Genomic DNA, 57,671 nt, shown 5'->3' on the forward strand with positions numbered 1-57,671 from the left:
ACCCTACCCTCATATGGTTGAAACGCTTGAGAACCTCAAAGCTGCTGGACATTCCCTCTACTTATATACGGGCGGCGAAACCGTGATCCAACAGCGGAAGATTGATCAGATGAAACTCTCGGCTTATTTTGATGATCGGATCTATATCCGACAACACAAAAACGTCGAGGCACTGGAAGGCATTCTGTCTAACGGTCCGTTTGATCGTCGTGCAACTTGGATGATTGGCAACTCACTACGTACAGATATTATGCCTGCGGTAAAAGCCGGAATTCACAGCATTTATATCAAACAACCAAATGAATGGCAATACAACATCGTAGAACTTCAACCTAATCCGGAAACATCGATGTATACCATCACTGCACTGGAAGAGGTACCAAAAGTCATACACGAAAATATACAACAGCAGCAACAAAAAAGGACCCTTGGATAAGGGTCCTTTTACTGTATGTTAACTGTTAACTAACATCAAGCATCCTGTTTCTCACCAGATAACTTGCCTGTTACTACGTCCTGCAAAATAATCCGTGCCTTCACCGTACTCCCGTCTTTTCGTTTGAACGACAGTACTTGGGTACTGCCCTTCTCAATCAGCGATTTTAACATCGTACTGGTGATTTTCTTGCCTGCATACTCTTTCCAGACCACAAATGAACAGCCTTCCTTGAAACGTGAGCATCCATAACCCTTCTTGCCCTCTATAATCTGACCCGTACAGCCGGGAGAAGGACAAGGTGCCAGTAACTCTCTCACTCCGGTTGGGCTAGCAGTTGAGGAAGGTGCCTTGGTGGTCGTGCTTTTCCCACTGCCAGCTCTGGACGAAGATGTCGAAGTCTGACGGGACGTTTTTACAGTTGAACTGCCACTAGCCGTCTTGGCAGATGTCCTTGTATTGCTGGCTTGGGTTCTGGCTCCCTTGCCTTTCCCCCTGCCTGCCCGTGAATCTTCTCCAAAAGCATCTGCTGGAGCAGGAGCTTGTACACGCACTTTCTCAATGATGGACAAGGTGAATTTCTTGACGTTCTCCATGAACTTGTCCTGACCCGCCTCACCTTTGGAAATCTGATATAATCTTCTTTCCCATTGCCCGGTCATCTCAGGTGAAGTTAACAGATCTACACCCGCACGGCGAATCAACTCAATAGCTGTTCTGCCTTTGAGCGTTAACTGCATTTTCTTCCCTTGCAGCGTAATGTAACCTACGTTTTTGAGGCGTTCAATTGTAGCCGCACGTGTAGCCGGAGTACCCAGACCACTATCTTTCATCGCATCTCGCAGCTCTTCATTCTCAATCTGCTTGCCTGCACTCTCCATCGCTTTCAGCAATGTTCCCTCGGTATAACTTTTGGGAGGCTGGGTCGCCTTCTCCTTGAACTCACTCTTCGTACATTGAACAGGCAATTCAGGTTGTACAGCAAAAGCCTTGTCCGTCCACTCTTCAGCTTCCTCATCCTCATTGCCGTTTTTCTTGGTCTTTTTCTTGCCTGCACCGCTCTGTTCCTGATCTCCAGAACCAAGAACCACTTTCCATCCGAGGGACAGCAGCTCCTTGACAGATGTCTTAAACTGATGTTTCTCCACTTCGGTGAGCACGGTATGTTGCTTATACTCCGCCGGAGGATAAAAGTGAGACAAGAAACGTCTGACAATCAAATCATAGATGTTCTGCTCATCCTTGGATAAGGTACCTGGTCGCTTCAAAGTAGGTAGGATCGCATGGTGATCCTCAACCCTGCTCGGATTACATACCCCTTTATTATTCTTATGAACAAGCTCTGGCTTGGCCCCTTGCGCAAGCTCACTATAGGTACCATTTTTAAGCAGGTTTAGTGTTTTGTGCATACCTTCAATATTCTGTTCAGTAACATAGTTAGAGTTTGTCCGCGGATACGAAATTACCTTGTGTTTTTCATACAAGGCCTGTGCAATATCCAGTGTTTTTTTGGCACCATATCCGAACTTGGCATTGGCTTCACGCTGTAAAAGGGTCAGGTCATACAAACGATACGGATACTCCTTCGTCTGCTTTGCTTCGTATTTGGTAATCTGCCCTGTCTTGCCCTTCACACTGGCTGCAATGGCCTCTGCTGCCTCCGCATCGGTCAACTTATCTCCCTGACGCAGTCCCCGGTACTCGACACCTTCCTGCCGAAACCAGGCAGCTACTTCATAAAAGGTCTGTGACTGGAACGCTTCAATCTCTATTTCACGATCATAGATTAGCGCGAGTACCGGCGTCTGAACACGACCTACAGACAACAATGCATTATGGCGGGTTGTAAACGCCCGTGAGGCATTCATTCCGATCAGCCAATCGGCTTCACTTCTGGCGCGAGCAGCATGGGTCAGATTTTCAAATTCAGAGGCATCCTTCAGACCATCAAAACCACGTCTAATGCTCTCTGCTGTCAAATCCGATATCCATAAACGCTTTACAGGCTGACGCAGCTTCAATTGCTGTTGTATGAGGGCGAAGATGTACTGACCTTCTCTCCCTGCATCGCAAGCATTAACGATCGCTGAAGCCCGTTTTGCCAGTTCTCCAATCATTTTAAGCTGATCTTTTGTCCTCGGATTGGGTACAATCTTGAACTGATCGGGTATGATTGGCAGGTCCGCTATATTCCAGCGTTTGTACTTTGTATCATAGGCATCCGGTTCAGCCAGTCCAAGCAAATGCCCTATCGCCCAAGTGATGATGTAATGCTCACCCTCCAGATACGTGCGATTGTTCTTGGCCTTTGGTTCTATGACGGCGGCAATGGTTCGACCCATGTCGGGTTTTTCCGCTATAACCAGTGTCTTCATCCGTCCATCTCTCCTCCTTCACCGTCCGCATGACGGCAAAAAGGGGCATTCCGCCGACGGAAGCCCCTTGCTTCTGAAACTCATTATATCAGATTTTGGATTCGGGAGCACCTTCCCGAAATGAATTATCCTGCTGCTTGTTCTTTTAATACATGTTTTTGTCTGCACTCTTTGCATACACCCTGGAAATCCAGACGATGATCCGTAACAGCAAAGCCATACTGACGCTCGATTTGTTGTTCCAAACGAAGCAGACCATCTTCCATAATCTCTTCCACTTTACCACATTCTGTACAGATCAAATGATGGTGGTGATGGGAGCCGTCTGTACTTCGCAGGTCAAAACGTGCAGCACCGTCACCAAAGTTAATCTTTTCAACGACCTGAAGGTCACTCAGCAATTCGAGAGTGCGGTATACGGTAGCCAATCCAATCTCAGGGAACTGCTCCTTAACCAGGAGAAATACTTCCTCTGCGCTAAAATGATCCTTTTCATGTTCAAGCAATACACGTACAGTAACTTCCCGTTGTTGTGTTAACTTATATCCTTTTTCAACCAATTGATTTTTAATGTGAAAGATTTGTTCTGAAATGGACTTGTCCCGGTTACTTGCCATAGCAGGTCGCACCTCCGATTTATATTCATTGAAATTTACGTTTATCGTACGAATTCATGGTTTCAGTTAATCCTTATTTATAATCATTATAATATAATAATAAATCTTTATCACTTAAAAAGCAATGATATTGCTCACACTTACATGAAATATGTAGTCAAATTGGTTAAAATAACAGCAAACAACCCTCGCTGATCGCGAAGGTTGTCAATGATATCTTGTTCTACACCAGAACCGAAGCACCCATCAAGTATTTGTCCACTTCACGAGCAGCCTCACGGCCTTCATTAATTGCCCATACAACCAAGCTTTGACCACGACGCATGTCACCTGCTGCAAATACTTTATCCACATTGGTGTTGTATTTGCCGTAACGTGCCTTAACGTTTGTGCGACGATCTGTTGCAAGTCCCAGTTGCTCTACCAACGTTTGTTCCGGTCCATCAAAACCAATGGCAATCATGGCCATCTGAGCCGGGAATACACGCTCTGTACCTGGAATCGGCTGATAAATCTTGCGACCAGTCTCATCCACAATACGCTCGATCTGTACTGTATGCAATTCTTTGAGGTTCCCCTCATCGTCTCCGACAAATTTCGTTGTCATGATGGAGAACTCACGCGGATCTTGACCAAACAACGCTTTGGCTTCCTCTTGCGCATAATCAAGTGTGTATACGTTCGGGAATTGCGGCCAAGGGTTGTTAATGCGATCACGTTCCATAGGCGCTTGTGTATGCGTACCGAATTGAGTGATCGTACGACAACCATGGCGCAGCGATGTAGCCACACAGTCAGATCCTGTATCACCGCCACCAATGACGATAATATCTTTATCTTTAGCGGACAGATATTGACCATCTTCCAGATTGGAGTCCAGATAACTCTTAATGCTGCCATTCAGGAAATCCATGGCGTAATGAACGCCTTTCAAGTCGCTGCCTTCAATATTGAATTCACGCGGCTTCGTTGCACCACCGCACAATACAACAGCGTCATATTCATCCACCAGTTGTTGTGCTGCAATATCTTTACCAATCTCGGTGTTCGTAATGAATTGAATGCCTTCTGCTTCGAGCAGATCAACACGACGTTGAACTACCTTTTTATCCAATTTCATTGTTGGGATACCGTACATCAGCAATCCGCCGACACGGTCCGAACGCTCATATACGGTTACCGAATGTCCTGCCTTATTCAACTGAGCCGCAGTAGCTAGTCCCGCTGGACCTGAACCTACCACAGCTACACGTTTACCCGTACGTTTTTCAGGAGGCTCCGGAACCACCCATCCTTCTTCGAAACCTTTTTCAATAATTGCTTCTTCAATCGTTTTGATGGTTACAGGCTGACCAATTAAGCCAACTGTACATGATCCTTCGCAAGGAGCTGGACAGATGCGACCTGTAAACTCTGGGAAATTATTCGTTTTGTGAAGGCGTTCAAGTGCTTCTCTCCACAGTCCGCGATATACAAGATTATTCCATTCTGGAATCAGGTTATGCACGGGACAACCTGACGTGCCACCAATCATATCTATACCTGTATGGCAATACGGGGTACCACAATCCATGCATCGTGCACCTTGTGTTCTGAGCTCTTCTTCAGCCATGTGTTTATGAAACTCTTCCCAATCCTTAATCCGCTCCGCTGGCTCACGATCTGTTGGCAGTTGACGTTTGTATTCCATAAATCCAGTAGGTGTAGACATCTTACGTTTTCCCCCATCCGTTCTTGTCTTAATCCCTTCATGTGCATGGTTCTATATGAAATGGATTACTCATTACTTGAGTTTTTGTCTATTGTATCACAAAATCTTCTCGAAGATATTTCAATTATAGTAGCATTTACTGTACTGAATATTAAATGGATTATCCGCATAATTATTTGTATTTTATACATCATATCTTTCAAGTCTACCCATGGTCAATACCCTTATTTTGGTGTTAAATGCGGTTCTGTACTGCGGAATCTGGTGTGTGTTAAAGAAACAAAATGTCGAAACGTTAAGTGAATGTTAGATAATTTATCATCAAATCCAACATATTTTGCTATAAATCGTTCTCAATTCCGAATATCAGACTCGTTTTAGGGCTTCACAACGTTAAAACCTCAAAACTTTTACACTTTTTTACTGTTTAATACTTGGTCGTATGTATATTATACATAAATACCAATTAATCATGTTATATTAATGTTATATGTATTCCAATTTAAACAAGTGACTCTTTTTTTTATAAAAGAAAAGACGCTGTTCACGAATATTTCGCAATCAGCGCCTCTCATCATACAAATACGACCGAAGTCAGGAATTTCTTATGCCACATTTACCGTTTACGTTCGTAAAATTCAAATGTATACGCATGAACATTTTTTTCATCCTGTTCGCCTTCAATCTGTTCAATCAGTTCCCATTCGGACCAGTCCACTTCAGGGAAAAACGTATCTCCCTCAAAATTCTCATGAATTTTGGTCACCACAAGACGATCTGCAAGTGGCAGGAACTCACGATACACTTGGGAACCCCCAATTACGCACAGTTCCTCACCTTTGGTTACACTCAGACCCTCTTCAATCGTATGTACGATTTCAGCCTGTTCCACCTTGTAGTTCAGATCTCTTGTCACTACGATATTACGACGCTGAGGAAGCGGCTTACCGCCAAAAGATTCCCACGTATTACGTCCCATGATAATCGTTTTGTTTAATGTACGTTGTTTGAAAAAGGCCATATCCTTGGGTAAACGCCATGGAATCGAATTATTTAATCCGATCACGCCGTTCTCCCCCATTGCCCATACCAATTCAATACTCAAGGGTAATACACTCCTTCAATCCAAGTCTCTTGTCGAGATTGAACACATAATTAGACTGCAATTGGAGCTTTAATGCCCGGATGATGCTGATAGTTCTCAAACTCGAAATCTTCAAACTTATAATCAAAAATAGAATCCGGCTTACGTTTGATTACCAGCTTAGGTAAAGCATAAGGTTCACGCTCCAGCTGAGTTTTGACCTGATCAACATGGTTGGAATAGATGTGAACATCCCCACCAGACCAGATGAAATCACCCACCTCAAGGTCACATTGCTGCGCGATCATATGAGTCAAGAGCGCATAACTCGCGATGTTAAACGGCAATCCGAGGAACGTATCTACGGAACGCATCGTAAGCATACATGATAATTTACCCTCTGCAACGTAAAACTGAAACGCAAAATGACAAGGTGGAAGCTTCATATGGTTGATCTCAGCCACATTCCATGCGCTGACAAGGTGACGACGCGAATCCGGATTATTTTTGATCGAATCAATGACTGCAGAGATCTGATCGATCTTCTCCCCATTAGGTGCTTCCCAAGTACGCCATTGTGAACCATATACCGGACCGAGGTCGCCATTTTCGTCCGCCCAGTCGTCCCAGATCTTCACACCGTTTTCTTTCAAATAAGATATATTGGTATCGCCACTCAAAAACCACAACAGTTCATGAATAACCGATTTGAGATGAATTCGCTTGGTTGTTACCAGCGGAAATCCTTCGGAGAGATCATAACGGAGCTGTCTGCCAAATACAGATTGTGTTCCTGTTCCTGTACGGTCTCCTTTATGCACGCCGTTGTTCAGAATATCCTGCAATAAATCGAGATAGTTTTTCATGTTGATATCTCCTCACACTTTTATTCGTACTAAACTAAAGATTATTTACACTTACCACTCCGATGACAGAACAACCTTCCGATCGCTGTTATCCCCAGATTTTTTTTGATTTCCTTTTCCAAAGGTAAAATCCGGTGATAAAGGCGAAGCGTATGCTTCCGATGCAGCTTTCTTTCAGAAAGCTTTTAGCTCCGCTTCTTCAGGTTCTTTCTGTCCTCTACGTTCTCGTGTAAAAGATTAATTTAACTTAAATACTAAATACATAGACCGTGAGTGGCTTGGAGCCACATCATAACTGATCATTACTACAGTGTACCACAATTAAGTTGTTGGATAAAATCAATTCACTAAAACTTGTGAGCGTGTAAATTTTCATCATATTACATACATGAGTATCTTAAATTTCTCGGCTCTTGCTCAGAAAAAAGAGACGAATAACGCGTTAACGTCATTCGTCTCTTCTGATATACGTATAATGCCGGACGGATCCGAAACTTAGATGATCTTAACGGGAGATGATGTGGATCGGGTGACCCATAACCAATTCCGCAGCTTCCATCACGATTTCGCCCAAAGTTGGGTGAGCGTGAATTGTGAGAGCCAGATCTTCCAAAGTAGCGCCCATCTCAATTGCCAAACCAAGCTCAGCAATCAGGTTGGAAGCTTCCAGACCTACGATTTGGCAACCCAATACAAGGCCGCTTTCTTCGTCAGCTACGATTTTCACGAAGCCTTCAGCGTGGTTCAAAGATACAGCACGGCCGTTACCCGCATAAGGGAACTTGCCAGCTTTTACTTTGTAACCTTTTTCTTTAGCTTCTTTCTCAGTGTAACCTACGCTGGAACACTCTGGATCTGTGAACACAACAGCTGGCATACATTTGTAGTCAACTACAGATGGTTGTCCTGCGATTGCTTCAGCAGCCACTTTACCTTCATAAGAAGCTTTGTGTGCCAGAGCCAGACCAGATACGATGTCACCGATAGCGAAGATGTGAGGAATGCTGGTACGACCTTGGTGGTCAACTTTGACAAATCCACGCTCGTCAACGTCAACACCAATCATGTCGAGACCAAGTTCTCCATCTGTGTTTGGACGACGTCCAACAGTTACCAGCAGGTAATCTGCAGTTACTTCTTTGGACTCACCATTTACAGAGTACTTAACAGTTACATCTTTATCCGTTTGCTCAGCACTTTCAGCTTTTGCACCCGTTACGATTTCGATGCCTGTTTTCTTCATGTTTTTAGCCACGAGGCTAGTCATGTCTTTATCGAAACCTGGCAGTACTGTATCCAAACCTTCGATGATTGTTACTTTCGCACCGAATTTGGAGTACATTTGACCAAGCTCAGCACCGATATATCCGCCACCGATAACGATCATGCTTTTTGGTACTTCAGGCAAGTTCAGAGCTTCTGTCGAAGACAGAATACGTCCGCCAAACGGGAAAGGTTTCAGTTCGATTGGACGGGAACCTGTTGCAATAATTGCATTTTTAAATTTGTAACGCGGAGACTCGTGGTCATTGAATACACGAGCTTCGTTTTCGTTGATGAACATGCACTCACCGTTGAAAACTTCAACTTTGTTGCCTTTGAGCAAACCAGCTACGCCGCCAGTCATTTTCTTAACAACACCGTTTTTAAACTCTTGAGTTTTGCTGAAGTCCACTTTTACGTTCTCAGCAGAGATACCAAAAGCTTCACCGTGAAGTGCAGACTCATATTGGTGTGCAGCAGAGATCAGGGCTTTGGATGGAATACATCCACGGTTCAAACAAACACCGCCCAGTTCGGATTTGTCTACGATCAATACGCTTTGGCCCAGTTGAGCAGCGCGGATGGCAGCTACATAGCCGCCAGGACCCGCACCAATTACTAATGTGTCGATATTGAGAGAAGCGTCGCCTACTACCATATCTTACACCTCCATAACAAGCAGCTCAGGGTTAGCGAGCAGCTGTTTAATATAATTCATAAAGTTTTGTGCTGTTGCGCCATCGATGATACGGTGGTCAAAGCTCAGGGAAAGAGCCATTACAGGTGCTGCAACTACTTCGCCGTTTTTGATCACTGCTTTTTCGCTGATGCGTCCTGTTCCGAGAATAGCAACTTCAGGGAAGTTGATGATTGGAGTGAAGAACATACCGCCAGCAGAACCAATGTTACTGATGGAGATTGTGCTTCCTCTCATTTCATTCGCGCTCAATTTGCCCTCACGACCACGAGCAGCCAAATCACGGATAGAATCAGCAATCATCCAGATGGATTTACGATCAGCATCTTTGATAACAGGAACGATCAAGCCGTTGTCTGTATCTGTAGCGATACCGATGTTGTAGTATTTTTTGTAAACAATTTCGTTAGCTTCTTCATCAATCATAGCGTTCAGAGCCGGGAATTGGCGGGAAGCCGCAACCAGTGCTTTAACGATGAATGGCAGATAAGTAACTTTTGTTCCTTTTTTCTCTGCAATTGGTTTCATGCGAGTACGGAAAGCAACCAATTCAGTTACGTCCACTTCGTCCATGATTGTAACGTGAGGTGCTGTGTAAGCCGATTTAACCATTGCATTAGAGATCGCTTTACGGATACCTTTGAATGGTACGCGCTCTTCTTCAAGGTGTTGATCAGCTGCAGCCGCTGCTGGTGCGGATTTTTTCTCTTCTTGAGCCGGAGTTTCGGAAGATGCCGCTGCGGAAGAACCGCCACCGTTTTTGAAGGATTCAACATCTTCTTTGGTTACTTTACCGTTGTTGCCAGTTCCGTTAACCTGTGCGATGTCTACACCTTGTTCGCGAGCAAATTTACGCACGCTTGGTGTTGCCAGAACGTCTTTGGCAGGTACTGCCGGAACGCTGTTGTTGCCGCCTTCTTTAGCTGCATCCGAGCTGGAAGCTGCTGCAGAAGAACCGCTTGTGTCAGCTCCGCCTTGCGCTGCATCTTTCTCTTGCTCGCCTTGATCGCCAGCAGGAGCGTCGTCTTGCTCAGGAAGTTCGCCTTCTGCATCGATGATCGCTACAACTTCACCAACGTGGCAGACTTGACCGTCTTTAGCGAATACTTCTGTAACTGTTCCGTTAACCGGACAAGGTACTTCTACAACCGCTTTGTCGTTCTGTACTTCCATGATGATGTCGTCGTCAGTTACTTTGTCACCGACTTTGATGTGCATCTTGATGATTTCGCCTTCGTGCAGGCCTTCGCCCAATTCAGGGAATTTATATTCAAATTTAGCCAACTGAAAAACCTCCTTGATTATGTGCTCAATCCTGAAAACAACCCTTAACTCCAAGAAACAACTGTTACTGCTAATGCAAATAACTGTTACTCAAGGGGCTAATGGCTGTTTACAGTGCAGCTTGCGCTGCGGTGTGAATCACCATACTGCGCCTTGCGGCATGTCAGATGATTAAATTAGAAATTTACGACTTTGTTAACCGCAGCAACGATACGCGCCGGGTTAGGCAGCCATGTATCTTCGATTTGTGCAAATGGATATACAGTGTCCGGACCAGCTACACGCAGAACCGGTGCTTCCAAGTGCAGGATTGCTTTTTCATTGATTTGGGCAATGACTTCAGCTGCAACACCCGCGCTCTTTTGAGCTTCCTGTACAACAATTGCACGGTTTGTTTTCTTAACGGAAGCAACGATAGTATCGATGTCGATCGGGCTAACCGTACGAAGGTCGATAACTTCAACTTTGATTCCTTGTTTTTCGAGTTCATCTGCTGCTTTCACAGAAGTGTGAACCATCATACCGTAAGTAATGATTGTTACATCAGAACCTTCACGAACAACGTTCGCTTTACCCAACTCAACAACGTAATCTTCTTCAGGCACTTCTGCACGGAAAGCATGGTACAGGTTCAAGTGCTCCATGAAGAATACAGGATCGTTATCGCGAATAGAAGCGATCATCAGACCTTTTGCATCGTAAGGGTTAGAAGGAACAACGACTTTGATACCTGGTGTTTGCGTTAGCAGACCTTCCAGGGAATCTGTATGCAATTCTGCCGCTTTTACACCGCCACCGAATGGTGTACGGAATACGATTGGAGAATTGTATTTTCCACCGGAGCGGAAACGCATACGAGCAGCTTGCACTACCATTTGGTCAAGGGCTTCGAAGATAAAACCAACGAATTGGATCTCAGCAACCGGACGGAAGCCTTGAACACCCAGACCTACAGCCAGACCACCAATAGCGGACTCAGCCAGTGGTGTATCAAATACACGCTCTTCGCCAAACTCTTTTTGCAGACCTTCCGTTACACGGAAAACGCCGCCTACATTACCTACGTCTTCACCGAAAAGCAGAACGTTAGGATCACGTTTCAACTCCACGCGAAGCGCATCACGGATTGCTTCTTTCATGTTCATTTGTGCCATTTGCTTCATTTCCTCCTTAAACATTGACAGTTCACATTTGAATTCGTACATGTATACCGGGACATTAAAGTCGCGGATGTTTATGCTTTATCGGAAAAAACTTATTGGAAATCAGCTTTTTGCTCTTCCAAGTGCTTAGGCGTTTGTTCGAACATGCTGTCGATCAAGCCTGAAATCGTCATTTTCTCGGTTTTTTCCGCTTTTTTGATCTCTTCGTTCACTTTAGCTTTTGCTTCTTCTTTCACACGTGCTGTATCTTCTTCAGTCCACAGACCTTTTTTCTCCAGATATTTAGCGAAACGTGCGATAGGATCTTTAGCAGACCATTCTGCCTCTTCTTCTTTTGTACGATACTTGGAAGCATCATCCGAAAGGGAGTGAGGACGGAAACGGTAAGTTACTGCTTCGATCAATGTTGCGCCTTCTCCGTTACGTCCACGTTCAGCAGCTTCCTGAACAGCTTTGATAACAGCGAAGATGTCCATACCGTCAACTTTAACACCTTTGATACCTGCTGCTACCGCTTTGTGAGCGATGGACAGAGCTGCTGTTTGTTTAGCAAAAGGAGTTGTGATGGCATAACCATTGTTTTGTACAAAGAAGATAACAGGCAGTTTGTATACACCAGCGTAGTTCAGACCTTCATAGAAGTCACCTTCAGAAGAACCGCCATCACCTGTGTACGTGATAACAACTTGTTTTTGTTTCTTCAATTTGTAACCCATAGCGATACCCATTGCATGCAGAATTTGTGCACCAATGATGATTTGTGGCATCAATACATTAACGCCATCTGGAATTTGTCCACCATGTTGGTGTCCACGGGAGTACAAGAATGCTTGATAAAGAGGAAGTCCATGCCATACGAGTTGCGGAATGTCACGATAGCCAGGACATACAAAGTCTTCTTTTTCAATTGCAAATTCACTACCAACCATTGTAGCTTCTTGACCAGATACTGGAGCATAGAAACCAAGACGACCTTGACGGCCCAGGTTTACTGCACGGTCATCCCAAGTACGGGTAAATACCATGCGGTACATAATTTCTTTTAATTGATCATCGGAAAGTGTAGGCATCATGTCTTTGTTAACAATTTCGCCGTCAGGAGACAGCACGGACAGAGCTTCTACATCCTCTGTATACACTTCATAAGGAACCTTGCTCATTTTTTTCTTCACCTCAACAAAAAATTTGAATATCAAGTTCCGCTGTTATAATATTATTATACACCTGTTTCACTCCATACGTCAAAGAAATCCGTAATTTTTTTATGTTTCCTGCCGGATTGTATGTATAACAGGGGCTTAATATTGGTATAACAGCATAATACATGATTGCGTGTTTGACCTAACCCCGCACAAGGGTAATCTTACCGTATTGCGCGGTCGAATGCAAAAAATTAACCGAGAAAGGTGACGTTTTATGACGGATTCCCGCTATTTGAAACGCACGATTGTGAAGGAAGAGATTGAAAGTCGTTATCTCGAAGAGAAGCGAACGCTCCGTATTTACCTTCCTCCGGGCTATAACGAATTGCTTAGCTACCCTGTCGTTTATTGTCAGGATGGCGAAGAATTTTTTAATTTCGGACGAATTGCTACAACAGCTAACCAAATTATTCTGGACGAAGGAGCAGAACCTTTCATTATTGTAGGGGTTCAGGTCGATGTGTCTGTGAGAACGCAGGAATATGCTCCATTTGGAGATCGGTTCAAGGCATATACCGCTTGCTTCGCTGAAGAGATTATTCCCTATATAGAAGAGAAATATCCTGTGCGCCGTTCTCCGCAGGAACGCATTCTTGCCGGAGACTCGCTCGGTGGCAGTGTTTCGCTTCATCTTGCTCTGTTATATCCGGATCTGTTCACACGTGTGATCAGCATGTCTGGCGCCTTCTACTCTGCTTCTCAGGAAATCTATGCCGCAGCTGAAGATCTGTCTTGGCTCTCGATCTGGATGATTGTTGGTTTGCAGGAGACTGATTTTGAGGCAGACACGGGTACGTATGATTTTGTTCAATTAAACCGGGATACTCGAGAATTGCTGGAAAAACGTGGTGCCCTCGTCTCCTACCAGGAGAAAGACGGAAAACACCAATGGGGTTTTTGGCAGAAGGAATTGCCCGAAGCATTACTTTATTTTCTCCAGGAAAGATAACAGGACCACACTAACAGGCGGCTGAAATGCCGCTATTGTTTTCCACCGTAATGATACCGCTTACAATTGTAATCTGAAAAAGAAGCAGGATATCCTGCTTGCTTTAAGTGCTCTAATCCTGCTTCTTTGTCGAATTACAAATTAAGCATGAATTTCGTTTACTTTTTAGGCTAAGGAATGTTCGGCTTCAATCTTTTTCAACAGAACATCGCAGCCTGCGTTAACCAGCTCGTACACCTCTTCAAAATTGCCTGTGTAATATGGGTCAGGTACTTCTCTGAGTTTTTCCTCAGGAAGCATGTCCATGAACTTGATGATGTCCGCATCAGCTCCGCCTGGAACATTGCGTACATTATCTGCATTAGAATTATCCATAACCACAATGTAATCAAACTGAGTAAAGTCTTCGCTGGCGAATTGTCTCGCTGCCATGTTGGCATAAGAAATCTGGTACGAATCCAGCAATTTCCGAGTCCCTTCATGTGGAGGTTTACCAACGTGCCAGTCGCCTGTACCCGCTGAGTCCACGCGAATCTGGTGTTCTAGCCCCTTCTCCAGGACTTTGTGACGCAAAACGGCCTCAGCCATTGGTGATCTACATATATTGCCCAGACATACAAACAAAACATTAATCATATTAATCCCCCTTGCTTAACGTACCTTGAAGTACCGACGATGTTGGCTGTGTCACGATGCTCTCCGGCTGATGACTGACGTTCCCGGTCTCAGATGGTACGAGCGAACGACGTGGCAGTTTCCATTTATAATGTACAGAACACATCCGGAAGAACACAACTGCCGCAAAACAAAATAATAATCCAGCATTCGTTGTTAACCAGCCCATACCTATGACAAAACCAGCTGTCATTGCCCATACAGCATAAATTTCGTCACGCAATACAAGCGGTTTACGTCCAGCAAGCACATCACGAATAACGCCCCCACCAATACCGGTCATTACTGCTGCAACGATAACTGCGCTAATGGGATGTCCCATGTTCGCAGCGTACAGCGCCCCTTGAATTGCAAATGCTGCGAGTCCGATTGCATCAAACAACGCCTCTGTTCGCTTCCAGTGACTAATCCACTTGAGAGGTAATATAAACGCAATCGCTACAGATACTAAGGCTAACATAATAAGTGATCCCTGGCTCCACAGTGTCGTTACAGGTATACCTATAAGTACATTCCGGATAATCCCGCCTCCGAATGCCGTGACAAGTCCAAGCACTAGTACACCCAGAATGTCATACTCCTCTTCCATTGCTACAAAGGCACCGGACATTGCAAATGCGATAGTGCCTATAATGCTGAATACTTCAAAAATGTGTAAGTCCAACCTGTTCAAACCTCACTTTTCAAGTCATCTCCATGTCGCTCTACCCATTGTATCCGCGAGCACTGAAATTGTGCAACCACATTTTGTGGATTATACTGGTTTGGTGAATATATTTGTACAGGTTCCAACATTATATTTGAACAATGAACTATTTTTCTCTGAATTAGGAAGGATGAAATAAAATGACGGTGAAACGGATAGTTATTTTTACAGGCGGAAACTTATCTGTAGAATTACTTCAGGAAATACGAGAAGATGATATGATCATCGCGGCCGATCGCGGTGCATTATTTTTAATTGAACACGGCATTCAGCCTCACATTGCAGTTGGAGACTTCGACTCCATTACTGAAGAGGAACGTATCATTGTAAGCAACAATAGCATTCGGTTCATTACATGTGACCCTGTTCATAAGGATCTTACTGATACAGAAATGGCTTTTGAGACAGCGCTAGATTACGAACCTTCTCACATTCTAATGTTAGGTGCTACAGGTACACGTATGGATCACACTCTCGCTAATGTACATATCATGGTTCGCGCGATGCAACATCATATCTCCTGTGCCATTCAGGACAAACACAACTACATGACACTGACAACTTCCAAAGCTGTGGTTGAGCACCGAGACTATAAATATGTTTCTCTGCTGCCCTTGACTCATGAAGTTGCAGGAATAACTCTAGATGGTTTTATGTATCCGCTAGTTCAAGCTACCATTCGCATGGGGCAATCCCTGGGTGTAAGCAACAAGCTCTTAGGCTCCTCCGGTACAGTCACTATTGATAGTGGCTTATTACTGATTATTCAGAGCAAAGATTGAATCTACTCGTATGCTTTATAGTTATTTATTACGTTTTTGTAACCAGTGATTCAATGAAGAAAATAGGTTCACACATAACAAAGACCCTTGATATTCAAGGGTCTTTGTTGTTTCATCATTATTCTTCATCCGTCAATGATTAATTTTTTGACATTTTTAATCATATTTTAATAAACATACCCAAACCATTGTGGCGCAAGGGATTACACTCCCCTATCCAATTTCTAGGCTGTTACAAAGCTGTTATACTCGCTCTAGCAACTTAACGAAAACGAATTTTGGAGGTACTAACTAACATGAAAACAAACATCTTTGTCCAAAAGGCCGTAACCGTCGGGTTGTGCGCTACACTAGGTTTTGGAGCTGTATTAATGACTAACGCACCTGTTGCACAGGCAGCAACTGCTTCTGTATCCACAGGTCAACAGATTGTTAACTATGGTAAACAATTTACTGGAACTCCATATAAATTTGGTGCTTCAACATCAACAACCAAAGTTTTTGACTGCTCTTCTTTTATGAAATATATTTTCAAAAAGTATGGTGTAGATTTGCCGCGCACTTCCGTGAAACAATCCAAAGAAGGTAAAGCTGTGTCTAAAGCTAATCTGCGTGTCGGAGATCTGGTATTCTTCTCCAGTGGTAGCCGTTCTACCGGTTCCAATGTTACTCATGTAGGCGTTTATGCGGGAAATGGCAAGATTCTGCATACGTACGGATCTCCAGGCGTAACCCTCTCTGATCTGGACTCTGGTACTTGGAAGAGAACGTATGTTAAAGCTCGTCGTGTACTTTAGATTCACATCATAACTAATGAGTAAGGACCGGGGTTTATTATCCGGTCTTTTATTTTTACCCTCTTTTTGCCACACTTTAAACTGGTGATTCATGGAACTAACTGCGTAATCTAATTTTTATCATGCAACATATAACCGATCCCACGCACAGTATGAATCAGTTTCACACTTCTTCCCTTATCCACCTTAACCCTCAGATGTTTGATATACACATCCACAACGTTGGTATCCATCGCATACTCATATCCCCATACTTCCCGCAAAATATCACTCCGGGTACATGCTTCATTCACATGCAGGGCCAGAAATTCCAGCAATTCGTACTCTTTTGGCGTTAATGTCAGGTATTCCCCCGCACGACTTACCCTTCTTGAACGCAAATTCACTCTAAGATCATGAACTACAATTACTTCTTCGCCCTCTGGTGTTGCATTCGCAAAAACACGCAATAAATTTCGTATTCTGGCAAGCATTACGGTCATGTGGATAGGTTCCTCCATCACGTCATTAGCTCCATAATCCAGCCATTCCACGATGAACTGAGGAGATGCATTTGAAGTAATAACCAGTAGAGGTATAACTTTACCTTTATCAATCCATCGTTTTAACTCTAATTTCTGATCATGGCCACAATGTTCCTTCCCCTCTTCCCGGTCTACCAGGATGATCAGGTTAATATGCAGCAACGAAGGCTCGACGGATTGGTTTAATTCAGACCACTCCATTCGTTGCAATTCATACCCTTCGCTACATAAAACATCCTGAATAAGGCTGACCCGCTCTCCTGCCCCAATCAGCAAAATGGCTGTTTTCACTCTTTTTCACCCGGCCTGTCTCTATCCCCACTGCTCGCAGCAATGGTTGGTACAGATAGCATGCCGTAAAATGAAAAAGTCCATTCCCTCAAGGGAACAGACTTTGCTTCTTTCTTGCTTTAACCAAAGTAACGATGGACGAGCGTACGTGCTTCAGCTGTGTCTTTTGTTCCGTGTACGAGGACACGTCCATCTTGGAAAATGACCATTCTATGGACTCCTGTTGTAAAAGAAACCAGAAACGGATTGGATTCCACTTTTCCTTCTTGAAGCCTGTTCAGACGATCCGCTGTATGTTGAAGATCCAGATTCATACGCCGTGCAGGTCGGATCTGAACGGTGTCCCTGCCACACAACACATCGGTTTTCTCCAGATTGGACGCAGAAAGATATGGATACGTTGCTGAAGTGCCGCAGGAAGGACAGTCTTGCTTTTTCGCACCATCCACATTAATGGATATGTATTCGTTCCTCCACACGTCAAATGACAATAACTTACGTCTCAATGCATTTGCATTGCCGCTAAGTAACTTCATCGCCTCTGCGGTCTGATTCGCCGTTACCATCTGTACGGCTTGAGGTATGATGCCAGACGTATCACAGGTATCTCCACCCAGAGGGACTTCACCCAGCAAACAATTTAAACATGGCGTATCTCCAGGCATAAATGTATAGGTAATACCGTAACTACCTACGCATCCACCATAAATCCAGGGAACACGGTGCTTCTGTGCCATGTCGTTAATGAGTAGTCGGGTATCAAAGTTATCCGTTGCATCCATGATCAAGTCGGTATGCTGAACGAGTTCTTCCAATTCATCTACTCTGACGTCCAAAACTTTCCCTTCCACATGAACCGTGGAATTAATGGCAGATAAACGTTTTTCCGCCGCCATTGCCTTCGGTATCCGCTCAAGCGCGTCCTGCTCTACATATAATTGCTGCCGCTGCAGGTTACTCCACTCCACATAATCACGATCCACAATCGTTAAGTGTCCGACTCCTGAACGAACTAACGTTTCTGCAATTCCTGTTCCGAGTGCGCCAGCGCCTACAATTAAAACTCTGCTGCCCTTTAATCTGGCCTGGCCTTCCTTGCCAAGTGGCGCGTACCGTTCCTGTCTGGAATAACGATCGGCCTGTTCTGAGGATGAGGATGTTAATTGATCTGTCATGTATGAACCATTCCTTCCACCGGACTACTGGCTGCTGCATAACGCTTTACTGGAATCATGCCTGCCTCATATGCCAGTCTACCCGCTTCTACCCCCAATCGCATCGCTTTAGCCATGCTCACTGGATCCCCTGATCCGGATACGGCTGTATTTAACAATACGCCATCTGCACCAAGTTCCATCGCATAAGCAGCATCTTTTGGGGAGCGCAACCCTGCATCCACAATCACAGGCACAACGGCCTGCTCAATGATGATCTCAAGGTTATAGGGATTGATAATGCCTCTGCCAGCTCCGATGGGAGAAGCGCCAGGCATTACAGCATGTACGCCAAGCAATTGTAGCCTTTTGGCCAGAATGACATCATCTGAAATATAAGGCAATACCGTGAAGCCATTTTCAAGCAAAATTTCGCAAGCCTTGTACGTTTCAATTGGATCTGGGAGTAACGTCATTCCATCTCCGATGACTTCAACTTTTATCATATCACAAAGTCCTGAAGCCCGCGCAAGCTCGGCAATCCGCACCGCCTCTTCCGCAGTGGAAGCCCCTGCCGTATTCGGAAGAAGTGTGTATTTGTCCAGATCCAACGTATCCAGGAAATGCTTCTGATTACGTTCCTCCAAATTCAGACGACGAACAGCAAAAGTCAAAACTTCCGTTTCAGATGCTTCCACAGCCTGACTTTGCACTTCCAGATCCGAAAACTTGCCTGTTCCGAGCAACAATCTGGACTCAAACGTATATTTACCAATGTTCAACATCATCAACCGCCTCCTACAAAATGTACAATCTCAATTCGATCGCCTTCTCTTAATGCCGTCGTTTCATGATACTCACGGGTTAAAATATGCTTGTTCAGCTCTACAACTACAGTCTTGACTTGCAGATCAAAAGATTTAAGCAGTTTATCCACACGATTCAATCTGTCTTCAATCTCCATCCGTTGACCATTAACGATGATATTCACTGCACCACTCCCTTTCTGTTCAATCGCTCCGGACTCAGCGCCTCAATTCCGAGTTCTTCTGAGATTTTGCCAGCGAGCAACTCAGCGATAAGCCTGCCTGTTATCGCACTAAGCAAGATACCGTTGCGGTAATGCCCAAAGGCGGCGAACAGCCCGGGTATACTCTTGCAAGCACCTATATAAGGCAATCCATCTGGAGTTGCCGGTCTTACGCCTGCCCACGCTCGTATAAATTGTGCTTCCTTCATCCCAGGCACCCAGTGGGTAGCCGCTGTTAGCAGCTTTTGAACACCCTGTACAGAAACGTTCAAATCCGTTCTGCCTGGCAGACTGGTTGCCCCAAGCCAAACTTCGCCATTGGCTTTGGGAACAATATAGATATCCTCTGCATACACCGTTCTGTCAGGTCTGTACCCTGCATGTTCATCTGAGAACTGAACGGCGGCTATTTCACCTTTCACCGACCACACAGGCAAGCTCAGATTTACATGTCTCATCAACTCTTCACTCTGTAATCCAGCCGCTATAATGACATGTTTGCATTTCATCTCACCGATCGATGTGGTGATCCCCTGCACGCCGTGTTCGTTTGCTTGCACACGTATATCCTGTATGTCCTCCATAACCCGTGCTCCCAATGCTTGAGCGGATTCGGCGTATGCCTTCGTTAGATGGACTGGAAGAATTTCACTCTCGTAAGGTCTGTAATAGGCTCCATACGTATCTCTGTTGAGCCATGATGCCTCCTGTTGCACAACGGAACGATCCCACCATACCTCATCAGTAGAAGCAGACAACGCAGACTTCCGATTGTTCTTATAACTACTTAATTCACCGTATGAACGAAAAGGAGTTAGGAATCCCTGGCGTTGCAGGCCAGTCTCTACCTCACTGAGTGTAGCCATTAGCACCTGTTGTTCGATAAGTAACTGTCTACTCTGCCTGGCGAGCTTAGCCATCAAAGGATGAGCAAAATCCTCACTATCTGCCGCCAGCATTCCAGCCGCCGCGCAAGAAGTGCCTCCTGCAATCGCCGAACTCTCCAGCAACAGCACATCCTGTCCACGGGAAGCAAGCTCATATGCGATGGCACATCCAACAACGCCTCCGCCTACAATAATCGTTTCTGCATGAATCTTATCCGGTCTATCAGTAATGATCTTTTTCATCCTCTCATCTCCTTGATTCAGCGGCTCAGACCTTCTGTAGCAACGATACCCTGCCTTAATAATGCAGCCGCCCGATCCGGGGAAACGCTCGCCCATACATTCGAGATCACAGCAACTCCCTGTGCGCCTGCAGAGCGAATAGCGTGAATGTTTCCCGGTTTGATTCCCCCAATCCCCATGACAGGAATGGAGACACCAGAGCACACTTCAGCCAGAGCATATAATCCTCTTGGTTCAAGATCAGGCTTACTGTTGGTTGAGTAGACATGCCCGAAGAAAAGGTAATCGGCTCCCCGTTCTTCAGCGATTTTTGCCTCATCGATTGAATGAACAGATACACCCAGACGAATTCGCTGGACATTGCTTATAACAGCAGGGTTGTAGTTACGTATAGCCTCTTGCCCCCAATGTACACCGCCATAGATGTCATTCTGTGGTGGCAGTTCTGAACCATTGATAACGATGCGACAAGATGGAACGCCAACACCACGCAGACTTTCAGCCCAACCGATCTTTTGTTGCCATGAGAGTTGTTTCTCTCGTATATGGATGTAGTCCACCCATGGCCAAATGTCCTTTGCAGCTTTTACAAAAGATGCTTGATTCCCTACACCCGTAGATACAACATGCAGTTCAAATGATCCGTGTACACGTTCATGAGAAATTACCGTACTGTTCATCTCCTTCCAGGCGTGAATGCTATGAAAACACAAAAAAGCCACTCCCGTAGGGGAGTGGCTGCGTGTTAATTATAGGACCAGATGACTGACTGAAGCATACAGTTCATTTCGTGTAATAAAGCTATAGACCTTATAGCCTTAACGTTATACACGCAACTGCATGTTTCAATTCGTTAAGCAGACGGTTGAAATCCTTTCGAATTGCCGTTGCTCACGTCATTCACTGAAACGCGCTCGCCACTTCCCTACGCTGGTATGATCCAGATCAGGTGCAAAGGGTCCGGAATCGCATTCTTCCATCTCAGCCGCATCGTGCGGCCCCCCTAGTGTTCATATGAAGTTGTAGCCTATGTTACCATAGACGGATTTTTTTGTCACCGTCATTTCTGTTAAACATGGTCTTGAATCTTCTAGTTTTTCTCAGACCATTCTTCGACATTCCATGTTTTGGTAACCCAACCCTCGTAGAAATCAGGTTCATGAGATACAAGTAACACCGTTCCCTTGAATTCTTGCAAAGCACGCTGCAACTCCGCTTTGGCTGTGACATCGAGATGGTTTGTCGGCTCATCGAATAAAATCCAGTTGCTTTCACGCATCAAAAGTTTGCATAAACGAACCTTGGCTTGTTCTCCACCACTCAGCATGTTAAGCGGACGGGTAATGTGCTCATTTTTCAACCCACAGCGAGCGAGATGACCCCGGACCTCATTCTGGGTCAAATGTGAAAACTCATTCCAGACGTCCTCGATAGGCGTGATATTTCCAGCACGAACTTCCTGCTCAAAATAGGCCGTTTCGAGATAATCTCCCAAAAAGGTCTTTCCACTGAGTGGAGATATTTTACCCAGAATTGTTTTCAGCAGTGTCGATTTACCCACACCATTACAACCTACGATGGCAATTTTCTCACCACGTTCAATTGTCATCGTCATTTTGGGCAGCAAAGGATACGTATATCCAATTTCAAAATCAATGCCCTCAAAGACCGTTTTGCTGCTCGCGCGGGCATCCTTGAATTTGAACGTTGGTTTAGCTGCTTCATCCGGACGATCAATACGTTCAATTCTGTCCAGCTGTTTCTCCCGGCTCTTCGCTCGACCTGAAGTTGAAGCACGTGCCTTGTTACGCTGAATGAAATCTTCCTGTTTCTTGATGTACTCTTGCTGTTTCTCGTATGCATCAATATGCTGGGCTTTATTCATATCAGCCATCTCGAGGAACTTGTTATAGTTCGCTGCATATCTCGTTAATTTGGCAAATTCCAAATGATAAATGACATTTACGACTTCATTCATGAATTCCGTGTCATGGGAGATTAAGAGGAACGCGTGCGGGTAGTCCTTCAGGTAACGTGACAACCATTCAATGTGTTCTACATCCAGATAGTTGGTCGGCTCATCCAGCAAAAGCGCTGTAGGTTTCTCGAGCAAAAGCTTGGCAAGAAGCACCTTGGTACGTTGTCCACCACTTAGAGCTGCGACATCTCGATCAAGACCAATTGCGGACAAACCAAGACCATTGGCCATCTCTTCCACTTTTACGTCAATCAGATAAAAGTCGCCCTGTTCCAGTTGTTCCTGAATATCGCCCATCTCTTCTAGCAACTGCTCCAGCTTATCTGGATCTGCATCTGCCATCTGGTCCGTAATATTCATCATTTCTTTTTCCAATTCAAGCAACGGAAGGAATGCATCCTTAAGGACGTCACGAATGGTTTTGCCTGGCGTAAGCTTCGTGTGCTGATCCAGATATCCATAACGGACCTTAGGTGTCCATTCCACTTTTCCACTATCTTTAAGCAATTTACCGGTAAGGATGTTCATTAATGTTGATTTACCCACACCATTGGCACCAACAAGTCCTACGCGCTCTCCGGCAAGTAAACGAAACGATACATTTTTAAATAACGTGCGATCTCCAAAATTGTGACTTACGTTCTCTACTGACAATAAACTCATAAGATGAGGTTGCTCCTATCTATTAGACATTACTTTTGTTATTGTTCCGAAACCCTATTCTAGCACAGGTCCCGTCTTTTCTGAAAGTAATGTAAACAGTTCAGGAACCTCTTACATGATTATGTCATGCAGGCTACCCTAACGATTAGAGCATTTATATTCGAAATAGCCCTGTGTAGCTGCTTGTCTTGCGTCTGTAAACACCTCTTCAGCACGGTAACCATTACCACATGTGGAGGGATAGTAGTACTTGATACCCGTTAAAGGATCTACCCCACCTACGATGGCGGTTTTCTTCACAAGTCTGCCTCCACCAATTGCGTAATTGTTGATCTTCTGGTCACCCACACCTATACCTTGGACAAAGGCCATAATGCCTGTATCGTTAATGGAGTTGTACCAATCTTGCTGCGCAATCAGGGGCATCGTAAACGTATAGGAAATACCGTTCTTTCTGGCAAACTCATTATGGCGGTTAATCACATCAGCCAGATCATCCTGAACAGTAGTCACAATCCGGCTTTGTCTAACTTGCTCAAATACGCTGGTATTCTGAAGTAAAGGAATCTGTGTGGTTGAAGCCAGTTCTTTTTGGAATCCCTCAATCCATTTCCCTGCGCTTGCGTCAAAAGCATATACGTAGTCGTCCAGTGTAAAGTTAATACTGTTACCATCAGAATCTGAATATGTATAAGGTTTCTTGGGACTCCACACTTGCCTGAAAGAATCTTCACGGTGACCCGTCATCTCTGTTTCTGTGGACAACATATAATATCCATCATAATCCAGAATAACCACGGCAGGAATGTAATTAAACATGTTTCGAATAGCTGCGGGATCATCCTGAATCCCCATATTCAAAGCCATCGTCTGCGTAAATGTCAACAAGGCAAGCTCCTTGTCCGCTTTAACAAACTTGGTTGAATCATAACCTGCTTCATCATTTTGTTTCTCATTCTGATGCATGACTGCACCTGCATCCATGACTGCAGTTTGAAGTGCAGATCTGTATCGTTGGCCAAGATATTGAGCCTCTTCGGCATCTTGGGTATGGAGTGAGATGATCCAGAAGAGCGGGAAGAAGATCAGCACAAATACAATGGATAGCTCAGTAATCTTCATTGAGGACCATACCTCCGTATGTTACAAATACTGCTGAAGCCTGAGCCGTGCCACTCAACCATTCACGAATGAGCATGGAAGGTGTACGATTTGTATTCTGGAGCGTCACGGTGAAAAAATCCCCTGTCGTCATCGTATATCTTCGGCCAGGATCATCAACCGGTATCACCCCTGAGGATGGGAATAGTCTTTCTCGAATCTGAGCTGCATAATATCCATCCTGCACTACCTCATAGGTCCCGTTAAAACTGTTATTGTCCATCGGGTCCGTATAATGAGGTACATATTTTTTATGTAAATGTTCCATCGACACCTCATACAGATTGCCCGTCTGTGCCAGTTGCTCCTCAAACTCAGTCAACATTCGAGGTGAGATATATCCTTTCGTGCGGACAGCATCAACAAAACGTGTTACATTCTGAACAGCCGTCATACGTGTTATATCATCCTGCCGATCGGCTGTTTCAGCAGCTGGATACACATAGAGCAGAAGGACTGCGAGCAATACGGCAAGCAGCTTGGATGCGGCATTAATCAATTCATACTGGCCTCCTTCAAAAAAACAATCTTGAGCAGTTCTCCAGTTTCATTTCGTATAAACTCCGGTCTGTAGGTAGCATCAAGCTGGACAGGAATAGTCGCTGTTTTGCTGACAAGTGGATCGATCACATACGATGTCCCATCTACCTCCACAGGAATGCTAGTGCCTGTCATCTGTCTCACAGTATGCAACACTTCCGCACCACTATACTGATACGGATTGGTGGTATGCAGTGTTGTTGCCATCCGACCTTCCATGCCTGCGGTTGTCTGTACTCTGTCGTTCAAGGCCGCTGATAAAATCTTAACATTCTGTTGCCCGTACAGGCAGGCTGTCACAAACAGGACAACCGCCGTACAAAACAACATGAGATGCTGTGTATTCCGGGACATGTTAAACCAACTCCTGTCAGGATTGCTGGAAGATCAGCCCTCTTACCACGTTGGATCGGTCTTTTACGATAATGGCTTTGAATTTACCACTTGGATTGACATATTGATTGTCCTTTTCACTCATGGTCTGGTTAATAATCCCCACTTTATCGTCAGGAGCAATAACCGAGCCGTAGTCTGCATTATTTAGATCCTGTGAAATGTTCAATTGATTGCCGTACCATTGACCCCCTTTATTTTTACCTGTAATGACTTGAATACCGAACTGATCCTTGTCCGCATATTTACGCAGCGCATTCGTTACCTGTGATCCACTGATGGTTGTTCCGTCATACACGGTAAATGCAGCCTGAGACAACTCGGTTTGGATATCAGCAAAATTGTTTTGGGCCGTCTTGGTTGCTTCCTGAGCCGAAATAAACAACAGAACTACAATTGTGATCAAAGCGATTGTCAAGAATATTCCTGCCGCCACCTTTAAAGCGCTTGATGCATTGTTCATGTTAAATCCTCCCAAGTTATAAGTTATTAAATTATTTAAGACTGTCACACAGATGAATTGTGCTACAGTTTCTGAATTTGTTCATAATAAATGTTCATTTGCAAGAAGCTCATACCGACCAATGGAATGACCAGATACAAAAAGATTAGGGCATACATAGGAGTAAATCCGATGGTTCTCCCCCATGATGCTTTGACATCAATCATCTTGCTGTACTCTTGCTTTCGTTGTTCAAAATAGAATGCCATCATGCTCTCAAGATCATCGAAGGCTTCACGTATTGAGATTTTGCCAAGGGCAAGCTGCAATTTATCAACCAGTCGCTGGAACTCGGGCAAGCCCGCCTCTTCCTTTAATTGTTCAAGTGCAAGCTCTGGACCATGTTCAAAATGCAACAAACATTTTTGCAGCGGACGCTTGAAAATGACGGAAAATCGATTAAGCCATTCCAATATCTCCTCGACTGACATTCGGTCCATCTCACGCAAAATGGATATCACTGTCTGGAATTGATAGATTTCATGTCGCATATCCAACTTTCGCATTTTCCGCTGAAATAACATGAGCCATACAGGCATGTAGTACCCTGCTACACCCATAAGAATGGCTATAATCATTTCCCACCAGCGTACATATTGTTTGTTATACACCTCAAGTTTCTGCATAATGCGCGCGATCGTCTCAGCCTGGGTGTCATGATCCAACTGAATGGGAGATAACTGCTGTAACGCGTTGGAGACTTCTTCGTATGTAGCTCCTCGGTTCATTTCTACACTTGCCAACACGGATTGATCCAACGCTGTTTTTTCCTCAGCTTTCCTGAGATCTGCTTCAGCCATTGCACCAAACATTCGATCATCGCGGATTGGATCATACAAGATGTGGTTACGTTCAACCTGGTGTAACAGCAAGATGCCACCCATTGTAAGGACCAAACAACCTGCGAATAACATCACTCGTCGAATGGCAAGCCATTCGTATTTCAACTCTGAGCTGCTCTCCCTCATGAGCCGTATCGTTTGACTGTACTGTGCACTGCCAGGTTTCGTTGCAAACAACATCGCCAATTTCCGTATGAAGGTCTGCCTGTACAGAAACTGATCCAACCATGAATGCTTATGCCCTGACCGGTAAGGTGTCTCATCGTATTGCTGGAGCCTTTGCAGAAGCAAATAAGCAAGGATGATGATGACATAGATTGATATTTTGGTAATAAAACCAATTTTGCTGCGATAAAATTCATCCATCGTTGGAAAACTGACTCTGGCCCAGCGTTCGATCGGAGCGGTGAATAATACCGGAGCGAGCGCGATGATATTAAGTCCTTTGAGCAGGTAATCCAATTTATCACGCCGCAAAATCTCCAGATGAATCTCCTGAGTCAGGTTACCCAGTCCTTTAAGATAAATAGAGCCTTGTGCTCTGTCCTTATCCCCAAACTCCATGACCATATAGGAAACGCCGGCGAATCCTTTGAGAAAACGGTTGGGAGCCACTTCATAATAACGCTCAAGTGCTTCATTCGGATCTGGAGAAGTTAGAGCTTCGTAGATCAGTCTTACTTGTTCTGCTGCTTCTCCCGTACCTGCTTCAGCGGCTTCATAGAGCGCTTCCTCAACCATGCCATGCTGGTGATACCGATGCCTTACATCTGCAAAGAGATCCAACATCTGCACCAGCAACCTTTTTTCCATACGACTGAGGCACATATCCAATACCAGGCTGTTTAGTACCACAGCACAGAGTACGGAAAGTATTACAAAAGCGATACCCGGCTGCAGAAGAAACAGAATGACACTTATGCCTCCATAACCTCCAAGAATAATCAGAACCACTGTCATCGTCAGCCTGCGAAGTGAAGGCTCATCCCCAACATGGCGGAATGAAATACGTTTCTGCACCTTTAGAATATAAGCTGATAGCAGTGGCACTTTCATTCCAAGACGGTAGGACTGCAACAAGATTGATCCCAGTCCCTTAAATCCCTTCCCGCTAGGAGCAAAAATCACGCCGGATTGACTTGTTGAACCACCTCCTCTATGACGTAACATACTTAAAACCAGAAGTGTGATCAGCAAACCTCCTGCACAAATACTTAATACGAGGAGCAAAATCCATTTAATTGTCATGCTGATCACCCCAGTGTTGCTTCATAAACTGTTCAAACTTCTCGGCATCCTGTAATGTCATCTGTTCTCGCATATCCACCATGCTTCCAGAGGAGATTGGAGCTGTTGCAACATACTCTCCATCTCTGTACTCCACAACATTATGAAATGTAAAACCTTCCCTCTCTTCCACGCTATCACCTTGATTCGCACGAGGAAGACACTCCGTAATTCGTTCGATATATCTTCGTCCCTCAGCATCTTTCTTCATATGAACATCGAAGTTGATTACACTCACAACCTGCTCCTCAGCAATATGCTCGTGCTGGAACATACCTGTCTTGAGCAAGGAATTACGGAGGGAGAAGACCAGATCACGAAACGTTTTGGCATGGTGGGTAAACAGGGTGAACAGACTGGCAACTTGAGACATTTGAATCATCCATGCGGCTACCTCATCACTCGCAACCTCACCGAGAATATTGACGGTACCATCCGTTTTTTTCTGCAAATCAAGCCCTTGTTGACCTGAAATGTGTTCAGTCTCTCGGAAACTCAAAATATTACGTCGGCTATAGATCCGTCTTAATTGAAGTTCAAACGCCATCTCCTGCACCCGAAGGGTGTACGATGCATAGATGTGTTTGACCATAGCCATAAGCAACGTCGTTTTACCAGAACCTTGGGCCCCGGTTACAGCTGTGATCCGGCTTCCTTTCATCAGGAATTGAAGTAATGTGATTGGCAGATCTGCGTTGTTACCCGTAATCAATTGTTCAAGTGAAGCATTCGGAATATCGAACTTCCGGACGAAGAACGCCCACGATTCTGCAAAAGGAGGTCTAACAACTACTACACGGGAGCCGTCTTTCATCTCGTTCACCTTGTAGCCACTTGCTTCCGACAACTGTCCGGGATAATTGTATTTGTATATATTCTGGCATACCCTTTTCAGTTCACGAATACTGCCGAAGGACAGAAAGGATAGATGAATGGACTTACCTTTATAGAAAATCCAGACACTTTCCATGCCGCTAAGCGGTTCTTCATGTGCATCATCCTTCAGTCCCTGATCCAGCAAATCATTCCATGATGCCGGTTTTCGAAGTCCCATATTATGAACAGCATCAAGCATACCGCTAACACCACCACTAACGCCGTCAATACGTTGGTCCCTTATCTCATCAACAACCGAGAATCCTTTATAATGTTGATATTTCTTTAGCAAGCGTGTGGTTTCATACAACATCAAAATCACGAATCTATCGTGTCTTGATTAACCTTTTAATTCGCTCAAATTCATACTCTTTCGTAAAAATCGTGAGTTTTTTGTGAGTTTTTATGTACAGCAAATGCCCAAATGTCTGTTCATAACAGAACAAGCTCCATCAGCAAATACTGATGGAGCACTCTTTTAGTTTTCTATTTCCTTGATCCTCACAACACACCCTTAAAACCTAAATTGGGCAACCATATGAAGTAGTACTGGAGGTGATGTGCCGTTGTTCGCCCGGAGATTTGGCTTTCGGTGGTGCGAAGTTTTACAGAAGAAAACGTGACGTATATAACTTTTGAATTGTTGGTACATAATCTTTTGTGCGCTATAGTGGTAATTCATAATAATTTTCTCTTTGTTACCAAATAAACTTTTTATATTTCTCGTGATTTAGATCCTATGTGAGCAAATAGTATTGGTTATGACCAATGTCTTAATTTCTATTTCCATTTTCATCTATTATATCTTCGCATAAGAACAATTTGGATCTCCAACTCCTCGGATCAGCGAATTATATTTTTTTTTTGGCACATACTTATAGTCAAAAATCAAATACACTTTACCTATTCCATATTTTTCTTGAATTTCTTTTTGAAGTTGGATCCTTTTCTCCTCTAACCATTTAGTCCTTTCCTCCATTTGAACAAGTATATCTAAAGAACTATTGCTACCTTTCTTTACAATCAAGTTTGGCTTATGTCTAAATTCTTCCTTTTCAAAAAAATCATCAATTATCATTTTAGCCACACTGTATAAAGAATCAATTTTCTTGTCAGTTAACCTTTCTTCATTAGATCCCTTAAAGTGAATAAGAATCGAAGGAATAAAAAACAGAAATGATACTAAATTCAAAAGGACATTTAAGTTCAAATGTTTAACAGCAAGATAGTTACTAATGGTCAGAAGACTAGGGGCAAATAAAAATCTGTAGCTGAAAAACAGAAACTCAGAGAACATGGAATCTTTAGCTATAAAATATAACAGATAATAGAGAATCACTACAGAAGTGAGACTAAATAAAGAATATACCGCATACAAATCCATTTATTCGCCCCCTTTCTAAGGGTTATCTGACAGTAATCACTTCTGTTATAACTTCTTTTGTTACATTACCCTTTTGTTGTATAACTAAATCAACCTCTTGTAGACTGTCTGAATTCCAAAAATCACTTAAAAATGATCTCAATTCTTTCACATTAAAAAAACCTTCATAGTAATCAAAGTGCTCATTAAATTCAAAATTTATTTCTTCAGAAGTGAATTTTTCATCATCATACGTAGTCTGAACAGTAGCAGAAAAAGCTTGTGTTCTAACTTCCTTCTTAGTTTTAATATCTAACACTTTAAACTTTATCGGATAAATATCTTGTGATTTTATTAGCAGGTCTTGAGTGAAATCTTGGAAAAACACCAAATAATCCATACCTTTAAATATCTCTAGACTAATATTGCGACGTTCTACTTTGATATGCTTAGCGTTCTGTAAATGTTCTTTAGTTATTGTTTTATAAGCACCTTTGCCTTTTTGTTTTTGCATAATTATTCGGTCATAGGGAAAAAGTTTAAGATAATTTAAAATATCATAAAAATTCTGTTCTTCAGCCGTCCCCTCAATGAGTAGCTTTATTGAGAGTTCGTCGACAGCAAATTTATTTATTTCTTTTTTTCCAAATATGTTATAAGTTTCAATTGTAACACTACGAATAAAATCACGATACATAATAGTAAAATTATTGACCGCTTTGTATACTTCATTGTCAGAATTCTCATTCTTATAACTAAATTGGACACTAATTTTCGGTTTTTCCAAACCGATCTCTTCCAATAATATATAGTTATTATCGGAAACATTAATTTCATACATGTATGGGTGAAATTTAAAGGTTATATTGGGGTGAGAAGAATTGATTTTATATATTATCAAGATGTGTTCTTGTTCAGAGTGCCCCAAAACATCTCTTGAAAAGTATTTTATTATATTTTTCCCCTCTTGCAGTTCAAGAGGCACAACCTTGTCTTTTAGCAAGAGTGTATACTCCCCGTTGTTCAACGAATAATATGATCCCGCCACATTATAACTACCTTTGATAAAATCACTTAAACTTAAACTAACATTATCAGAAACCAACACCGCTCCATTTTCTAGAAAAATCTGATCATCAGATGTGATAAAAACATTAGTTTGCGGTAAAATCACTTCTGTATTCTTATTTTCCAGATCAATTATACTTGATTTAACGATAACTTCTTTTTTGTTTTCTTCTCTAATTATTAAATTGGTGTCCTCAAGGTTCTTAACTAAATTAATTTCAGCATTAATTGTAGTATCAATATTAAAAGTCTCAAAAGCACTTATTTTTGAGACTTTTCCTTTTCGATACTTTTCAACTGAGATTGAAGTAGGGCCACTATCATAAGCCTCAATAATAATTTTTCTTGAGGTGGTCTCTTCTTCTAGTTCAGTTTCTGGCACAAAAATATACGTTGTATTCTCAATTGTAGTCACTTCATATGGAGTATTTAGTATTTCTTCAAAATCGCTGACATCTAGTATTTCGATATTTCCATAAATGATATTCCCATCTTCATCAATTAATGACACAACCACTGGACAAGCAATCTTAATAGCGCTGCCAGAGAAGGATTTATCCTTTATTTCTTCATAATCAAGTGAAAATACAGATAAGTCCTTAACTGGATCATCTTCTCCAATTAATATATTATTCACAAGTTTATATACATTTTTATTTTTAGGTAATCCATTATGACTTTCCTGTATGAAATATTTGTGCTCTGTTTCTGACATTGCACTAATAACAGGTACAGTTTGGTCACCGTTATCAAAACTTAGTTCTGGTTCAATTAGGTATGTTGCCTCTTTTATAGTTGAAATTGTTTTTTTTCCATAACCAATTACTTCATGATGTTCTATATTGAGAGGTTTATCTAATAATTCATAAAATTCCCCCAAGATTTTGGTATAAGCATCATCACCAAAGTTAGATGTTAAGAACGGTGAATAACAATCTTTTGTCACATCATACCAATCAGATATCAAATCATCATCTTTTTCTAAGAAGGTTTTCTTTTCATATTGTCTACATAGGAACATATACTTTTCACTAGGTAATAATTGATACAAGCTTGGAAATGTAGGTGCGACTTCCTTTGATGTAAATCTATTCATTAGGAGAGGAAAAAATTCAGGAATATTTACCCCATATTTTATAGCTTTATATGCATAAGGGGCACCATGCCACGGGCTGCCTAGTGTGATAAGTTTTTTAACCTTGTCTCTTACCTGTTCGTCGTCATCATAATAATTCAAGAAAAGTTTTGCTATAACTCCGCCCATACTATGGGCCACTATATATATATCATTATCAATATCATCAACCTTAGCTTTAAGAAGGGCTAGTTGGTCTAAATTACTCTTCCTCCAGTCGTACGGAAAGGGGATTACATTAAATGCTCCTTGTTCTCGTAAAGAATCTTGAATACCATTATAGTAGAGTTTAAAGCACTCATATGGTTCAAGAAATTTATTTCCCTCGCTATACTTGATATCCGGATAATTATTATTTATAGAAGCAACTGGCCATACAGTTTGTCTATTCTTTCTCAGTCGTGTACCCATAATTCCAGGAATTAAGATTATATTTTTCAATCTTTCGCACCTCATCTTTTATTATTTATCTGTTTCGCTTAATTTCAGTAATATTCGTGGAAAGGATAATCACCAGATTTAAACTTGTTTTACATTCCCCGCCCCCGTTACCATCGCAATCAAGCTTCCCACTTCCAACCATACTCCTTCGTGATCGGGGGTTTCCCGACTCCTCTTTTCACAGCGCATTTCTTGTAAGAAACTTTGGTCTCTTGTCAAGTTTTATAACGTTAGCTTTAGCAGTCTCCTTTTTCTGTATCAATGTTGTTGTTTGCGTCATGCCTGACATACTGCGGTATTCTATTTTTTGCTATCGTTTCTTTTAGCAGTGGATTTATCAAATGCAGCTACATAATTTTTTTATGCATGTAATTCCGACTGCCTAAAATACCTCCGACAGACTTTTAGCTTGGTTTGAAATACTTCGTACGGATCAACATCTTTTTACATTTGGAGAAAATATGTAAGCGAGACGAGTGTAACATTTCTTCGGTCGTTAGCCATTTAACATCTTTATCACCTAATTTGATGTTTCTTTGGCAAAAGGTTGTACCATGAAACCTTTGCTTCAACACTCTCAAAGATGTCACTATTTGTTTACCTAACGACTACTCCAGCATAAATAGCCCTGAAACAGCTCAAAAAAAGCAATTTTCTTTCAACTATTTAACTGTGTCCTCCCATAAATTTAGTTCAGGATAAATATACCATGTAGCAGATCTCAATTCTATATAATCACGACAAAAGACTCAGAATTCCGAGCGCTCCGCTATAAAGACCAGGGGACCTTTTAAGTACTTACATTAATGATTTCTTCAATACAGATAACTTGTACTCTCCTACTAAAAAAGAATCCTGACTACACTCCAGGATTCTTTACTTTATTACTTATAATGCGAAGTTGGCTGTACAACTAGTACTGTCCCTTTACTAAAGTCGTCTGCCTCCATATAAAGTCTAACTCCTTTATTACTAATACTTGTTGCATTTATTTCTACACTTTCTTGCTTACCTTCTTCTAGAAATAACGATTTGATATGCTCACCCGTATCTTCATCTTTTAATAATATTTGTCCAGATCCATCTGCTAATTTAAGATCAAGAACCAAAGTCTGATATTTACTATTAGGATATAACACGATGTGACCTAAATTCTTAATTGTAACGACTTCTTTGTGTTTATTCTCCGTATATTTCGAATCTCTAGAAAGGCCAGCATATGTTGAAAAATAGTAAATTCTTTCTTTATCAAAAGGAGTTTTAGCAAGTTTCTCACCGAAACTCATTTTGCCTGATTTGGCGTCGACAGTTATGTTCGTCTTCGTTGCTTCTTTTGCTAGATTTACTGGTATGTACGTTTGTCCATTGATAACTACCGGTTGTGTTTTCGATTGCGGCGCCCAATTACTACCATTTAAAACGTATTTGAAATTGCTTACTGTTGCCTGAACTGTCTTACTCTTTGATGCAGCGAATGTCCCTGTTCCTCCCACCATCAAAAATGCCAATAATAGTAATCCCGTTTTCTTAAATCTCATTTTATTCCTCCTTAGTACTATTTTAGTTTTTCACTCAACATTATCTCAAAACTTCCCTATATAGTAAATAAGTATTATAATTAATGGATAAATACACCTACAAACGGAGGATGAAAATGATTAAAGACCTACTTATTGCGGAGCGAAAAGAATATTCTGTTTGTTTAGTTTTTGAGGATAATTCTAAGTACATAGGAAAGATTGAAATGTCATCCGACAAAAAAAGAGTGAAGTGCAAGCATCAGGATGGTATTGAATGGGTCCCAATGTCAGAGATTACCCACTATTCTTTAATCATTTCGGTAACTCGCTGATTTGTTCATCTAGCAAATTTTCTAATTGCTTAAACATTAACTCTGTTTCTTCTAATGATCTATGAAGCAATTCGAAGATGGGTATGTAAATTTGTGTAATCACAAACATATATCCGAAATTTATAAAAACACCAATTATAATTAAACACCATTTATAAAATTTCGACCTTTCAAATTCTAATTTCATTACAAAGAAATCAATTTTGCTCAACTTTTCTAATGTATATATTGTTCCAATCAGGCTTCCCAGACGACCTAGGAAAACAATGAAATTATTGTTATCTATACCATCATTATAAAAGTAAATTAGAGCCCCTATATCAAATATCATAAGGAGATTACCTAAAATGGGCAGATTACCTAGTATACTACTTGCAAAAACACCCAAACTTATAAATTGTACGACTATTGCTATGATAAGTGCTATTCCTGCCCTTAAAAGAAAATTCTCCAAATGTATCCCTCCTACTAAATACTCAGTCTTTAAAATATTATAGCAAATTTTACCTATATCTGATAGACTATTTCAATCTAATACATAGGAGGAAATACCTTGGACAAAAAACCAATTTATAAGAAATGGTGGTTCTGGATCGCTATCGTAGTTGTTATCGGAGTGATTGGTAATCTCGGTGAGAAAGAGACTCAAGCCAATGAACCTGCCGCCCCAGCAATCACCCAGCAATCGCAGAAAGAAGAAACATCTACAGAAGAAACGACTGAGGACAAAGAGCAAGCTGAAGCCAAGAAAAAAGCTACTGACGAACAAAAAGCAAAAGATGAAGCTAAGGCTGAAGAGTTGGCTAAAAAAGAAGCCGAGGCAAACAGTGTACCCAGAGAACATAAAGCTGCACTAGAAAAAGCAATAACCTACGCAGAAGTTATGAACATGTCTAAAGCCGGTATTTACGATCAGTTAACATCTGAATATGGCGAGAACTTTCCGAAGGAAGCCGCCAAGTACGCTATTGATACCATTGATTTTGATTGGAAAGAGAATGCATTAAAAAAAGCACAAACCTATGCTGAATCAATGAGTATGTCTGATTCCGCCATTTACGATCAACTAACATCTGACTACGGTGAGAAGTTCACAAAGGAAGAAGCCAAATACGCAGTAGCTAATTTAAAATAACAGATCGGCGGCGCGTTGAATGAAGTTTGGATTCCGGAAGACAGCCTAACAAACGGATAGCCGTTAGAACCAGTATTAAACGACAGATCGTACATCGTGCCGGATTGAAAATGCCCCGTGGATATGGATGGTTACGTATTCCGAAACGGGCAGCGTATAACAAAGTGTCCAACAAGAAGACATTCGATATTTTTAAGGTTATAAGAACGTTGTTCAAGTAAGTTCTATTGAGTTGATAATCTAAAATATACGAAATAAAACAAAAAGTGCAGTGAGGTTATCCCTCCTGCTCTTTTTTTGTGCCCTAACTTCAAACATATTTGGAAAGTTATCTTTTTCCTGCTAACTTTACTGATACACAGCTTTATGCTTCTACTACACCTCGATAGTCCATAATTTGTTAACGATCAGGCAGGACAAGCCAGACAGATACACGAACCGGGGATAATGCTGCGACAAGAAATTCTACACCTACTTGTAATACTCGATATGTATTCACATTCCACATCCAAATATTTTTATAGAATAATAAACCTAGGTCTGATAGACTATGTGTGTTGTAAATTATTACTATATCAGGAGGAAGAAGATTGAAAAAGCCTATTTATAAAAAATGGTGGTTTTGGCTTATTGTTGTTATTGTGGTTGGTGGTATCTTTGGTAACCAAAACGGAGAAACAGATGAAACGAACGCCCCTGTAACTGCGACAGTCATCAAAGAAGAAACCGAAATAAAAGCTACTGTTGAAAATAAATCAACTGATTCTGAGACAGATTCACAAATTATTACAGCAGATAATGCTTATACTTGGCTGAAAGAGTCCGGCTTGATTTCAAGTGAAGCTAAAGATGTAACAGATAAATTTGAGGGATCTGAAGGCTTAGTGAAAGCTTTAAGAACTGATGAAGCGGACATTATGGAATTTGAAAAAGATGAAAATACAGCAAAATACCATAATCCGAATTTGAATTCATATGCAGTTAAGAATATCTATATCTTGATAAAAAAAGGACAAGATAATGCTGAAAATTTCGTTAAAATATTAGAATCAGGTAAAACCTTAACGGTAGAAACTCTCTATGCTTCTGACGAACAAAAGAAAGTCGCTGAATTAATAGAAAGTGATGCTGATTTCTTACCAACGGTTGAAGCATATTTTGCGTTACAAAAAGACCAAAAATCATCAACTTGGGATACCTTTATGGTGAATAAATTTGTAACTTGGTCTGGAACCATTGCAGACTCAGAAATAATCGGAGACAGCCTTGTTGTGTATGGTGGCGAAAATTATACCGCGGAAGATTGGTCAACCATAAGTACGGAAAAGAAAGACATGATGCCATATACATTCATTGTTGAATTGAAAGATAATACAATGAAAGACGGCTTAAAAAAGGGTGATAAAGTGAAGTTAAAAGCATCGCTTGATTCTCGCGGTGATAAAGAAATGCAATTAAACTGGAAGTTGTATGAAGGCGAAGTAGTTGAATAAAACTCTGTGAATTATTAATCCAGTTTTAGCAAATCAAAAATTCACTTCTGTAACAGAGTGAGCTAATTAAATTACTCCATCTCCTTTAGACGGATAAAAAAAGTCCCTACCAGCGTAATGCCAGTAAGGGACTTTTTTACCGATGCTTTCGGATTTGAGCTTATATTACCACAATTATCCTTCTACTTAAATCCTCTACTCTAAGCATATTACAACAGATATTCTTATTTTCAACTTTTCACATTATGTAAATTCATAATATACATGGTGAAATTTAGAACTAAATAGAGTAAAGTGGATAATGCATTTAACAACATACAAGGAGTGTTCATATGAAAGAGTTGATTTATTTAGATACCGGATTTTTACATTCATTCTTAGCTCAGAGTAACGAGGGATTGCCCATATCAACCAACACCGAACTTCAAGAATCTGAATCCAGAACAAAAACCGACGAGATTAAACGAATGCAACAACATCAAGGGGATACAGAAGTATCCAGTGGTGAAATTGATTTGGCAGGTTTATTCAAAACTCCTTCAGCAAAGGGGCGCTATCGCTTAACAAATAGAAAGACTACTGGAGAAGCACTTGCTATCACGCAACTAGATGCTGGCAAAGAGATAATATCAAAACAATTACATGACAATGCATTAACGGAATTTGAAAGTTATCTTGAAGATAACGGGATGATACATGACACAGCTGACAATGTCGGTACATATGTAAAAATTAAAGGTGAATTCTCTATAGTAAGTCTAGACTTCATGAAAAACATTTTAAATCCTGAGTATACAAGTCAATTGTTTAAAATTTTCACAGAAAGTGAGATTGATGAAAAAATCGTTGGGATTGAAGCACTGGCAATTCAAGATTCAAAGAAAAAGAGCATGATCTCAGCTATAAGAAAGGAAGCACAAAAAGATAAGGAGTCACAAGAAAAAATGTTACAAGGTATTGGGCATATGATTAGTTATACATCCAGCCTATTCCCAAGCGACACTTTCATCAGAATTGGCTCCTACATCATGCCAATCAAAAATGAAAATCTAAGAGAAACGTCAAGCGCCTTAACCTTTAAATATGGATCGAATAGCGAGATTGAATTAACCGTTTTAGGAAAGTTCACCAGAGTGTATACAACACTAGCTCCGAATACAATGGACAGTGGTAATACTGCTGAAATGATGGAAGGTATATCGACTATAGTTGATGGTTTTATTGGGGAAATGGGCATTGTCAAAAGAGGGGACTTTATTATTTCTCCGATCGCTATTTATTTCGAATGATTCGTTTTTTTTGAGACCAGTCCTCCATCGACTTAGCTCCTTGTTCAATTCGCTTCTCAACAGAATTGAATTTCTTATCAAACGCAGAAGACTCTTTATTGAGTTTCTTCATTCCATTATCAAAGAATTTATGAAGACTTTTCATTATAATCACCTCTGTAAATATTATACTTAATATTCATTTAAATGATACACCGAATACAATTATTAGATGGCCGCCTGTTAAAATTCTATTCACATGGCGGCCATCTTTCTATTATTGTGTATCTAAAGTAGCTGTTTTTATCTGATTATTCCAACTGATCTTAGCCCCAATGGACTCCCCCACTGCACGTAGAGGAACAAATGTTTCACCGTTAATCAAGACGCCATCTTTGATCTTCTTCCCATTTACAATAACATTCGCCTTCTCCATAGCTTCATCCTCCTTATTATTATAGGTCAGATCAAGCTTCGCAATAACAGCAGCCTTAAATAGATCCCATCCTGTCCAACTGCCGCCATCATACATTAAACGCGGGCAAATTTTACGGGACCAATCATAGTGACGCTTCAGCCTATCTACACCCCATCCTCGCTCCTTCAACATCTTCGCAACCAGATCCACAGCGTTCTCCAAAGTCTGAGCGTAGTTCCCTGATTCACATATTTCGATTCCAATTGATGTTCGATTGCCGGAAGATACGACACTTCCATCTCCTGCATGCCAGGCGTTCTCATTTAGAGGTATACATTCTACCGCTTCACGTTCGTCTATCGCTATGTGAAAACTAGCTTGCCTATTATTTGTTGGGTTTGTGAGCCACCCACGCTCATTAGCTGCGCTACTTGACTGATTACCTGTGTTATGTATGGTAATGGTCGTAGCCTGCATAGCAATCCCAGGACGGCGGTTATTCGCTGTCCCTTTCGGTATGTGGTCCTTACGATATTTAATGCTCATGCTATTTTGTCATCTCCTTAATTATTGTCGTTACCACCTTTACCCTTCAACACTTCGATTGCTTGCTTGATCACAGACGGAATAGGCGCACCCATTTTCCCACCATTTTCAGTGATTGAAAGTAGCTCATTGGCAATGTAGAAGAACGCCACCGTATCCCTGAATAAGTGGCCATCACCAAGGATGCCATCCACCAAGTGACCGACAGCCACCATCGCAAAAATAAAGACCTTTCGGGCAATCCCGATAAGGCCAATTTTGCTTTTTAATCCTCCAATAGATCCGGCAGCCACCACACCCGTCAAATAATCCAAAATAACGAAGAACAGCAATACTCCTAACACTCCAGACCAACCCCCAAATAAATAAGACACTAACCAGCTCCCTAAGGCCAAAACCCATTTCCCCACGTTCTCCAAAATCATATCCCCCATCATTTAAAGTAAATAGCCCCCTGAAAACTCCAGAAGGCAAAAAAAAATGCCCTTCGGCGCTTAATTGATTTTCAGATTAATAGCCATGATAATTTCTTCCTCTGTTGCTTCGAAGTGTAATTCAGATGGTACAAATTTAAAGGTCTGATCCGTACCATCGATGTCGGCAATAACTCTCCGCCCGTAATAATGTTCTACCACCGCCCGAGTCGGTTGGCCTATTTGTGGGTTACGAAATTGAATAACAGACGATTTGATATTGATACTCATTTTGATATGACCTCCTTGAATTCTTCGATTTCTATGATTTCTTCCACTTCAAACACATATGTTTCACCAAGCCAGCTTTCACCTATTTCTCGTTCGACACCCTTGATATACCAATCCTGAACATTGTCATCAACTCGCGTCCCTATGGCGAGGGCTTTGTAGGTTCCGGCCTTTTCACACGTCATTTTCAGCGTGTCGCCTTCTACCCAACCGAAAGCACGACCAAAATGCATGTGCCCGTTCACCCAAACATCAACGTTTATGTTCAGATGTTCAAAGTAATCGGGCAACTGTATTTCAACAGTTTCCCCATCGATAGCTGCTTCAACGGTGTATCGATAGAGCGTATCCCCAGAAGTCGGGCTCTCTACAGCTCCGTGACGTATGACGTGAGTAGCTTTCTTGTGTGGAGCTGGATGTGGGATTTCAAAATTTTTAGTCCCTGCTACAGATAAAGAACCAGGCACTTTCCAATTTTTTGTGGTGTGTGATGCGCCTAATACTCCTTCATAATCGTTTAGTGAAACAGCCGTATCACCTATTGCCACTGATCCAGCTCCGCTCGCCCTTGCATTATCTCCAATTGCTATGGAACTGTCGCCTGTAGCTTTGGCGATATAGCCAATTGCTATGGAAGTAACTTGCGTAGCTTCGCAAGAGACGCCAATCGCAACGCTAAAGCTTCCTGTCGTTGTAGCCCTATCACCAATTGCCACTGACTGTGCCGCACTCGCAGATGTATGAAAACCTATACCTACAGCACGGATTCCGGTCGCTGTGGCATTTGTAGCCAAAGCTAAATTATCTGTGTTTAGTCCAACAATGTCTTTGCTTGTCAACGAAACTGTTCCGGTCTTTCCAGCAACACTAGTTACTGCATTTACTTGTGCCCCAGCTTGGATACCGTTGATCTTATTCTTATCAGCTGGACTCATGAATCCAGCTGTTGTAGATGTAACTACTGCATGTGCATTTCCGCCGGTCCCCACATGTTCATTAAACTCAGTCTTTGTTGCTTGCTGGATGTTATCAACGTTTCCTAACCCAATCTGCTCCTTGTTTACTTCGTGTGGGTTATCTTTACTAGTGGAATGGAGCGTATTCGCATCGATCTCCTGACGAATCTCATCCATTCCGATGTTAACCCGTTGATCGTTGGAAGATATTACACCACTTGTGTCGGTGGCCACATAAAATAGCACCAGCCCCGCTTTAGCTGCGGCCTGTGATGATGTCTTTTTAACTACTCCACCAACGTCCACATAAAGATACTGCCCTTGAGTCGGATTAAGTGGTAGGGTTCCTGCTGTAATCTCATATCGACGACCACTGACATACGCCACACCTGCCGTCCAGCTTGCAACCAAACCTTGAGCGCTACACTGTAGCCCCATAACTCCATCGATCACAGCGACAAAATTACTACCCATCTCCTTGGCAAGTTTCTCAACAAGTCCATGAGCGGCATCTATCCCGCTTTCCATCGTGTTCAATCTTGTTGAGGTAATCCGGGTACCCACCTGAACCAATTCAAATAATGGTCTTCCTGTCTGCGGATCAGTTTTCTGTTTCCCAGTTGATGGGTCCATAATCGGCTTTGTCATATCTGGGATCTCATCCAACCACGTTTGTTTGTTATACAATTGCCTTCACCTCCAACTTGATACTGAATTCAAATCCGATAAGAAATCCCCGATCGTTCTTAACAACATTCAACGCCTGGTTTGCAAGTGTTCTACCCTGGTTATCCATCAAAGACGCACCAAGGATTTGCTTGCCGACGACCTCGGTATCGTTCAGAAAAACGTATTTACGGATTGTGCGCCCGGATATGACGGTATTGTGGATCGGATATTTCACCAGTTCACCACTGACATTAACCAGGGCGTGGTCAAAATGTGAATCCGCATCGGTCACCGCATAATCAAGCATTAACGGTTGAATAACATCTGCCATTATGGCGTCCCTCCTTGCATGGGTATTTCAAATCCGGTAATCGGACTGTCAATCCGGGCGTGTGTTGTCACTGCGCCCACCGTGACGTTCTGAGTAGCCAATACGCCACTCGTCCCCAACTCTAGGGGCATTTCTAGTCCGCAAATTGGGAAATCAACTGTATGCGAGTACCCTTTCCCTGTCATTGTTATTGCTGGTGTTGTTGTTTTGGCCACCGGCACAGCTCTATTGATGTGAACTGGCCGAATATATTCAAAATCAGTAAATAGCCCCGCCATATTAATGGGGGAGCTGCCTTCATATTCGAAATGGATCTCTTTGACCAAAAACTCTTCCTTCACCTGCAGGAGTTTTCCATATTGTGCGCCAAGCTGCCGAAGGATTGGAAGCTTGAACGGCTTTTTGGCCAGTCGCTTCCTTCGGATCGCTTCTCGACGGTTAGCCAATGGACCTACCTGTTCCGTCCGGAAGTAGATCCATTCCCACAGATCCAACCCCCAGATTGACCGCTGCAGTAAAAATTGATTCACGAGTTCGCTCATTTTCTCTGCTCGCAGATCAATTTCTTCTTCCATCACGCCAAAGTGCCAGCCTGCTACCTCGTTTTCATACCAGTACGGCGCAAGTACCTCGCGGTACCGAACGGGAATCATAACAGAATCACCTCAACCTGCAGGAACGAGACAGGCGGCACATCAATGTCTTCAACATCATCATTAAGGGTAAATTCACTGTAATTCTCTACGCCTGGTACAAGCAGGAGAGCCGCGATATAGTTGTACAACAACTTGCTGCGACCGTTGGCGTACGCTGTCACACGCTGACGGATCAGTTCGGCCAGCTGCTGCAGATCTTCCGTTGTTTCCAACGTGGCTTTTACAGTCACTACGAAGATCGGAGCCGGATGCACAGCCAAGTCATGGCCAGCGATACGGTAATCCTCCCACATTAAGGTTTTGACTGTCTCCGCAAACTCAGCCGTAATAGGTTGACCGTTCATGTCTGTCAGATACAGATCGATAGAGTTGTCATGATGTTCCTTTTCTACTGCGACAGCACCACCCACGCCTTGGATCTCTTTAGCCCAGATTTCATAATCTTTACGACGGCCATTACCTTCTTCTGTGAAGGCCCTGTCCAAGATACGCAACCGATAATCATCGTTGGATTCTCCATCTTTCCGGACCATCCCATCAGCCCATCCATGAGCATCCAAGAATTCATCATCTGCCCAGATCGGTGTGGACTGCAGCACACCATATCCCCACAATTCTTGCTGTTCAGCGATCTCCTGAGCGATGGGGTACCAAAGGTCATAAAAATATTCCCCTTCTCCCACAGGAGGCGGTGGCAGCCCTCTTTCGTTGGCCATCGTAATAGCCCGGTTAACCCATCGTTGATAAATCATATCCGGGGTTTCTTCAAGTACAGGGACAACAGGGAATTTAGGCAAATCATTAATCGTTAAGCTCATGTATCGATCACCTCATTCAATTCAGCCACGCCTACAAGACCCGTAATTTGGATGGTCAAATCCATACCCCGATCAACACGTGTCATTGACGTAACCTCGGCTTGTTCAATCTCCGGGTGAGCCGTTAATGCTTCTTCAATATCTCGGATAATTTCAGTGTCTTCCCAACCTGGCCACTCAGATTTTTCAACGCCCATGTCAGCGCCGTATACAACATATTGGAATCGCTCGGTGCAAAGGATCTTCATGGCGGTTTCAACAAGAAATTCCTCATAACTGGTTGTACGGACTGGACGCCCCGACTCATCCAGGACAGCCCTGCGGTTACGGTAATCTATTTTGTATGTCCATTTAGTCGCTGAAGGGATGTTATCCATCAGGTCTGTGACATCGACCTCTTCCAACTCCATTTCAGGGAATAACGTTTCATCTTCTTCCATGGATCAACGCTCCTTTCCCAACACGTAATAACGTTGTCCTGTCATACGCGATACCAGGAGTCGATCACCCACCTGCAGGGAACTTGGAATGATTATTTTACCTTTCAATACCGAAGGTTCTGGTTCCGAGACATCAAAGGTGACTTCAATTTCTTGTTCCTGCAGGTAATCCGCAAAAACTAAACTTGCCGACTCATAGGGATGAGGATCTCCATCCACCTCAATCTTGGCAGTTGGCCAGCTTAGAAGGGTAGCACGTTCGGTATCCCGTGCATCGATGTGCCCCGCCACTTTCTCTTTTAAAAGCTTGATAGCATCACCCATCATTAGGCTTCCCTCCGTTCCAAAACCATCTTGACCGTGAATATCCCATTACTCCAGCTTGTGTCGGCACTCTCCACGATCCATTTAGTGACGACGGTTGTCTTGATCAGCACGAGCCACCCAGCCCGTAGTCCCGACAAAGTATGATCCTCATGACGAACAGCGATCTTCTTAATCTGCTTGGGCTTGGCCATCGCCTTCAACCTTTGAGTTGCAACTGTCGTCGGGTTCTCTTCTTCTTCAACTTCGATGATTTCTTCCATGCGGCCGAACGTTTTCAGGGCGCTGGCATCCGTTTTGGTGACAGATGCTGATAGTTTGTCATCCTTGTACTTCTGGGCTGTGACAACGGTGTAAGTGTCTTCCATGTTGTATCCCGCGCTGCTGGCTTCCATTTGCTCGGGAACAAAAATGGGTACCCTCTCGTTTGTCCCTTCACGAACGACCTGCAGGTAAAAATTTGTTTCCGTCCGGATAGCATCCACATGGTACCTGTAGCCGCTACGCTCATATGCCTTTTGCAACACATCCAAAATGACTTCTGAATGCGCCATCGTCCCATATCGTTCATCCAGGGTAAAGCCAAGTTTCGGGCAACGGAAGTCAACACCAGTCGTCTGAATGTACTTCTGCAACTCAGATCCTGCTTCGCCCTTTAGGTATGGTCGCACACCTTTATTCTTCGCAAGGTACCATCCAATTTCTCGGGCCTTGATCTCCCATACACCTGAAAACTCGTCTTTCTCATAATCAATGATTGGACCATGAAAGAACTGATTTTTGTGATGAAGGAGTGCCTTGCCGTTCCGGTGGGAAAAGCACATCAGCATACCGGCCACACTAACCGTAGGGATATCACGCAACCGCACAGTCATGCTTCGCGCGATTTCGTCCCTTTGGGATGACCAAGAAATGTCGGTTATAGCAGGAGTCAAGGCAGACCTGGCATCCTGTTTACCGTATATGACTGCAAATTTATCCATGACTGCCCTCCTTACTTCGCTTTGTTTACCGCTGCAGATATTTTGTTTTTTTGCCCTGTATAGTCAAATGCACCTGTTGCATTATCGGCAGCATCTTTGGCTGCAGCAGTACTTTTCTTTTTATCCTCTGACTTCTTCTTATCTTTCGACTTCTTCGTTTTATCCTTTTTGTCTTTCTTGCTGGTCGTGTTGGGCCTACTCTTACTAGACTTAGTGATGATCACGCCAGGCTTCAGGAGTTGCTTCGTGTTACTATATGAAATAATTTTGACAGGTTTATGCTCTACCAAGCTTATTGTGATGTGAATATTACCTTGGCCATCTTTATAAACGATCTCCATGTTCTCAATCAACATAGTCTGGGAAAATAATTCTTCAAAGTTGATCACGACCGGCTTAGGCTTCCACTTCTCCATCAATTGCCACGTGGTTTCTGGCCGTTTGTAAGTGACGGTCTGTTTCTTGTCCGTTTCCCACAGTTCGCGCCACTCGCGGGGCAAAATAGCCGTAAAAGAAACCCGCTGCAACTTGGCAGTGGGTTTCCCTGTCCGCTCTTGTCCGGTAATGACGTTGAATGTGTCCACGTCATTACCGGTTGTAATTTGTACTTCGGCCGGAGTGATCGGGAAGGTTAACCGGATCGCCCCTTGAGACATTGCAAGCATGAATTAACCCCCTGTCTCCAATGCTTTGTATATTTCTTCACCTGCTACATCACGGATCAGTGCGCGCCCTTCAGGGCTTGTCAGAGCCTTGGCAAAGGATTGGAAGTCAGTTATGCCCGCTGCAATCCCTCCGAGATCAATTGTGACATTGCCAATCGTCACAGACTTATTTCCACTGGATGCCTGGGCAGACAGTGAAGTGGTACGGACAGGAATGTTGCCTCCGGATAATTCTGGACCTTCAATGCCTTCTACACCATCACGCATCGTCCCCGCGATCAAATTCATGCGTTGTTTAATAGAGTCCGGCCGTAATCCATCCGAAAACATGGATACGAAGTTTCCTGCCCATCGATCTGACTTACTGGCAGGACCTTTTTTGGTTGGGGAACTAAAACCCAGGTAATCCTTGATCACACCTGCAGCTTTGGAAACGACACTTGTCAATGTCGGGAATTTACTTTGCATTCCCGCCGCCATCATACTGATTAGATTGCTACCCCAGGTGCTTCCTTTGCTTGAGACAGTTGAGAGCGATTCAAGATGTTGCCGAGTAAGATCAATCGCACTTTTGGCCGATGAGCTCACACCACTAAAACTCAAAGCAGCCTGGCCGTTGCCTCTGATAATATCCCTGGTACTATTCTTTGTTGTAACGCCCAGATCCTTGGCTTTCTGTTCGGTTTCCTTGGCTGCTGTCCCAACAGCCTTGACATTATTCTCAGCTTCTTTGGACTCAGAACCCTTGAACATACCCACTAACTTATCCTTAATATGATCTGCCGCTTGAGTGATGCCGCTCTCGTTCATTGCATCTGTAAGGCCTTGCTTCAGTCCGCTTTTCTGAATATTAGAAACGACACTTTCCATCGTTTCCTTGATTTTTTGCTCGCCTTCCTTTGTTGTAGAAGCCGTTGTAGTGACAAATGCTTCTTTGGGTAACTGAGGCATAACCGGCTTAGGCTCTTCTTTTGGACCAAAACCCATCCAACCCTTGATAGAGTCTGTAAGAGATGAGACACCATCCACGATGTCACGAGTAATACCGCTTGAATCAGCAAGTGCACCAAGCTTCTCTCCTGCCCAATTCCCAAAGTAAGCACCTGCAGCAGTTCCGAGCGGACCGGCTAACGATCCGACAATACCACCCAACGTACCTCCAATGGCTCCACCTGCAACTGAACCACCTGACGAAGATACGGCTTCCTTCCACCCGGTTTCCTTGGCTGTCTGGTATAAGTCATATGCTCCGAAACCCAAGGATGTGGCAGCCCCAATAATCCCGCCAGCTTTCAGCATTTTCGCATTAGATTTAATGAAGTTCCCTATCTTACCCCCGTTTGGCACGTCAGGAGTTGGTGGAGGGGTTGGAGGATTTGGCCGACGCACACGATAAGGATTTTCACGAGATCCGCGCCTGTTCGGGTCACGTGTATCAGGAGAATTGTTTCTATTTCGGTTACCATCTCCCCCTGAACCTCGGTTATTCCCGCCGCCACCTCTTCTATTTCCACGATTTCGACCATTACCTCTACCACCAGATGAAGATCCATACACATTCACCCGATTCGCATTAATCGTCATCGTGGATGAGCTGCGAACTCCACCCAATGGGTTACCTGAGTTGTTTCGGTTACGACCTAAGTCACCCCTAATACGACGGTCACCTACTTGATTACGGATACGATTAGCCCGTTCAGTAGGTGTTTCCTCCGTTGGTCCAGGTGTTGGTCCGGATGACCTCCCCCGAATGCGATCCCAGCCGTTTTTAAGCCCTTGACCCGCCCCGGATACAATATTCTTACCTTTTTGTCCTACCCATCCAGCAGCTCCAGCAAGATCTGAATTGAGTTGACGCACTCCCTGGCCAAAAGAAACCAGTCCTTTTATCACAAGCACACTGGCCAACCCAATCAATGCTGCATTAATTAAACCAGCGTTTTCCTTATAAACATTGGTCACTTTCGTAATTGCATTTACAACACCTACGCCAAAAGCTTCGATGCTGTCTTTGTTCTCAGTGATTAAGGTGTTAAATTCTTTAAGCGCCGGCAATGAAGCCTGCATGATATTTCCGCCGATGTCTTGCATCTGCATTTGCATTTGAGCTTGGATCTGGTTGTATTCAGTCATCGGGTTAGCTTGTTGTTGAGTTGCAACCAATCGATCAGTGGTTCCGGTCATATCCGGTGCTTTTTCGAAAGGTAGACTATACGTACTCAGAATCGAATCTGAATTATCCTCGGCAGCAGCTGAACCAAGAGTTACAAGCGATTGCTTTAAATCACTTCGACTTTGACTGGCTAAATCAGCAACTAATGCGGCTATAGCTCCCTGTGCTTTTTGCTTATCCCCAGAGTTAATGTCTTCTGTGAATGCTTGAGCTTGACTAGCTGCATCTTTTTTACCTGAACCCCTGCTAACGAAATAATTAGCCATGTCATCAGCATTTAGGGCTTTTACTCCAAATGTTTCTTTAAAGAAATCACCAGGCTTGTCGAAATTGAAGGCCCCACCTTGGACCGTTTTTGATAAAAAATTACTCATCTGAGCAGAATCCGTACCGCTACTAGCAAAATAAGGACTATATTCCCAGAATGTATCGAACAAGTCCTGCTGACGATCGCCCACACTTTGATAGGCATACATCATGCTATCTGCGATCTGAGTAGGCGTTTCCTTAAATGCATTACTAGCTTGGGCTAATGCACGGTTGACTTCCTCAGCTCCAGCGTCAGGACGAATGTATTGAATCTTTGATGAAGCCGTGATTACTTCCCCGATTATAGATTTATCAGGGAACATCGGTGCAATGTCGGCCAGATTACCCGCACCAGTTGCACGGTCTGGAATGATCCCTTGAGATACGAGATCATCATTTAATGTGAGTGCTTTTTGCCGTTCCTGAGCAGGGATATAAGGTGCGCTGCGTGCTGCTTCCGAGTAATAGTCTGTTACACCACCAAACAGCACATCTGACATTCCACCGCCAAGCACAAGTCCACCAGCTACTGTCGCCAAAGCCGCAACTTTGGCGGAAATGCCATCTACTAATGGGCTAATTTCATCATTTGCTCTCAGTCGGACATGAGCATCTCTTATCCCACGGATCTCCGTATCGGCACGACTAGCAGACCGCCTTAAATCATCGGCCCCAGCTCGCGAACGACGAAAAATATCATCCAGTTGAACACGATTGAAATCCCGTACTTCATCCGCTGCACCATGTATCCGTCTGCCTAAATCATCAGCTGCATCCCTAGCCCTGCGGCTGCTGGAAACTATATCATCACCCATGCTACCCGCAATGCGTCGAAACTCTCTCACGTCATCTGTGGCTCTTTGAATCAAACTGCGCATATTTCGCACAGCGCCAGATATTAAATCTTTAGCTTCAAACGGGACGGTTACCCGACTTGTGGCTGCAATATTGTTCACCCCCTTCCCATGCTACTTGTTAAGCTTCTTCATCTCTTCCTCAGCCAGCATCGATGCGGCAAGACAGAAATGATATTGTCTGTTCCGATTTACTTCATATGGCAAGACTTCGGCAGGCAGCTTCTTTTGATTAATCCAAAAAGATGCTATCCAGCTTGCTTCGCCGTCTCGCCGGATGAGTTTTTTGCTTCTTTAAGGAGAGCTTCTTTCGTTTCTCGGAAGTTCCGAACAGCCTTGGACAATACCCCATAGTGATCAGGATCGTTCAGCACACGGGGTGGCAGTTCGTTTTTGTTCGTACACTTGTAAGCCAGCAACAATTCTTTGTTATTCCATGGAAAATCATGTTCTGTTGCCCGTACAATCATGGCATCGATCTCGTTGAATGTTTCCTTTGCAGTTCCATCGTCATTGAACGCCACATCATAACACCGACGAATATCAATCGTGGTCAGCCGGCGAACGGACCATTTTTCTCCGTTTACTGGCACTTCAATCTGTTCCGGTTCGGCCGCTTCTGTACCTGCCGCAAGATATTTTTGTAATTTGTCACTCATTGTTATTCCTCCAATAATTTAATTTTTTGGAAACGAAAAAGACCGCCATATAAATGACGGTCAGCGTTGAACTTTTATAATAATGACGTTTTAACAAGTACGATTAAACAAAATATCCCGATTATAAAAAAAATTATCGCTGAATAGCGGTAATCCTTCCAAATTCGAATCCCATTAGCAATAGTAAGGATGAGCATTGCAATGGCATTTAATGCAGTGGAATACCCTTGAACCGTGTTAACAATAAGCAAAATCATTACCACTACCCAGGCAAACCAGAACCAAAGTGGAAACTTCTGAAAAAACTCTTTCATCGTGATTTTCTCCTTATGGCTTTTATTCTGTCTGTAGTAAGGTTTCTTCAACTTATATCAAATTCCTTTATTTGGATCGTAATTCGCTATTAAATTAATATTAAGCCATGTAATCAGGGAACTGTTCTACAAAATCGAAATCTGTAGCCGTTCCTTCTAACGTGATATCAATACCTGTATTACTGTCGATCTGAGCGACCAAAATGTCCATATTCCCATGAATATGAATCCCTGTCAGAAGGACTCTCTCCGTATTGCCTGTCTGCATATCTTCCAAGGAACCAGTGATGCGATCGAGGAACATGGTTTTACCTGCTTTAAAGTCTGTCAACAGACGATAACGCAGCCGGGATTCCAATTTGGACATTACAATTTTAACCGGGATTTCATAACCCACGATTTGTTTTGTCTTCGCCATTCGGCGAGCTCGGACAACATCCAATGTTTCAGGATTCAGTGTGACTTCAATTTCTTTGATAGTCTGAACTGCATCCCCGTTATCGTCTTCAACCGAGAGATTTCGGCCAATTAGTTCGCGTTCCATTTATTAAGCCACCTCCCAAGTAATATAGAATGCTTCGATGGCATCGAGCGGTTTGGCGAATAGTTTGAAATAAGCGTAATCGAAGTCACTTACATTGTTCGGATCTTCCGTGAAGGTATAACCTTCATCAATCGCTTTTTGGCTCCTGCGGATTGCCAGGTATTCAAGCACAGCCGCAATAAACATACCCCGACCATCCTTGTCATTGTCCAGTTTAGCCTTCCACTTCTTCGCCGTGGAATAGATGTCGTTCAGGACTTGGTCGATCGTCATAGAAACACGAATCTTACCAAAGTCCTCACGTTCACCTGCACCCATCGTTGTCAGCGTATTGACCGCTGACTCAATGATATAGTCGTAACCGTCTCGTGTAGCCATCAGAGTTCCTTCAGCCAGTCCTTTGATAACTTCGTTATGGCTCCAATCGATGGCAGCCTGTGTCATTGGGACCTTAGCCCCTGTAAAGGACTTATTCGCAGGTGTACCCGCCATCAAGCCAGCCAACCACGCTGCCCATTGCACAGAGTTGTACGTTTTGCCGTTAATATGTGTTCCGGCAATAGAGTTGTTAACAATGAATCTGGCGTTCATAGCGCGGCTACGGGCATTATGCTTATCAATGTCGGTATCATCGAGTGGAAGGCCAGCAACGACCAACTGAGCGAGTCTGCGGGCCTTCATGCGACGATCCAACAGCCATTGTTTTGTCGCAGCTTGGACGGCCGCTTCCGTTGAAGGTAGATAGAACACATCGAAGGTCAAGCCATCCACCCGATTAAAAATACGGCTCCAATCCGACGCTGTGATTGTCGCTGTACCGGATACCGCACCTGTCAGTGGTGTGTATGTCACATCTGCCCAAGCAACTGAGCCCACAGCCTTAAATCGGACCATGTTAGACTTCTTCAGCGCTTCTTCAGCTGCCGTCTTATCAGCCACAGTGTACGTTTCCGTGTCGTAAATCCCTTTGGAGTCGCGGATGATGATCTCTTTCTTGGAAGCATCAACCAAGCTTGCCCGGATCATGTATTCAAAATCATTCCCGCGTAGACCTGGATAACGCGCTTCAATCGTGTAACTATCCGTGACAATAACAGCGGCAGCCTTTTCAGATCCATTCGTCACGCGGTACCCGATCACGGTTGCCCCAGTTTCGGATGCTAACTCCAATTCATCAACCTGCAGGCCACTTTCCTTCAAACGTTCAGAAGTGTCTGCCATGTCAATAGCTTGGTTGGCCGCCCCCCATTCCGCTTGGTAAGGGATCAGTACACGGCCCGTCACTGGCACGACTCTGGCCTTGGCCAAAGCAATCAACTCAACATATCCCCCTGGTCTAACCCTCTGAATCGACATTCAACGATTCCTCCTTTTGTACCGCTGGTTGCAAATATGCTTCAAGTCGGTTTTGTACTTCCTGCTGGGATAGCAGGGTATCGGATTTGCAATCAAAAAGGGCACCCGCTACCTCAAAGCGTTCATGCTTCAAGGCAGCTGCACCCTCAATCCATTCTTGCTTGGTACGCTTGTTCAGATCCTCCTGGACAGCAGCAAGCCTTTCCTTGCGTGGTGTACTCATGGTGTGAGCTCCTTTCCATATTCAATGTGGAATTCATTGATCTTTGGTACGGGCAGCTTCGGCACGGACAAAAGATAAGAATACCTGCAGGTGACCTCGACCCGATCCTTTTCAGGTCGGTTGCGTGGTGGTTCCATAACCAGTGCAACACCAAAGCGTTTCGAAGCGTAGAGGTACTTCTTCTGGCGTAAGAATGTGAAAAACGGTCCCAGATCAAAGGGTATAGGCTCGCCTTCGTCTTCTTCCGTAGTTCGTTCCTTGTCGAAGTGAAACACCAGTCCAACATCCTCGACAATCCGGTTAGCACGCGGGCTGTTAACTTTGTCCGATACAAGATCCGTTTCAATAAACACGGAAGGTGTATCAAAGTTACCCGCCAGCCATTGCGTCTTATCCCGCAAAATCGTCAGATCTGGGTAAACAAGCCGCACGATTTCTGCCCATGACTTCAAACCTTTATCCATCAACGCAGCACCCTTTCCAACTCAATTTCAAGCCGCCTTATGATGAGCTGATTCATTCCGCCTTCAAACTGCGTCACGGCAATGTCGAAATACTTCCGACCGATGAAGCTACGCGGTTTCGCCATGAATCCAGTCTTGGCATTTCGGTCATACACAAATGATCCACCGCTGTTCCAGTAACCTGGTACCCAATGGGCTTTGTGAATCGTGTAACCATCATTAATCAGACGCGGGTATCCCCAGGCTCCCTGATCGTTTGAACCGGACCCAAGATCAGATCCGACTTCCAATGTGATAGAGTTCCTGTCAACATCCCATTCCCATACGTTTCCGTCGCCACCACGGGTAAAGGAGTTCCACATCAAACCTGTATCAATAAGACCTTGCCTATCGATTTCGTCAATGATGTGGTTTAACAACGTTTCACCCAAAGCTTCGGCAATGTTGGTCAGAACCCGCTTCATCCCTTGATCAGCTAGTTTTCTGAATCTACGTGCCAAGCCATCAAAGTCATTAACGATCATTGCCTTTCACCTCACATGTCATCAGCAGCTCCATCCAATAGCGGCGAGGATTCGCATCGATGACAAGATAACGACGACCGAATAATACAATTTCATCGCTGATTCTCACATCAGCCGTTTTGGCCACGCCGATCGTTTTCTTCACGATGTACATCACGGGTTTGGCATCAACTTTGTCGGATGTTTCCGTCTTGATAACATGACATTTTAGGTCCCCAATTTTGCCGCTCTTCCGATCATTGAACAAATCGTCACCGTCTCGCTTGCTGCCAACCCGATACACAGCAAGTGGCGTTTTAAATCGGTGGTTCACAACAAATATGCCGTGATGTTGCCATCGTCCGGCCCTTCCTGTTGTTTCTTCACCCAAAGGAACAAGATTGCGTCCACGTCCGGGTTACCCGTGGTCATGCCTGCAATGGCTTGTCGGGTGTATGTCCAAGCCCCATCGCTCTCTGAAGCATAGTTCCGAGCGACAGCAGCCAGATATTCCTCACTGTCCTGTAGGGCAAGCCCTTCAGCCAGCTTCACCCATGCGAGCATGAGCTGCCGATCCACTTCTTCAGGGAAAGGAATGGGTAAATACAACTCAATACGCACTTGGGCGTCATCAATGTACTGTTCCAATTGCTCCGGTGTAGCTTCCTGAATAGGTGAGACACGGCTGCGGGTTTTAAGAAGTTGGGGCGTTAGCATAAGGATCATCCTTCTGCGGCAGTGCTGCCAGTGCCTCGGTCAGTTCTTGCTTATTCATGGATGAAAACCCTTTGATGCCCTCGGCCTTTGCTTGTTCCTTCAATTTGGTAAGGCTTGGTTCGTCTTCCTTACTGTCATCGTGAGATGCTGCAGCTGGTTCAGGGTGAACTTCATCAACAGTGAAGTGTTCTTCCTGATCCAGCTTTTCAGCAATATCATCAGCAATCATGAGCGGCTTGTTAGGCTCAAAACGAATGCCATACTTTGTTAGTGAAGTATTACTACCTTTAAAGGTAATCTTTTTCATTAGAATTGCACCCCTTCTGCCATTGCAACAGCACCTGGCTCCTCGAAAATGAAATCCCCATCTGCGTGCGTAGCATAGAATCGTTTGTCCTCTGTTACAGCCGCTTTACCTTCGGTTGTCTTACGGATAATCATGTCATAAGTATTTACAATGACAAAGTTTGGTTTATACGTGAATAGAACTGCACCCTCAGGCATATGTGGCACTTCTTCCACATCGTAGTTGTTGATTCTCTTTTGCGCCCCTAAAATTTGAATTTGAATCGAAGCACTGGTATCTTTCAAAGCCAATTGTTCCAAGCGCTCCGAGAAGGTATTGGGATGCATGAAATATTTGAACTGTCCCGCACTACGCAATCTTGTTGGCACAGAACGTTCTAGTCTGAAGAAAATACCGAGCTTACCAGCTGTGTCAAGTGTAGACCAATCAGTGAAATTCCCTGTGTTACGAGCCTTTTTCAACCAACCATCTGCTATGCTCAGGAAGTCATAATCAGGATCATTAGCTAATGTACTCATATCACCATTAAAGCCCAAGTCTTGCATGTTTTCGCCAAAGTTTCGGGTCATACCACCCATGATGATTTCTTCAATGTTCTGTTTCCGAACCCGCTGTTCCATGCGAATCTTTTCTTCCGTAATCTCGTATTGGAGAGTTACAGGAACAACAGAATAAGGAACTTGCTGATACACTGGTTCCGTTTGCTTTCCAGCGGGATTCCCCTCTCTTTTCTTGCGTAGGTTTCGCCCTGTCACGCCAATCTTGTCTATAGTACCCTTCGAACTGTCTCGCGTTTCAGTACGAATACCCTTCAAAAATTCTGTAGATTCATATGCCATCTGTAGAAAAGCATCAACTTCCTCATAGTTCATGGCTGCCGGGTCAAGTCCTGTATGAATTGTACCTTTTCTAATGCTGTTGTTTGCAATTTGTCCGTTATTTCTCATAGTTTTATATTCCTCCTTTTAAATTAAACGAATCGGGCCAACGTAGAAGTACCAGTTGCTTTCTGAATTTGAGTTTCTTCTGCGCCACCTTGAGCAGATCCACCGCGGCTGTTTTTAACGATCTGCACATCAGCTGCCAACGTGCTCATTTGCTCAGTCAACGGGGCCAATGCTTTGGCAATGGCATCAGTAACCGCATTGGCTTCAGGATCGGAACCATTGCCCGCATCCGGTGTTCCCGCGTCAGGATCAACGCCACCATCTTGTTTCTTCAGTTCAGTGACATCAGCTGCCAGTCCCTGCATTTGCTTAACAATAGGTGCAACGGCAGCTTGTACGGCTTTTACAATATCATCTGGTTTCAAATCTTCTTCCTCCTGGGGCTCTTCTTCGGGAGCCGTTTTATTTTTAAGGTCGGTCAATGTAGCAATCGCATCATCAATATGCTGCAGGTTGCTGGCAGAAATCTTTTTGCCAGCTTTGACAATGGCTTCAGGCGGTTTGCCTATCGCCTTCACGATATCTTCCTGCACCAATACGTCCTGGGCGATCTCAACAAAATCCTGCAAGGCTTCTCGGATAACTTCGGGATCTGTTTCCATACCGGATTCCCATGAGTCCCAACGAAAAAGAACCGCGTTCAAGGCGTCCTGAGCTGCCCAGAATTCACGGTTCTTACGATTCTTGTTGTATTTGTCGGCCACAGCCCCTTTGACGATCGGAGACAAGGCTGCATTGATAGCCTTTTTAATGTTATGAATCAATCCCTTGGAAACTTCCTCTTCATCCTCGACTTCCTCACGCTTGCCAACGCCCCACATGCTGAATCCGGTGATCTCACCCTTCTGGATGTCTTCCCAAGTATCATCATCAGTCACTTTCACACCAGCGACCCATGAACCTTTTGCAATTACTTGGTCGCCAATCACCATATCGCACGGGGCAATGTAGGACTCAACAACGTACCCTTTGTCAGTGTCCAGATCATGTTGCTTATCGATGTTGTAGGTGTGCTGGTTCTCCATGAACAAGTGAGCTGCCTTTTCGATCTCGACAGCATCCATCATGTCACCATGGACATCTTCGACATCTGGCTGATATACCACACCAATAACGATGTGTTGTGTGTCATCCACCTTGGCGATTTGGACTTGCTTTTGAATAGCGTTTTTCCCAGCAGCTTTAATAATGGCAAATGGAACACCATTAGCGCCCTTATCCACGAGCGACAAGTGCGTAATCTTTGCATCCTTCATTTTATAGGTCACTTCTTCTCTCACCTCCTTTCATAAAATAATTTATTGAGTTAAGATGTAGTAATAGAAATAATACATTTAGAAGGAGAGAAAGTTGATGTTTAAAGTCGAAGACATAGCAAAAAAAGAACATAATCTAGTTTTAGATGCGAGGCAAGAATACGGAGAAGTATACAAAGTAGCAGTTGATTATTTGGAACTTTCATGGGAACTATTCAGTAAAATTAAACCAGAAGCACAAATTTTCGCTATTACATTGGGGCAAGCAAAGAGTTCAAATTATCTCGCCCTCTTATCAATACTAAGACATCATTTAATTCAAGCAAAATTAAATATGCGAGTTTCATATGAGTCCACTATAATAGCTTGCTATAGTTTGGTGAACAACGAAATAGAAAAAATTCTAAGTGAAGGATACCCCTCTATAGATCAGTTCCGAAAAGATGAAAAAGATTTTAAGAAGGATGCTTACACGTGGATTGAGAACAATTACAAATCACATTCAGATAGAATAAAAAACTCAAAAAACAATATTAACAAAGGTTTTGCACACTCTGCTTTTTCAACTTCAGTACTTAATCATTTATCAAAAGAAACATCCGCCTCAACTTCCTTTTTTGATGTTTCTATACACTCTACTAAAGAAGGACATTTAGATGTTATTACTAATTTATTACATTTCTCATTTTCTATAAATTCTCAATTAGATTTTGTAACTGATGTTCTAAAGGATTATCCATTGGTCACTATTATTGATGACTATGAAGACAGGAAAGAATTACTTTTTGAAAAGTTGATGACC

59 protein-coding genes, 1 pseudogene and 1 riboswitch (2 of these 61 only partly in view) are annotated in these 57,671 nt (G+C 43.3%); of the genes and pseudogenes, 8 read left to right on the plus strand and 52 right to left on the minus strand.

Features of this window, described 5'->3' with window-relative positions:
* Nucleotides 1-436 carry the 3' portion of an HAD family hydrolase gene (locus tag ACETMN_RS18345; protein ID WP_411734859.1) on the plus strand. 329 nt of this gene lie to the left of the window's left edge, so only the last 436 of its 765 coding nucleotides appear in the window; its start codon lies beyond the left edge, outside the window; it ends in the stop codon at nt 434-436.
* A 35-nt stretch (nt 437-471) separates the two neighbouring features.
* Here ACETMN_RS18345 and ACETMN_RS18350 read toward each other — a convergent pair whose 3' ends face one another.
* The 9 genes from ACETMN_RS18350 to pdhA form a co-directional block, all read right to left on the minus strand.
* Nucleotides 472-2,811: a type IA DNA topoisomerase gene (locus ACETMN_RS18350; protein ID WP_091020741.1), complete on the minus strand. Its 2,340-nt coding sequence runs from the start codon at nt 2,809-2,811 to the stop codon at nt 472-474.
* A gap of 125 nt (nt 2,812-2,936) precedes the next feature.
* Nucleotides 2,937-3,428 carry a Fur family transcriptional regulator gene (locus ACETMN_RS18355; RefSeq protein WP_036613667.1) on the minus strand — a complete coding sequence of 164 codons (492 nt, stop codon included), beginning with the start codon at nt 3,426-3,428 and terminating at the stop codon, nt 2,937-2,939.
* A 223-nt stretch (nt 3,429-3,651) separates the two neighbouring features.
* Nucleotides 3,652-5,139: a glutamate synthase subunit beta gene (locus tag ACETMN_RS18360; protein WP_091020740.1), complete on the minus strand. Its 1,488-nt coding sequence runs from the start codon at nt 5,137-5,139 to the stop codon at nt 3,652-3,654.
* A gap of 616 nt (nt 5,140-5,755) precedes the next feature.
* Nucleotides 5,756-6,244: a dihydrofolate reductase gene (locus ACETMN_RS18365; RefSeq protein ID WP_036613663.1), complete on the minus strand. Its 489-nt coding sequence runs from the start codon at nt 6,242-6,244 to the stop codon at nt 5,756-5,758.
* Nucleotides 6,245-6,294: 50 nt separating this feature from the next.
* Complete coding sequence (gene thyA, locus ACETMN_RS18370; RefSeq protein WP_091020739.1) at nt 6,295-7,089, minus strand: thymidylate synthase; 795 nt, start codon at nt 7,087-7,089, stop codon at nt 6,295-6,297.
* Nucleotides 7,090-7,594: 505 nt separating this feature from the next.
* Entirely contained in the window at nt 7,595-9,010 is a 1,416-nt protein-coding gene (gene lpdA, locus ACETMN_RS18375; protein ID WP_036613658.1) for a dihydrolipoyl dehydrogenase, read from the minus strand.
* A 3-nt stretch (nt 9,011-9,013) separates the two neighbouring features.
* The gene (locus ACETMN_RS18380; RefSeq protein WP_192131093.1) at nt 9,014-10,333 is read right to left on the minus strand and encodes a dihydrolipoamide acetyltransferase family protein; all 1,320 of its coding nucleotides are present in this window, start codon (nt 10,331-10,333) and stop codon (nt 9,014-9,016) included.
* A gap of 176 nt (nt 10,334-10,509) precedes the next feature.
* Nucleotides 10,510-11,487: an alpha-ketoacid dehydrogenase subunit beta gene (locus ACETMN_RS18385; RefSeq protein WP_076210115.1), complete on the minus strand. Its 978-nt coding sequence runs from the start codon at nt 11,485-11,487 to the stop codon at nt 10,510-10,512.
* A 101-nt stretch (nt 11,488-11,588) separates the two neighbouring features.
* Nucleotides 11,589-12,656 (minus strand): pyruvate dehydrogenase (acetyl-transferring) E1 component subunit alpha, encoded by a 1,068-nt coding sequence (pdhA, locus tag ACETMN_RS18390; RefSeq protein ID WP_017688072.1) that lies wholly within the window; start codon nt 12,654-12,656, stop codon nt 11,589-11,591.
* Between the two features lie 256 nt (nt 12,657-12,912).
* Between pdhA and ACETMN_RS18395 the strand changes: the two genes are divergently transcribed.
* Nucleotides 12,913-13,647, plus strand: a complete 735-nt coding sequence (locus ACETMN_RS18395; protein ID WP_210108456.1) for an alpha/beta hydrolase-fold protein — start codon at nt 12,913-12,915, stop codon at nt 13,645-13,647.
* A gap of 165 nt (nt 13,648-13,812) precedes the next feature.
* Here ACETMN_RS18395 and ACETMN_RS18400 read toward each other — a convergent pair whose 3' ends face one another.
* Complete coding sequence (locus tag ACETMN_RS18400) at nt 13,813-14,283, minus strand: low molecular weight protein-tyrosine-phosphatase (protein WP_411734860.1); 471 nt, start codon at nt 14,281-14,283, stop codon at nt 13,813-13,815.
* A gap of 1 nt (nt 14,284) precedes the next feature.
* Entirely contained in the window at nt 14,285-14,986 is a 702-nt protein-coding gene (locus ACETMN_RS18405) for a trimeric intracellular cation channel family protein (RefSeq protein WP_091020735.1), read from the minus strand.
* A 182-nt stretch (nt 14,987-15,168) separates the two neighbouring features.
* On the opposite strand from ACETMN_RS18405, the gene ACETMN_RS18410 reads away from it, so the two are divergent.
* A complete protein-coding gene (locus tag ACETMN_RS18410) occupies nt 15,169-15,810 on the plus strand; it encodes a thiamine diphosphokinase (protein ID WP_210108458.1) in 642 nt (213 codons plus the stop codon).
* A 296-nt stretch (nt 15,811-16,106) separates the two neighbouring features.
* Entirely contained in the window at nt 16,107-16,607 is a 501-nt protein-coding gene (locus ACETMN_RS18415) for a C40 family peptidase (protein ID WP_091029367.1), read from the plus strand.
* Between the two features lie 110 nt (nt 16,608-16,717).
* Here ACETMN_RS18415 and ACETMN_RS18420 read toward each other — a convergent pair whose 3' ends face one another.
* From ACETMN_RS18420 to ACETMN_RS18500, 17 genes and pseudogenes are all read right to left on the minus strand, one after another.
* Nucleotides 16,718-17,422 carry a winged helix-turn-helix domain-containing protein gene (locus tag ACETMN_RS18420; protein ID WP_411734861.1) on the minus strand — a complete coding sequence of 235 codons (705 nt, stop codon included), beginning with the start codon at nt 17,420-17,422 and terminating at the stop codon, nt 16,718-16,720.
* Nucleotides 17,423-17,541: 119 nt separating this feature from the next.
* Nucleotides 17,542-18,597 (minus strand): ThiF family adenylyltransferase, encoded by a 1,056-nt coding sequence (locus tag ACETMN_RS18425; protein ID WP_091020731.1) that lies wholly within the window; start codon nt 18,595-18,597, stop codon nt 17,542-17,544.
* On the minus strand, nt 18,594-19,361 hold the full coding sequence (locus tag ACETMN_RS18430; RefSeq protein ID WP_105599172.1) for a thiazole synthase: 768 nt from the start codon (nt 19,359-19,361) through the stop codon (nt 18,594-18,596). Before ACETMN_RS18430 ends, ACETMN_RS18425 begins: the two co-directional genes overlap by 4 nt.
* Nucleotides 19,362-19,363: 2 nt before the next feature.
* Nucleotides 19,364-19,567: a sulfur carrier protein ThiS gene (gene thiS, locus ACETMN_RS18435; protein ID WP_091020730.1), complete on the minus strand. Its 204-nt coding sequence runs from the start codon at nt 19,565-19,567 to the stop codon at nt 19,364-19,366.
* Nucleotides 19,564-20,736 carry a glycine oxidase ThiO gene (gene thiO, locus ACETMN_RS18440; RefSeq protein WP_411734862.1) on the minus strand — a complete coding sequence of 391 codons (1,173 nt, stop codon included), beginning with the start codon at nt 20,734-20,736 and terminating at the stop codon, nt 19,564-19,566. The genes thiS and thiO overlap by 4 nt, the downstream gene beginning before the upstream one ends.
* A 17-nt stretch (nt 20,737-20,753) precedes the next feature.
* On the minus strand, nt 20,754-21,449 hold the full coding sequence (locus ACETMN_RS18445; RefSeq protein WP_411734863.1) for a thiamine phosphate synthase: 696 nt from the start codon (nt 21,447-21,449) through the stop codon (nt 20,754-20,756).
* 192 nt (nt 21,450-21,641) lie between these two features.
* Nucleotides 21,642-21,751: riboswitch (TPP riboswitch) on the minus strand.
* A gap of 75 nt (nt 21,752-21,826) precedes the next feature.
* Entirely contained in the window at nt 21,827-23,377 is a 1,551-nt protein-coding gene (locus tag ACETMN_RS18450; protein ID WP_036613631.1) for an ABC-F family ATP-binding cassette domain-containing protein, read from the minus strand.
* A gap of 138 nt (nt 23,378-23,515) precedes the next feature.
* Nucleotides 23,516-24,499 (minus strand): hypothetical protein, encoded by a 984-nt coding sequence (locus tag ACETMN_RS18455; protein WP_411734864.1) that lies wholly within the window; start codon nt 24,497-24,499, stop codon nt 23,516-23,518.
* Nucleotides 24,486-25,037 (minus strand): hypothetical protein, encoded by a 552-nt coding sequence (locus tag ACETMN_RS18460; protein ID WP_411734865.1) that lies wholly within the window; start codon nt 25,035-25,037, stop codon nt 24,486-24,488. Before ACETMN_RS18460 ends, ACETMN_RS18455 begins: the two co-directional genes overlap by 14 nt.
* On the minus strand, nt 25,034-25,432 hold the full coding sequence (locus ACETMN_RS18465) for a hypothetical protein (RefSeq protein WP_411734866.1): 399 nt from the start codon (nt 25,430-25,432) through the stop codon (nt 25,034-25,036). The genes ACETMN_RS18460 and ACETMN_RS18465 overlap by 4 nt, the downstream gene beginning before the upstream one ends.
* 16 nt (nt 25,433-25,448) lie before the next feature.
* Complete coding sequence (locus tag ACETMN_RS18470; RefSeq protein WP_053780893.1) at nt 25,449-25,934, minus strand: hypothetical protein; 486 nt, start codon at nt 25,932-25,934, stop codon at nt 25,449-25,451.
* A 62-nt stretch (nt 25,935-25,996) separates the two neighbouring features.
* On the minus strand, nt 25,997-28,063 hold the full coding sequence (locus ACETMN_RS18475) for a hypothetical protein (RefSeq protein WP_411734867.1): 2,067 nt from the start codon (nt 28,061-28,063) through the stop codon (nt 25,997-25,999).
* Nucleotides 28,053-29,258: pseudogene (locus tag ACETMN_RS18480) on the minus strand (ATPase, T2SS/T4P/T4SS family); the annotation flags it as partial. The gene ACETMN_RS18475 and the pseudogene ACETMN_RS18480, both read right to left, overlap by 11 nt.
* A gap of 519 nt (nt 29,259-29,777) precedes the next feature.
* The gene (locus ACETMN_RS18485; protein ID WP_411734868.1) at nt 29,778-30,362 is read right to left on the minus strand and encodes a hypothetical protein; all 585 of its coding nucleotides are present in this window, start codon (nt 30,360-30,362) and stop codon (nt 29,778-29,780) included.
* A 22-nt stretch (nt 30,363-30,384) separates the two neighbouring features.
* Nucleotides 30,385-32,955, minus strand: a complete 2,571-nt coding sequence (locus ACETMN_RS18490) for a lipase/acyltransferase domain-containing protein (protein ID WP_411734869.1) — start codon at nt 32,953-32,955, stop codon at nt 30,385-30,387.
* Nucleotides 32,956-33,869: 914 nt separating this feature from the next.
* A complete protein-coding gene (locus ACETMN_RS18495) occupies nt 33,870-34,523 on the minus strand; it encodes a stalk domain-containing protein (protein ID WP_411734870.1) in 654 nt (217 codons plus the stop codon).
* 294 nt (nt 34,524-34,817) lie between these two features.
* Nucleotides 34,818-35,291, minus strand: a complete 474-nt coding sequence (locus tag ACETMN_RS18500; RefSeq protein ID WP_411734871.1) for a hypothetical protein — start codon at nt 35,289-35,291, stop codon at nt 34,818-34,820.
* 99 nt (nt 35,292-35,390) lie between these two features.
* Between ACETMN_RS18500 and ACETMN_RS18505 the strand changes: the two genes are divergently transcribed.
* From ACETMN_RS18505 to ACETMN_RS18515, 3 genes are all read left to right on the plus strand, one after another.
* The gene (locus tag ACETMN_RS18505; protein WP_411734872.1) at nt 35,391-35,972 is read left to right on the plus strand and encodes an Ltp family lipoprotein; all 582 of its coding nucleotides are present in this window, start codon (nt 35,391-35,393) and stop codon (nt 35,970-35,972) included.
* Nucleotides 35,973-36,562: 590 nt separating this feature from the next.
* On the plus strand, nt 36,563-37,465 hold the full coding sequence (locus tag ACETMN_RS18510; protein ID WP_411734873.1) for a hypothetical protein: 903 nt from the start codon (nt 36,563-36,565) through the stop codon (nt 37,463-37,465).
* Between the two features lie 332 nt (nt 37,466-37,797).
* Nucleotides 37,798-38,754 (plus strand): hypothetical protein, encoded by a 957-nt coding sequence (locus ACETMN_RS18515; protein ID WP_411734874.1) that lies wholly within the window; start codon nt 37,798-37,800, stop codon nt 38,752-38,754.
* Nucleotides 38,755-39,010: 256 nt separating this feature from the next.
* Here ACETMN_RS18515 and ACETMN_RS18520 read toward each other — a convergent pair whose 3' ends face one another.
* From ACETMN_RS18520 to ACETMN_RS18635, 24 genes are all read right to left on the minus strand, one after another.
* The gene (locus ACETMN_RS18520) at nt 39,011-39,697 is read right to left on the minus strand and encodes an N-acetylmuramoyl-L-alanine amidase (RefSeq protein ID WP_411734875.1); all 687 of its coding nucleotides are present in this window, start codon (nt 39,695-39,697) and stop codon (nt 39,011-39,013) included.
* A gap of 17 nt (nt 39,698-39,714) precedes the next feature.
* Entirely contained in the window at nt 39,715-40,134 is a 420-nt protein-coding gene (locus tag ACETMN_RS18525; RefSeq protein ID WP_411734876.1) for a holin family protein, read from the minus strand.
* A gap of 57 nt (nt 40,135-40,191) precedes the next feature.
* The gene (locus ACETMN_RS18530; protein ID WP_411734877.1) at nt 40,192-40,401 is read right to left on the minus strand and encodes a hypothetical protein; all 210 of its coding nucleotides are present in this window, start codon (nt 40,399-40,401) and stop codon (nt 40,192-40,194) included.
* Nucleotides 40,398-42,044 (minus strand): hypothetical protein, encoded by a 1,647-nt coding sequence (locus ACETMN_RS18535; protein ID WP_411734878.1) that lies wholly within the window; start codon nt 42,042-42,044, stop codon nt 40,398-40,400. The genes ACETMN_RS18530 and ACETMN_RS18535 overlap by 4 nt, the downstream gene beginning before the upstream one ends.
* Nucleotides 42,037-42,357, minus strand: coding sequence for a hypothetical protein (locus tag ACETMN_RS18540; RefSeq protein ID WP_411734879.1), 321 nt, complete (start codon nt 42,355-42,357; stop codon nt 42,037-42,039). Before ACETMN_RS18540 ends, ACETMN_RS18535 begins: the two co-directional genes overlap by 8 nt.
* Entirely contained in the window at nt 42,357-43,010 is a 654-nt protein-coding gene (locus ACETMN_RS18545; RefSeq protein ID WP_411734880.1) for a hypothetical protein, read from the minus strand. The genes ACETMN_RS18540 and ACETMN_RS18545 overlap by 1 nt, the downstream gene beginning before the upstream one ends.
* A complete protein-coding gene (locus ACETMN_RS18550) occupies nt 43,007-43,831 on the minus strand; it encodes a baseplate J/gp47 family protein (protein WP_411734881.1) in 825 nt (274 codons plus the stop codon). The genes ACETMN_RS18545 and ACETMN_RS18550 overlap by 4 nt, the downstream gene beginning before the upstream one ends.
* Nucleotides 43,828-44,271 (minus strand): DUF2634 domain-containing protein, encoded by a 444-nt coding sequence (locus ACETMN_RS18555; RefSeq protein ID WP_211085479.1) that lies wholly within the window; start codon nt 44,269-44,271, stop codon nt 43,828-43,830. Before ACETMN_RS18555 ends, ACETMN_RS18550 begins: the two co-directional genes overlap by 4 nt.
* A 3-nt stretch (nt 44,272-44,274) precedes the next feature.
* On the minus strand, nt 44,275-44,598 hold the full coding sequence (locus ACETMN_RS18560) for a hypothetical protein (protein WP_411734882.1): 324 nt from the start codon (nt 44,596-44,598) through the stop codon (nt 44,275-44,277).
* Nucleotides 44,598-45,578, minus strand: a complete 981-nt coding sequence (locus ACETMN_RS18565; protein ID WP_411734883.1) for a hypothetical protein — start codon at nt 45,576-45,578, stop codon at nt 44,598-44,600. The genes ACETMN_RS18560 and ACETMN_RS18565 overlap by 1 nt, the downstream gene beginning before the upstream one ends.
* Before the next feature lie 11 nt (nt 45,579-45,589).
* The gene (locus ACETMN_RS18570; RefSeq protein WP_411734884.1) at nt 45,590-46,243 is read right to left on the minus strand and encodes a hypothetical protein; all 654 of its coding nucleotides are present in this window, start codon (nt 46,241-46,243) and stop codon (nt 45,590-45,592) included.
* 3 nt (nt 46,244-46,246) lie between these two features.
* On the minus strand, nt 46,247-49,681 hold the full coding sequence (locus tag ACETMN_RS18575; protein WP_411734885.1) for a tail tape measure protein: 3,435 nt from the start codon (nt 49,679-49,681) through the stop codon (nt 46,247-46,249).
* A 146-nt stretch (nt 49,682-49,827) separates the two neighbouring features.
* Nucleotides 49,828-50,238 (minus strand): hypothetical protein, encoded by a 411-nt coding sequence (locus ACETMN_RS18580; protein ID WP_411734886.1) that lies wholly within the window; start codon nt 50,236-50,238, stop codon nt 49,828-49,830.
* 74 nt (nt 50,239-50,312) lie between these two features.
* Nucleotides 50,313-50,552, minus strand: coding sequence for a hypothetical protein (locus tag ACETMN_RS18585; RefSeq protein WP_411734887.1), 240 nt, complete (start codon nt 50,550-50,552; stop codon nt 50,313-50,315).
* Between the two features lie 100 nt (nt 50,553-50,652).
* Entirely contained in the window at nt 50,653-51,096 is a 444-nt protein-coding gene (locus tag ACETMN_RS18590; RefSeq protein ID WP_127550629.1) for a phage tail tube protein, read from the minus strand.
* A gap of 3 nt (nt 51,097-51,099) precedes the next feature.
* A complete protein-coding gene (locus ACETMN_RS18595; protein WP_411734888.1) occupies nt 51,100-52,452 on the minus strand; it encodes a phage tail sheath subtilisin-like domain-containing protein in 1,353 nt (450 codons plus the stop codon).
* Nucleotides 52,433-52,675, minus strand: a complete 243-nt coding sequence (locus ACETMN_RS18600) for a hypothetical protein (protein ID WP_411734889.1) — start codon at nt 52,673-52,675, stop codon at nt 52,433-52,435. Before ACETMN_RS18600 ends, ACETMN_RS18595 begins: the two co-directional genes overlap by 20 nt.
* Nucleotides 52,672-53,139, minus strand: coding sequence for a hypothetical protein (locus ACETMN_RS18605; RefSeq protein WP_411734890.1), 468 nt, complete (start codon nt 53,137-53,139; stop codon nt 52,672-52,674). The genes ACETMN_RS18600 and ACETMN_RS18605 overlap by 4 nt, the downstream gene beginning before the upstream one ends.
* Nucleotides 53,139-53,663, minus strand: coding sequence for an HK97 gp10 family phage protein (locus tag ACETMN_RS18610; RefSeq protein WP_145153117.1), 525 nt, complete (start codon nt 53,661-53,663; stop codon nt 53,139-53,141). The genes ACETMN_RS18605 and ACETMN_RS18610 overlap by 1 nt, the downstream gene beginning before the upstream one ends.
* The gene (locus ACETMN_RS18615; protein ID WP_411734891.1) at nt 53,653-53,976 is read right to left on the minus strand and encodes a hypothetical protein; all 324 of its coding nucleotides are present in this window, start codon (nt 53,974-53,976) and stop codon (nt 53,653-53,655) included. The genes ACETMN_RS18610 and ACETMN_RS18615 overlap by 11 nt, the downstream gene beginning before the upstream one ends.
* Nucleotides 53,973-54,359 (minus strand): DUF3199 family protein, encoded by a 387-nt coding sequence (locus ACETMN_RS18620; protein WP_062319511.1) that lies wholly within the window; start codon nt 54,357-54,359, stop codon nt 53,973-53,975. The genes ACETMN_RS18615 and ACETMN_RS18620 overlap by 4 nt, the downstream gene beginning before the upstream one ends.
* Complete coding sequence (locus ACETMN_RS18625; RefSeq protein ID WP_411734892.1) at nt 54,337-54,666, minus strand: Rho termination factor N-terminal domain-containing protein; 330 nt, start codon at nt 54,664-54,666, stop codon at nt 54,337-54,339. Before ACETMN_RS18625 ends, ACETMN_RS18620 begins: the two co-directional genes overlap by 23 nt.
* Nucleotides 54,666-55,613, minus strand: coding sequence for a phage major capsid protein (locus tag ACETMN_RS18630; protein WP_411734893.1), 948 nt, complete (start codon nt 55,611-55,613; stop codon nt 54,666-54,668). Before ACETMN_RS18630 ends, ACETMN_RS18625 begins: the two co-directional genes overlap by 1 nt.
* A gap of 23 nt (nt 55,614-55,636) precedes the next feature.
* Complete coding sequence (locus ACETMN_RS18635; RefSeq protein WP_411734894.1) at nt 55,637-56,869, minus strand: XkdF-like putative serine protease domain-containing protein; 1,233 nt, start codon at nt 56,867-56,869, stop codon at nt 55,637-55,639.
* 97 nt (nt 56,870-56,966) lie between these two features.
* Here ACETMN_RS18635 and ACETMN_RS18640 point away from each other — a divergent pair, with 97 nt between their 5' ends.
* On the plus strand, nt 56,967-57,671 hold the 5' portion of the coding sequence (locus ACETMN_RS18640) for a hypothetical protein (protein ID WP_411734895.1). It continues 27 nt past the right edge of the window; the window shows 705 of its 732 coding nt (coding positions 1-705); it begins with the start codon at nt 56,967-56,969; its stop codon lies off the right edge, out of view.

Source organism: Paenibacillus sp. M2, assembly GCF_046713495.1.
GTDB lineage: Bacteria > Bacillota > Bacilli > Paenibacillales > Paenibacillaceae > Paenibacillus > Paenibacillus amylolyticus_B.

What these genes read in the sequence shown, in the direction of transcription:
- ACETMN_RS18350 (WP_091020741.1), bottom strand. Translation starts at nt 2,811, where the DNA reads ATGAAGACACTGGTTATAGCGGAAAAACCCGACATGGGTCGAACCATT.
- ACETMN_RS18355 (WP_036613667.1), bottom strand. Translation starts at nt 3,428, where the DNA reads ATGGCAAGTAACCGGGACAAGTCCATTTCAGAACAAATCTTTCACATT.
- ACETMN_RS18360 (WP_091020740.1), bottom strand. Translation starts at nt 5,139, where the DNA reads ATGTCTACACCTACTGGATTTATGGAATACAAACGTCAACTGCCAACA.
- thyA (WP_091020739.1), bottom strand. Translation starts at nt 7,089, where the DNA reads ATGAAAAACTATCTCGATTTATTGCAGGATATTCTGAACAACGGCGTG.
- lpdA (WP_036613658.1), bottom strand. Translation starts at nt 9,010, where the DNA reads ATGGTAGTAGGCGACGCTTCTCTCAATATCGACACATTAGTAATTGGT.
- ACETMN_RS18385 (WP_076210115.1), bottom strand. Translation starts at nt 11,487, where the DNA reads ATGGCACAAATGAACATGAAAGAAGCAATCCGTGATGCGCTTCGCGTG.
- pdhA (WP_017688072.1), bottom strand. Translation starts at nt 12,656, where the DNA reads ATGAGCAAGGTTCCTTATGAAGTGTATACAGAGGATGTAGAAGCTCTG.
- ACETMN_RS18395 (WP_210108456.1), top strand. Translation starts at nt 12,913, where the DNA reads ATGACGGATTCCCGCTATTTGAAACGCACGATTGTGAAGGAAGAGATT.
- ACETMN_RS18400 (WP_411734860.1), bottom strand. Translation starts at nt 14,283, where the DNA reads ATGATTAATGTTTTGTTTGTATGTCTGGGCAATATATGTAGATCACCA.
- ACETMN_RS18410 (WP_210108458.1), top strand. Translation starts at nt 15,169, where the DNA reads ATGACGGTGAAACGGATAGTTATTTTTACAGGCGGAAACTTATCTGTA.
- ACETMN_RS18415 (WP_091029367.1), top strand. Translation starts at nt 16,107, where the DNA reads ATGAAAACAAACATCTTTGTCCAAAAGGCCGTAACCGTCGGGTTGTGC.
- ACETMN_RS18425 (WP_091020731.1), bottom strand. Translation starts at nt 18,597, where the DNA reads ATGACAGATCAATTAACATCCTCATCCTCAGAACAGGCCGATCGTTAT.
- ACETMN_RS18430 (WP_105599172.1), bottom strand. Translation starts at nt 19,361, where the DNA reads ATGTTGAACATTGGTAAATATACGTTTGAGTCCAGATTGTTGCTCGGA.
- thiO (WP_411734862.1), bottom strand. Translation starts at nt 20,736, where the DNA reads ATGAAAAAGATCATTACTGATAGACCGGATAAGATTCATGCAGAAACG.
- ACETMN_RS18450 (WP_036613631.1), bottom strand. Translation starts at nt 23,377, where the DNA reads ATGAGTTTATTGTCAGTAGAGAACGTAAGTCACAATTTTGGAGATCGC.
- ACETMN_RS18455 (WP_411734864.1), bottom strand. Translation starts at nt 24,499, where the DNA reads ATGAAGATTACTGAGCTATCCATTGTATTTGTGCTGATCTTCTTCCCG.
- ACETMN_RS18465 (WP_411734866.1), bottom strand. Translation starts at nt 25,432, where the DNA reads ATGTCCCGGAATACACAGCATCTCATGTTGTTTTGTACGGCGGTTGTC.
- ACETMN_RS18470 (WP_053780893.1), bottom strand. Translation starts at nt 25,934, where the DNA reads ATGAACAATGCATCAAGCGCTTTAAAGGTGGCGGCAGGAATATTCTTG.
- ACETMN_RS18475 (WP_411734867.1), bottom strand. Translation starts at nt 28,063, where the DNA reads ATGACAATTAAATGGATTTTGCTCCTCGTATTAAGTATTTGTGCAGGA.
- ACETMN_RS18485 (WP_411734868.1), bottom strand. Translation starts at nt 30,362, where the DNA reads ATGGATTTGTATGCGGTATATTCTTTATTTAGTCTCACTTCTGTAGTG.
- ACETMN_RS18490 (WP_411734869.1), bottom strand. Translation starts at nt 32,955, where the DNA reads ATGGGTACACGACTGAGAAAGAATAGACAAACTGTATGGCCAGTTGCT.
- ACETMN_RS18495 (WP_411734870.1), bottom strand. Translation starts at nt 34,523, where the DNA reads ATGAGATTTAAGAAAACGGGATTACTATTATTGGCATTTTTGATGGTG.
- ACETMN_RS18515 (WP_411734874.1), top strand. Translation starts at nt 37,798, where the DNA reads ATGAAAGAGTTGATTTATTTAGATACCGGATTTTTACATTCATTCTTA.
- ACETMN_RS18520 (WP_411734875.1), bottom strand. Translation starts at nt 39,697, where the DNA reads ATGAGCATTAAATATCGTAAGGACCACATACCGAAAGGGACAGCGAAT.
- ACETMN_RS18525 (WP_411734876.1), bottom strand. Translation starts at nt 40,134, where the DNA reads ATGATGGGGGATATGATTTTGGAGAACGTGGGGAAATGGGTTTTGGCC.
- ACETMN_RS18530 (WP_411734877.1), bottom strand. Translation starts at nt 40,401, where the DNA reads ATGAGTATCAATATCAAATCGTCTGTTATTCAATTTCGTAACCCACAA.
- ACETMN_RS18540 (WP_411734879.1), bottom strand. Translation starts at nt 42,357, where the DNA reads ATGGCAGATGTTATTCAACCGTTAATGCTTGATTATGCGGTGACCGAT.
- ACETMN_RS18545 (WP_411734880.1), bottom strand. Translation starts at nt 43,010, where the DNA reads ATGATTCCCGTTCGGTACCGCGAGGTACTTGCGCCGTACTGGTATGAA.
- ACETMN_RS18550 (WP_411734881.1), bottom strand. Translation starts at nt 43,831, where the DNA reads ATGAGCTTAACGATTAATGATTTGCCTAAATTCCCTGTTGTCCCTGTA.
- ACETMN_RS18555 (WP_211085479.1), bottom strand. Translation starts at nt 44,271, where the DNA reads ATGGAAGAAGATGAAACGTTATTCCCTGAAATGGAGTTGGAAGAGGTC.
- ACETMN_RS18560 (WP_411734882.1), bottom strand. Translation starts at nt 44,598, where the DNA reads ATGATGGGTGATGCTATCAAGCTTTTAAAAGAGAAAGTGGCGGGGCAC.
- ACETMN_RS18565 (WP_411734883.1), bottom strand. Translation starts at nt 45,578, where the DNA reads ATGGATAAATTTGCAGTCATATACGGTAAACAGGATGCCAGGTCTGCC.
- ACETMN_RS18570 (WP_411734884.1), bottom strand. Translation starts at nt 46,243, where the DNA reads ATGCTTGCAATGTCTCAAGGGGCGATCCGGTTAACCTTCCCGATCACT.
- ACETMN_RS18580 (WP_411734886.1), bottom strand. Translation starts at nt 50,238, where the DNA reads ATGAGTGACAAATTACAAAAATATCTTGCGGCAGGTACAGAAGCGGCC.
- ACETMN_RS18585 (WP_411734887.1), bottom strand. Translation starts at nt 50,552, where the DNA reads ATGAAAGAGTTTTTTCAGAAGTTTCCACTTTGGTTCTGGTTTGCCTGG.
- ACETMN_RS18590 (WP_127550629.1), bottom strand. Translation starts at nt 51,096, where the DNA reads ATGGAACGCGAACTAATTGGCCGAAATCTCTCGGTTGAAGACGATAAC.
- ACETMN_RS18595 (WP_411734888.1), bottom strand. Translation starts at nt 52,452, where the DNA reads ATGTCGATTCAGAGGGTTAGACCAGGGGGATATGTTGAGTTGATTGCT.
- ACETMN_RS18600 (WP_411734889.1), bottom strand. Translation starts at nt 52,675, where the DNA reads ATGAGTACACCACGCAAGGAAAGGCTTGCTGCTGTCCAGGAGGATCTG.
- ACETMN_RS18605 (WP_411734890.1), bottom strand. Translation starts at nt 53,139, where the DNA reads ATGGATAAAGGTTTGAAGTCATGGGCAGAAATCGTGCGGCTTGTTTAC.
- ACETMN_RS18610 (WP_145153117.1), bottom strand. Translation starts at nt 53,663, where the DNA reads ATGATCGTTAATGACTTTGATGGCTTGGCACGTAGATTCAGAAAACTA.
- ACETMN_RS18620 (WP_062319511.1), bottom strand. Translation starts at nt 54,359, where the DNA reads ATGCTAACGCCCCAACTTCTTAAAACCCGCAGCCGTGTCTCACCTATT.
- ACETMN_RS18625 (WP_411734892.1), bottom strand. Translation starts at nt 54,666, where the DNA reads ATGAAAAAGATTACCTTTAAAGGTAGTAATACTTCACTAACAAAGTAT.
- ACETMN_RS18630 (WP_411734893.1), bottom strand. Translation starts at nt 55,613, where the DNA reads ATGAGAAATAACGGACAAATTGCAAACAACAGCATTAGAAAAGGTACA.
- ACETMN_RS18635 (WP_411734894.1), bottom strand. Translation starts at nt 56,869, where the DNA reads ATGAAGGATGCAAAGATTACGCACTTGTCGCTCGTGGATAAGGGCGCT.